The 57671-nt window shown below is 63.5% G+C and carries 44 protein-coding genes, 1 tRNA gene and 2 pseudogenes (1 of these 47 only partly in view); 28 read left to right on the top strand and 19 right to left on the bottom strand.

Annotation, left to right across the window (positions count from 1 at the left end):
* From HMPREF2943_RS11465 to HMPREF2943_RS11445, 5 genes are all read left to right on the top strand, one after another.
* Positions 1 to 1228, top strand: the 3' portion of a protein-coding gene (locus HMPREF2943_RS11465) for a glycerol-3-phosphate dehydrogenase/oxidase (RefSeq protein ID WP_070711694.1). The gene continues 497 nt to the left of window position 1, outside the view; the window shows 1228 of its 1725 coding nt (coding positions 498-1725); its start codon lies beyond the left edge, outside the window; it ends in the stop codon at positions 1226 to 1228.
* A 76-nt stretch (positions 1229 to 1304) separates the two neighbouring features.
* Entirely contained in the window at positions 1305 to 2042 is a 738-nt protein-coding gene (locus HMPREF2943_RS11460; RefSeq protein ID WP_070443264.1) for an MIP/aquaporin family protein, read from the top strand.
* A gap of 24 nt (positions 2043 to 2066) precedes the next feature.
* A complete protein-coding gene (gene glpK / locus HMPREF2943_RS11455; protein WP_070443266.1) occupies positions 2067 to 3614 on the top strand; it encodes a glycerol kinase GlpK in 1548 nt (515 codons plus the stop codon).
* Positions 3615 to 3814: 200 nt separating this feature from the next.
* Positions 3815 to 4660, top strand: coding sequence for a Cof-type HAD-IIB family hydrolase (locus HMPREF2943_RS11450; protein ID WP_070711693.1), 846 nt, complete (start codon positions 3815 to 3817; stop codon positions 4658 to 4660).
* A gap of 122 nt (positions 4661 to 4782) precedes the next feature.
* The gene (locus HMPREF2943_RS11445; RefSeq protein ID WP_070711691.1) at positions 4783 to 5883 is read left to right on the top strand and encodes an HNH endonuclease signature motif containing protein; all 1101 of its coding nucleotides are present in this window, start codon (positions 4783 to 4785) and stop codon (positions 5881 to 5883) included.
* 172 nt (positions 5884 to 6055) lie between these two features.
* On the opposite strand, the gene HMPREF2943_RS11440 is transcribed toward HMPREF2943_RS11445, so the two are convergent.
* Entirely contained in the window at positions 6056 to 7996 is a 1941-nt protein-coding gene (locus HMPREF2943_RS11440; protein ID WP_070711689.1) for an N-acetylmuramoyl-L-alanine amidase, read from the bottom strand.
* Positions 7997 to 8166: 170 nt separating this feature from the next.
* Between HMPREF2943_RS11440 and glf the strand changes: the two genes are divergently transcribed.
* From glf to HMPREF2943_RS11370, 14 genes are all read left to right on the top strand, one after another.
* Positions 8167 to 9363 (top strand): UDP-galactopyranose mutase, encoded by a 1197-nt coding sequence (gene glf / locus HMPREF2943_RS11435; RefSeq protein WP_070711688.1) that lies wholly within the window; start codon positions 8167 to 8169, stop codon positions 9361 to 9363.
* Between the two features lie 64 nt (positions 9364 to 9427).
* The gene (locus HMPREF2943_RS11430) at positions 9428 to 9625 is read left to right on the top strand and encodes a hypothetical protein (RefSeq protein WP_070443276.1); all 198 of its coding nucleotides are present in this window, start codon (positions 9428 to 9430) and stop codon (positions 9623 to 9625) included.
* 90 nt (positions 9626 to 9715) lie between these two features.
* Complete coding sequence (locus tag HMPREF2943_RS11425; protein ID WP_070711686.1) at positions 9716 to 10324, top strand: three-helix bundle dimerization domain-containing protein; 609 nt, start codon at positions 9716 to 9718, stop codon at positions 10322 to 10324.
* Positions 10325 to 10442: 118 nt separating this feature from the next.
* Positions 10443 to 12395 (top strand): glycosyltransferase, encoded by a 1953-nt coding sequence (locus HMPREF2943_RS11420; protein ID WP_070711684.1) that lies wholly within the window; start codon positions 10443 to 10445, stop codon positions 12393 to 12395.
* Positions 12385 to 12912 (top strand): phosphatase PAP2 family protein, encoded by a 528-nt coding sequence (locus tag HMPREF2943_RS11415; RefSeq protein ID WP_070443283.1) that lies wholly within the window; start codon positions 12385 to 12387, stop codon positions 12910 to 12912. Before HMPREF2943_RS11420 ends, HMPREF2943_RS11415 begins: the two co-directional genes overlap by 11 nt.
* A complete protein-coding gene (locus HMPREF2943_RS11410; RefSeq protein ID WP_070644491.1) occupies positions 12909 to 13916 on the top strand; it encodes a decaprenyl-phosphate phosphoribosyltransferase in 1008 nt (335 codons plus the stop codon). The genes HMPREF2943_RS11415 and HMPREF2943_RS11410 overlap by 4 nt, the downstream gene beginning before the upstream one ends.
* 11 nt (positions 13917 to 13927) lie before the next feature.
* A complete protein-coding gene (locus HMPREF2943_RS11405; RefSeq protein WP_070711682.1) occupies positions 13928 to 15673 on the top strand; it encodes an arabinofuranosyltransferase AftB family protein in 1746 nt (581 codons plus the stop codon).
* A gap of 144 nt (positions 15674 to 15817) precedes the next feature.
* Complete coding sequence (locus HMPREF2943_RS11400; RefSeq protein WP_070443289.1) at positions 15818 to 16849, top strand: alpha/beta hydrolase; 1032 nt, start codon at positions 15818 to 15820, stop codon at positions 16847 to 16849.
* Between the two features lie 301 nt (positions 16850 to 17150).
* Positions 17151 to 19064, top strand: a complete 1914-nt coding sequence (locus HMPREF2943_RS11395; protein WP_371325727.1) for an alpha/beta hydrolase-fold protein — start codon at positions 17151 to 17153, stop codon at positions 19062 to 19064.
* Positions 19065 to 19072: 8 nt separating this feature from the next.
* Positions 19073 to 19579, top strand: coding sequence for a hypothetical protein (locus HMPREF2943_RS11390; protein ID WP_070443293.1), 507 nt, complete (start codon positions 19073 to 19075; stop codon positions 19577 to 19579).
* Between the two features lie 54 nt (positions 19580 to 19633).
* On the top strand, positions 19634 to 20566 hold the full coding sequence (locus HMPREF2943_RS11385) for a cutinase family protein (protein ID WP_070711680.1): 933 nt from the start codon (positions 19634 to 19636) through the stop codon (positions 20564 to 20566).
* A gap of 138 nt (positions 20567 to 20704) precedes the next feature.
* Positions 20705 to 22564, top strand: coding sequence for a FadD32-like long-chain-fatty-acid--AMP ligase (locus HMPREF2943_RS11380; protein WP_070711678.1), 1860 nt, complete (start codon positions 20705 to 20707; stop codon positions 22562 to 22564).
* Positions 22565 to 22781: 217 nt separating this feature from the next.
* On the top strand, positions 22782 to 27626 hold the full coding sequence (locus HMPREF2943_RS11375) for a type I polyketide synthase (protein WP_070711676.1): 4845 nt from the start codon (positions 22782 to 22784) through the stop codon (positions 27624 to 27626).
* Positions 27623 to 29170, top strand: a complete 1548-nt coding sequence (locus HMPREF2943_RS11370; RefSeq protein WP_284847604.1) for an acyl-CoA carboxylase subunit beta — start codon at positions 27623 to 27625, stop codon at positions 29168 to 29170. The genes HMPREF2943_RS11375 and HMPREF2943_RS11370 overlap by 4 nt, the downstream gene beginning before the upstream one ends.
* A gap of 297 nt (positions 29171 to 29467) precedes the next feature.
* Here HMPREF2943_RS11370 and HMPREF2943_RS11365 read toward each other — a convergent pair whose 3' ends face one another.
* From HMPREF2943_RS11365 to trmB, 6 genes are all read right to left on the bottom strand, one after another.
* Positions 29468 to 30481 carry an HNH endonuclease signature motif containing protein gene (locus HMPREF2943_RS11365; protein WP_070711674.1) on the bottom strand — a complete coding sequence of 338 codons (1014 nt, stop codon included), beginning with the start codon at positions 30479 to 30481 and terminating at the stop codon, positions 29468 to 29470.
* 195 nt (positions 30482 to 30676) lie between these two features.
* On the bottom strand, positions 30677 to 31024 hold the full coding sequence (locus HMPREF2943_RS11360) for a DUF3054 domain-containing protein (RefSeq protein ID WP_070443304.1): 348 nt from the start codon (positions 31022 to 31024) through the stop codon (positions 30677 to 30679).
* The gene (locus HMPREF2943_RS11355; RefSeq protein WP_070711673.1) at positions 31025 to 32035 is read right to left on the bottom strand and encodes a lysylphosphatidylglycerol synthase transmembrane domain-containing protein; all 1011 of its coding nucleotides are present in this window, start codon (positions 32033 to 32035) and stop codon (positions 31025 to 31027) included.
* Positions 32032 to 34434, bottom strand: coding sequence for an MMPL family transporter (locus tag HMPREF2943_RS11350; RefSeq protein WP_070711671.1), 2403 nt, complete (start codon positions 34432 to 34434; stop codon positions 32032 to 32034). The genes HMPREF2943_RS11355 and HMPREF2943_RS11350 overlap by 4 nt, the downstream gene beginning before the upstream one ends.
* 7 nt (positions 34435 to 34441) lie before the next feature.
* Positions 34442 to 35053 (bottom strand): NYN domain-containing protein, encoded by a 612-nt coding sequence (locus tag HMPREF2943_RS11345; protein ID WP_070711669.1) that lies wholly within the window; start codon positions 35051 to 35053, stop codon positions 34442 to 34444.
* Positions 35053 to 35826 (bottom strand): tRNA (guanosine(46)-N7)-methyltransferase TrmB, encoded by a 774-nt coding sequence (trmB, locus tag HMPREF2943_RS11340; protein ID WP_070443313.1) that lies wholly within the window; start codon positions 35824 to 35826, stop codon positions 35053 to 35055. Before trmB ends, HMPREF2943_RS11345 begins: the two co-directional genes overlap by 1 nt.
* Before the next feature lie 357 nt (positions 35827 to 36183).
* On the opposite strand from trmB, the gene HMPREF2943_RS11330 reads away from it, so the two are divergent.
* On the top strand, positions 36184 to 38004 hold the full coding sequence (locus HMPREF2943_RS11330; protein ID WP_070644504.1) for a phosphoenolpyruvate carboxykinase (GTP): 1821 nt from the start codon (positions 36184 to 36186) through the stop codon (positions 38002 to 38004).
* Between the two features lie 56 nt (positions 38005 to 38060).
* Here HMPREF2943_RS11330 and HMPREF2943_RS11325 read toward each other — a convergent pair whose 3' ends face one another.
* On the bottom strand, positions 38061 to 38816 hold the full coding sequence (locus HMPREF2943_RS11325) for a class I SAM-dependent methyltransferase (RefSeq protein WP_070443317.1): 756 nt from the start codon (positions 38814 to 38816) through the stop codon (positions 38061 to 38063).
* 24 nt (positions 38817 to 38840) lie between these two features.
* On the opposite strand from HMPREF2943_RS11325, the gene HMPREF2943_RS11320 reads away from it, so the two are divergent.
* The gene (locus HMPREF2943_RS11320) at positions 38841 to 39923 is read left to right on the top strand and encodes a glycosyltransferase family 4 protein (protein ID WP_070711668.1); all 1083 of its coding nucleotides are present in this window, start codon (positions 38841 to 38843) and stop codon (positions 39921 to 39923) included.
* Here the strand turns inward: HMPREF2943_RS11320 and HMPREF2943_RS11315 are convergent.
* A complete protein-coding gene (locus tag HMPREF2943_RS11315; RefSeq protein WP_246817312.1) occupies positions 39847 to 41349 on the bottom strand; it encodes an MmpA family trehalose lipid delivery protein in 1503 nt (500 codons plus the stop codon). The genes HMPREF2943_RS11320 and HMPREF2943_RS11315 overlap by 77 nt on opposite strands.
* A gap of 6 nt (positions 41350 to 41355) precedes the next feature.
* Positions 41356 to 42330 (bottom strand): PorA family protein, encoded by a 975-nt coding sequence (locus HMPREF2943_RS11310; RefSeq protein ID WP_070711663.1) that lies wholly within the window; start codon positions 42328 to 42330, stop codon positions 41356 to 41358.
* 53 nt (positions 42331 to 42383) lie between these two features.
* On the opposite strand from HMPREF2943_RS11310, the gene HMPREF2943_RS11305 reads away from it, so the two are divergent.
* A complete protein-coding gene (locus HMPREF2943_RS11305; protein ID WP_070711661.1) occupies positions 42384 to 43544 on the top strand; it encodes an acyltransferase family protein in 1161 nt (386 codons plus the stop codon).
* A 177-nt stretch (positions 43545 to 43721) separates the two neighbouring features.
* Here HMPREF2943_RS11305 and HMPREF2943_RS11300 read toward each other — a convergent pair whose 3' ends face one another.
* From HMPREF2943_RS11300 to HMPREF2943_RS11290, 3 genes are read right to left on the bottom strand one after another with little or no spacing between them, the layout of a single operon-like run.
* Positions 43722 to 47027 (bottom strand): alpha-(1->3)-arabinofuranosyltransferase domain-containing protein, encoded by a 3306-nt coding sequence (locus HMPREF2943_RS11300; RefSeq protein ID WP_070711659.1) that lies wholly within the window; start codon positions 47025 to 47027, stop codon positions 43722 to 43724.
* 1 nt (position 47028) lies between these two features.
* Positions 47029 to 47226: a DUF2613 domain-containing protein gene (locus HMPREF2943_RS11295; protein WP_010188604.1), complete on the bottom strand. Its 198-nt coding sequence runs from the start codon at positions 47224 to 47226 to the stop codon at positions 47029 to 47031.
* Positions 47227 to 47257: 31 nt separating this feature from the next.
* Complete coding sequence (locus tag HMPREF2943_RS11290; RefSeq protein WP_046647573.1) at positions 47258 to 47761, bottom strand: universal stress protein; 504 nt, start codon at positions 47759 to 47761, stop codon at positions 47258 to 47260.
* 58 nt (positions 47762 to 47819) lie between these two features.
* Here HMPREF2943_RS11290 and HMPREF2943_RS11285 point away from each other — a divergent pair, with 58 nt between their 5' ends.
* The 3 genes from HMPREF2943_RS11285 to HMPREF2943_RS11275 are packed head-to-tail and all read left to right on the top strand — an operon-like array spanning position 47820 to position 52401.
* On the top strand, positions 47820 to 48896 hold the full coding sequence (locus HMPREF2943_RS11285; protein ID WP_070711657.1) for a glycoside hydrolase family 3 N-terminal domain-containing protein: 1077 nt from the start codon (positions 47820 to 47822) through the stop codon (positions 48894 to 48896).
* Between the two features lie 34 nt (positions 48897 to 48930).
* Positions 48931 to 50622 (top strand): VanW family protein, encoded by a 1692-nt coding sequence (locus tag HMPREF2943_RS11280; protein ID WP_070711656.1) that lies wholly within the window; start codon positions 48931 to 48933, stop codon positions 50620 to 50622.
* Between the two features lie 3 nt (positions 50623 to 50625).
* The gene (locus tag HMPREF2943_RS11275; RefSeq protein WP_070711654.1) at positions 50626 to 52401 is read left to right on the top strand and encodes an ABC transporter ATP-binding protein; all 1776 of its coding nucleotides are present in this window, start codon (positions 50626 to 50628) and stop codon (positions 52399 to 52401) included.
* On the opposite strand, the gene HMPREF2943_RS11270 is transcribed toward HMPREF2943_RS11275, so the two are convergent.
* The 3 genes from HMPREF2943_RS11270 to HMPREF2943_RS11260 form a co-directional block, all read right to left on the bottom strand.
* Entirely contained in the window at positions 52402 to 53088 is a 687-nt protein-coding gene (locus HMPREF2943_RS11270; RefSeq protein WP_010188615.1) for a hypothetical protein, read from the bottom strand. It lies immediately after the preceding gene.
* 9 nt (positions 53089 to 53097) lie between these two features.
* Positions 53098 to 53286, bottom strand: coding sequence for a hypothetical protein (locus HMPREF2943_RS11265; RefSeq protein WP_010188617.1), 189 nt, complete (start codon positions 53284 to 53286; stop codon positions 53098 to 53100).
* A gap of 94 nt (positions 53287 to 53380) precedes the next feature.
* Positions 53381 to 53454 (bottom strand) — tRNA-Gly (locus HMPREF2943_RS11260).
* 87 nt (positions 53455 to 53541) lie between these two features.
* On the opposite strand from HMPREF2943_RS11260, the gene dcd reads away from it, so the two are divergent.
* Both dcd and HMPREF2943_RS11250 read left to right on the top strand, forming a co-directional pair.
* Positions 53542 to 54114, top strand: a complete 573-nt coding sequence (gene dcd, locus HMPREF2943_RS11255; RefSeq protein WP_010188619.1) for a dCTP deaminase — start codon at positions 53542 to 53544, stop codon at positions 54112 to 54114.
* Positions 54115 to 54167: 53 nt separating this feature from the next.
* Entirely contained in the window at positions 54168 to 55502 is a 1335-nt protein-coding gene (locus tag HMPREF2943_RS11250) for a UDP-glucose dehydrogenase family protein (RefSeq protein ID WP_070711652.1), read from the top strand.
* Here HMPREF2943_RS11250 and HMPREF2943_RS11245 read toward each other — a convergent pair.
* Positions 55432 to 56658 (bottom strand): YibE/F family protein, encoded by a 1227-nt coding sequence (locus HMPREF2943_RS11245; RefSeq protein ID WP_070711650.1) that lies wholly within the window; start codon positions 56656 to 56658, stop codon positions 55432 to 55434. The two genes, HMPREF2943_RS11250 and HMPREF2943_RS11245, sit on opposite strands and share 71 nt — an antisense overlap.
* A gap of 144 nt (positions 56659 to 56802) precedes the next feature.
* Here HMPREF2943_RS11245 and HMPREF2943_RS12685 point away from each other — a divergent pair.
* Positions 56803 to 57033: pseudogene (locus HMPREF2943_RS12685) on the top strand (integrase core domain-containing protein); the annotation flags it as partial.
* Here HMPREF2943_RS12685 and HMPREF2943_RS12585 read toward each other — a convergent pair.
* Both HMPREF2943_RS12585 and HMPREF2943_RS12580 read right to left on the bottom strand, forming a co-directional pair.
* The gene (locus tag HMPREF2943_RS12585) at positions 56947 to 57279 is read right to left on the bottom strand and encodes a helix-turn-helix domain-containing protein (protein WP_246817314.1); all 333 of its coding nucleotides are present in this window, start codon (positions 57277 to 57279) and stop codon (positions 56947 to 56949) included. The pseudogene HMPREF2943_RS12685 and the gene HMPREF2943_RS12585 overlap by 87 nt on opposite strands.
* A gap of 142 nt (positions 57280 to 57421) precedes the next feature.
* Positions 57422 to 57671, bottom strand: a pseudogene (locus tag HMPREF2943_RS12580) (IS3 family transposase); the annotation flags it as partial.

Below are 57671 nucleotides of genomic sequence, written 5' to 3'. Positions count from 1 at the left end.
CGTGCGCTACTATGACACGCTTGTCGACGACGCCCGCCACACCATGACCGTCCTGCGTACCGCCGCTGAGTATGGCGCAAGCGTGCGCACCGGCACTGAGGTTATCGGTTTCGAGAAGGACAACCGCGGCCGCATCACCGCCGCAAAGGTCCGTGACCTCGAGACCGGCCGCGAGACCACCGTGAAGGGCAAGGTCTTCATCAACGCCACGGGTGTCTGGAACGACAAGATTCAGGACATGGCCGGCGCGGAGGGCAAGTTCACCGTTCACGCCTCTAAGGGCGTTCACATCGTGGTCCCGAAGGATGCCCTCGATGCGGATGCCGCGCTGTGCTTCGTCACCGAAAAGTCCGTGCTCTTCGTCATTCCGTGGGGCGAGTACTGGATCATCGGTACCACCGATACTGACTGGGAAAAGGGCTTGTCCCTGCCGGACCCGGCTCCGACGAAGGCGGATATCGACTACATTCTGGACCAGGTCAACCAGCGCGTGCGCAACAAGATCACCCGCGAGGACATCGTTGGTGTCTACTCCGGTCTGCGCCCGCTGCTGTCCGGTAAGTCCGACTCCACCACCAACCTCTCCCGCAACCACGCCGTTGCCCGAGTAGCCCCAGGCCTCGTCTCCGTTGCTGGTGGTAAGTACACGACTTACCGCGTCATCGGTAAGGACGCGGTGGACCTGGCCGCCAAGGAACTGGGCTTCAAGGTGGCAGAATCCGTCACCGAGCGCACCCCGATCTTGGGCGCGGACGGCTACCACGCTCTGGCCAACCAGGTTCCGGCGCTTGCTCGCCGCTACAACCTCGACGAGAAGCGCATCGAGCACCTGCTTGGCCGCTACGGTTCGCTCATCAGCGAGGTGCTGGCTCCGGCCGCCGAAGATGCCTCCCTCCTTGAGCCGATTCCGGGCGCAGAGAGCTACATCTGGGCAGAGGTGCGCTACGCCGTGACCCACGAGGGTGCACTGCACATCGACGACATCGTCTCCCGCCGCCTGCGCATAGCCATCGAATTCGCCGACCGAGGCGTGGCCGCTGCACAGCCGATTGCTGAGTTCGTCGCGCCGCTGCTGGGCTGGGACCAGAGCGACATTGAGCGCGAGGTTAGCCACTTCAAGCAGCACACCGAGGCGGAGCTTGCCGCCGAGGCTGCCCTCACCGACCGTGAGGCAAATGACATTCTCGAGCGCGCTGGCAGCGCACGAGCCACTAAGGAAGAAGCCTAAGCGTCACGGGGCCCAGCGAGGACGTTTGCTGTCTCTCGCTGGGCCTTTGTCCTAGGCAAAAGAGAAAGGACAAGTTATGACCGGAACTGATGCATTCCTGTGGGAGTTCCTTGGCACGGCAGTGCTGCTCCTGTTGGGTAACGGCGTCTGCGCCACTGTAAACCTCCGCACCTCCGCGGCGCGCGGTTCAGACTGGATCGTTATCGCAATGGGCTGGGGCCTCGGCGTCTACTTGGGTGCTAGCATCGCGGACCCCACTGGCGGTCACCTTAACCCGGCGGTGACCATCATGCTCGCTGTCAACGGCTCTCTTGAGTGGAGCCTTGTGCCTTATTACCTCCTGGGTCAGATCTTGGGCGCCATGCTCGGTGCTTTCCTGGCGTGGGCAACGTTTAAGCAGCTTTTCGATGCCAACAATGTCGACGAAGCCGGCAACGTCACCGGAGCCAACAAGAATACCGGCGGTATTTTCTTTACGAACCCGGCGCACCCGAATAACGGCTGGAACGCAGTGACAGAGTTCATCGCAACCACTGTGCTGCTCATGTTTATCGCCTTCGGTCCTGCCGGCGGCGAGCTCGGTCCGCTGAGCTACTTCGGCGTGGCCTTCGTCATCGTGTCTATCGGTCTGTCCCTCGGCACCCCCACCGGATATGCCATCAACCCGGTTCGTGACCTCGGCCCCCGCATCATGTACGCCTTTGTCCTCCCCATCAAAGACAAGGGCACTGGAAACTGGAGCTATGCCTGGGTTCCGGTCGTCGCGCCGACTCTCTCGGCCGTCGCCGTTGGCCTGCTATCCATAGCCCTTTAAAACACCCCCGACAAGGAGAAAGTTATGTCCACCAAGAGCTACGTTGCAGCGATTGACCAGGGTACGACCTCCACGCGTTGCATCATTTTCAACCACGACGGAGAGCAGGTGTCCGTCGGCCAGCTCGAGCACGAGCAGATTTTCCCAGAGAAGGGCTGGGTCGAGCATGACCCAGAGGAAATCTGGAGCAATACCCGCCGCGCGGTGGGTGAGGCCTTGGCCAACGGCGACATCAACGTTGAAGACATCGCCGCTTTGGGTATCACCAACCAGCGTGAGACCACCGTTGTGTGGGACAAGAACACCGGCAAGCCGGTCTACAACGCCATCGTGTGGCAGGACACCCGAACCACCGACATTTGTAAGGAACTCGCCGGCGACGACGGTGCGGACAAGTGGCGTCGTCGCACCGGCCTCATCATCAATTCCTACCCTGCCGGCCCGAAGGTGAAGTGGATCCTCGATAACGTCGAGGGCGCCCGCGAGCGCGCTGAGGCTGGCGAGCTGCTCTTCGGCACCATCGATACCTGGCTGCTGTGGAACCTCACCGGTGGCGCCGACGGCGACAACGGCCAAGAGGCCCTGCACGCGACCGATGTCACCAATGCCTCCCGTACCCTCCTCATGGACATCGAGAAGCTCGAGTGGGATGAGGAACTGTGCAAGGAGATGGGTATCCCGACCTCCATGCTCCCGGAGATCCGTCCGTCCCTGGGCGACTTCCGCACTGTCCGCGAGCGTGGCTCGCTGTCCGGTGTGCCGATTCGCGCCATCCTGGGTGACCAGCAGGCCGCCATGTTTGGCCAGGGCTGCTTCCGCCCGGGTTCTGCCAAGAACACTTACGGCACCGGTCTGTTCCTCCTGCTCAACACCGGTACCACGCCGAAGTTCTCCGATAACGGCCTGCTCACCACCGTGTGCTTCCAGCGCGAGGGCGAGCGCCCAGTCTATGCGCTCGAGGGTTCCGTCTCCATGGGTGGTTCCCTGGTGCAGTGGCTGCGCGATAACCTGCAACTTATCCCGAACTCCGCGTCCATTGAGAACCTGGCCCGCGAGGTCAAGGACAACGGCGGCGTCTACATCGTGCCGGCCTTCTCCGGCCTCTTCGCTCCGTACTGGCGCCCGGACGCTCGTGGTGTCATCGTGGGCTTGACCCGCTACGCCAACCGCAAGCACCTGGCCCGCGCGGTCCTGGAATCCACCGCGTACCAGACCCGTGACGTCGCTGACGCCATGGTTGCTGATTCCGGCGTGGAGATCACCGAGCTGCGCGTCGACGGCGGCATGACCATGAACGAGCTACTCATGCAGTTCCAGGCAGACATGCTCGGCGTGGAGGTTCACCGCCCGAAGAACGTGGAGACTACCGCCACCGGTGCGGCCTTTGCCGCCGGCTTGGACTCCGGCTTCTGGGATGACCTTAGCGTGCTGGGCTCCCAGCAGGGGGACTTCAAGGTCTGGAAGCCACAGCGCGAGAAGGACGAGGTAGACGCTCTCTACCGCGACTGGAAGCGCGCCATCAAGCGTTCCCTGAACTGGGAAGACGTCGACGATGACGACGTTATCGCCTAAGAGCTAACCAGGAGTCGTTGCACGAAGACGCGGCCGTCACGAGCATTCTCGTTGCGGCCGCCTTCGTCGTTTTAGAAGTCGCCGAGTGCGGCTGGACGCAACGCGGTGGTGGAGCTCCTGCGTGACAGTCGGACGGTGTGGTGGCTGACCACGTTGCGGGCACGCCATTGAGCGTGTCGCCCTGACGTAGACTCGGGGCTATGGCCAGTGACGTATTTTCGGACCGCGCTCCGCGCCTCATCATTAGTGATATCGACGGCACCTTATTGGACCGGAACCACCGGGTGCCCAGGCGAAACCGCGAAGCAGTGGCCCGCGCGGTTGCAGCGGGCAGCGAGTTCGCGCTGGCAACTGGCCGGCCCTTCCGCTGGATCATGCCTGTGCTGGACCAGCTGACCGTGCGCCCAGTGTGCGTGACATCAAATGGCGCGGTGATTTATGACTCAGCGGAAGACCGCGTGCTCTCCGCCCACGGACTCTCGCCGGAGGCCCTCGCGGAAACCGTAGAGGTAGCCACCAAGGTACTCGAGCCCCATGGCGGCGTTGGCTTTGGTGCGGAACGTGCGGGAGGCTCGGTTATGGATCCGGTTGAGGAACTCTTCGTGGTTGAGTCGCACTATTCGGAAAACGCGCTCTTCGAAGGCTTCGGGCTGGTCAGCGTGGGGGAGTTGGTGTCCCGGCCGGCGGTGAAGCTGCTGCTCCGCAACACCGCATTCTCCGCGCCGGAGCTCTACAGCCTCATCGCTCCCCACATCGATTCCGAGCTTGCCCACGTCACCTACTCGATGTCCGAGGGAATCCTCGAGGTGGCGGCCCCCAACGTGACGAAGCAGCGCGGAATTAAGTGGTTGGCCGAGCACCACGGTATCGCCCGCGAAGACATCATCGCCTTTGGCGATATGCCCAACGATATCGAGATGCTTGAGTGGGCTGGGTGCGGTGTTGCCATGGAGAACGCTCACCCAGATGTCGCGGCGGCCGCAGATACTGTGACGTTAGCGCACCACCAAGCAGGTGTGGCAAAGGTCCTTGAGCGTTGGTTCTAGCGCTGCTGTACCCCGCCGCGCTGTAGCCGTGAAACCCCGCGCTACCTGCCCTATTTGTGGCGGAACCTGAGAGTTTTTGCCTCCGGTTGCGGGGTGGGTGGTGGTGTTTTAGTCTTTGTCGCATGGGGGATTTGGAGACTTATTTCTCCTACCGCAGTTCGGGGTTGGAGCTTGTGGGGCTTGCGGTGGGCAGTGTGGATGATTTACGCGCGCGTGGTGCATCAAAGACTGATGCTGCGGAGTTGGCTGGGTTGCATGGGGTGTATTTCGGGCCGACGCGTTTTACGGGCAAGCAGCGCCAAGCGCGTGCGGCTGCTGCTTCTCACAGGCATGATGTGGCGACGTTGAGTTTGATCGAGTCCTATACCGCCAAGGTGAAAAAAGAGTTGGATGCGTGGAATCTGCGTGTCCGCTTGGCGGGGACCCCAGCAGACCGTATCCCGAAGGTGGCAAACGAACGGTTGAAGCAGTTGCGGCCGCGGCGGGTGCCGGAGGGCGGGGTGCGTCTGACGTATCGGAAGGTGGGGCCGCATTCGTTGACGATTACTGATTCAGCCTTGCGCATTAGTGAGATGCGCGGGGTGTTGGAGTCGATTAATCGGGCTGATTTGTTGGATGCGGTAGGCCAGGTGTTCTTTGATAAGGCACACGGGGGCACTAAGCCTGCGGTGGCTACCAATGTGGTGGTGACCTTGGATGAGTTTGATCGGATTGTGCGAGGTGAGGGTGATGATATTGAGCTGGTACTCACCAATGGCGGGCGGATGACTGGCCGGGAGTTTGTCACTTATAAGTTTGCTGAGGTTGGGTATGTCACGTTGGTGCATCCGACGATTGGGCCGGTGTGGTTGCACAGGGTGCGGCGTTTGGCGGGGTTTGAGCAGCGGATTATGGCCAGTGCGGAGCATCCGACGTGTGTGCGTGAAGGGTGCAATAAGCCGGCTGACTATTGCCAGGTGCATCATTTGGTGCCGTGGAAAGCTGGTGGGACCACGGATCCACCGAATTTGACGATGTTGTGTGCCTATCACAATGGCATCAATGATGATGATCCGGATAAGCCGACTGGTGCTGGCTATGTTTTCAGGCTGCGGGGTGGGGTGGATTATGTACCACCTTGGGCGGAGCCGATTACGTCCCAGCCGGCATACCAAGCGGCACAAGCTGCATTGCAGCAGCAGGCTAACGGGGATTTACTCGACGCAGTACCGCCGGATACCTAAACCCCAATCCCAAACACACGCTGAAGCGGAAGCCACCAGGTGGCTCCCGCAACATCGGCGATCCCACAGAGTGATTATGGCAAGGGCACTCGTAGAGGCTCACGGCTGAGGCTCGGAGCTTCCCTCACAACGGTGAGCCCCCTAGCCAAACGCGACTAGGGGCGCTCTGGGATTAGTCCGTAAAGACCTGAATCTGCTCAGTCTCCGGATTGTAGACAATGGATCCGCCCTGGAACTGCACGCGGACTTCCTTGCCGAGGCCGGTGGGGACTTCGTCGGACGTCGGCAAGCCGAGCGTTGCCGAGTTATTGCCCGACGCCCATTCCTTGGCGATGCGTCCCACCAGAGCGTGTGTACCGGTGTCTTCGGAGCTCAGCACGACGCCGTTCTGGAAGAGCTGGTAGATGATGCCTGCCGACTCATCCGGACCGCCGACCGCCAGGCCAAGTGCTGGGCCGAAGGCATTAAGGACCGCCGTCCACGTTTGCTTCAGGCCCTCGTTCTTGCTCAGGGCCAACACCTTGGTCACGATGCCCGGGATCTGCTCCAGCGGCAGGCCATTGACCGTCTTATCCGTGTCAATCTGCTGGTCCGAGCGGGCATACATGATGGCGAAGAGCGTGCCAGCCAGGCCGACTAGTGCGGTGATGGTGCCCATCGGGATTTCGGTATCACCCAGCGAGGACGTTGCCTCCTGTGCCGGGGCAGCCGGTGCGGGAGCAGACGGCGCATTGTTTTTCGGCGCAGAGCCAGAGGAGTCTGGGGTAGAGGTATTGCCGCTGCCCCAGTCCGTTGACGTCGAGCCCGACGCGCCCGACTTGATGGCGAGGTACTTCTTGTGCGCCGCCTGGCGGATCTTCGGCCACTGGGCGATGGTGTAGCGCCCCGGGCAGGCAGTGAAGTGAACGTCGCTGTGCCCGAAAAGGCCGTAGACCGGGGCAGAGGCACCAGCCGGGTAGCGCGAACCCTTGAAGCCCTCCGAGGGCAGGGAGACGCGAGAGGTCGGATCAACACCAGAAATCGCGCCCTTCCAGCCAGCAAGGTCGGTGACGGACTCCAGCAAGGCCTCCGTCGGCTGGGCCGTCTCGTAGTTACCAATCATGGAAATGCCCCACGTGTTCCGGTTGAAGCCACCGATGTGGGCGCCCTGCACGGCTTCATCGAGTCCGCCGTAGCGGCCCTCGTAGATGGTGCCGTACTTATCCACCAGCGCGTTGTATCCGATATCGCACCATCCCAGGTTCTGCGCATGGTACTTGTACGCGGCGCGCACCTGCGCGGCTGCCTGCGCGCGGGTGTAGTTATTGGAGCCCGCGGTGTGGTGCAGCGCAATGGCCTCCACACCATCGTCATAGGTGGGACTCGAGCAGCGGATGCTCTCATCCGCGCCCCAACCTGCGCGCGAGACCACGCGCGGCATACCGTCGGTCTCGGCGGTCGGCTCAATGACCTCGCCCTCCTGGGCGTTGCCGTCCATGAAGACAGCCTCCAGGCCTTCCACGTCGCTATTGGCGGGAAGTTCTTCGGTCTCGGCGACGGGGGCGATGTCGCCGACGTTGAAGGAGGCGTCGTCAAGCGCGGTGTCCTCAACGGGGGTTTCGGTGAACTCTTCGTCCAAATTCGACCCGGTTACCAGATCCACATTGTTGATGGAGACCTGCACGTCGTTGGTATCGCCCACGAAGATGAGCTCGGTGCCGTTCGTGGCGTTCGGATCATCGTTGTTGTAGGACATTGAGTCCATGTCGTACCACTCGGACCAGGACCCGTCTGGCTGCTTGGCGCGGACGAAGGCAGCGACATCGCGCGCGCCCTTCCAAGTCACGGCAAAAGAGGAGAAGGTCTCATCGCGGTGGAATTGTTTGACGGCGCGCGGGCCTTCGCCCTCGCCTTGGGCGGCGATGGCCGGGTCATCCACCACGACCGTTTCGCCAGAACCGAAGGACTCGGAGGCCGAACTTACTTCGATGGGCCCGCTGCCCGCTTCCTGGGTGTGGATAAGGGTTTGGCCGCCCACGGCTGCGGCGGCGACCACAGCGATCGAGGTGACCGTGGCGATAATCGGCGTGGACCACGTCGATTTCGCGGGAACAAGACGACGTTTGAGGTGCACTGTTACTCCCTAGGATGGTGTGCGCCACAAGGTTAAAAGGAGCGCAAAAAGTTAACTAACGGGACAGATGTTACGTCAGGTGTTGGAGTGAAAGGGGGTGTGACACGCGAGTTTTCTCGCTTGGGTGTCACCCGCCGTTCTATGCGCGTTACTGCTTTAAGCTGATGCTCATGACTGCATATGACCTCATCGTTGTTGGATCTGGATTCTTCGGCCTGACCGTGGCCGAGCGCGCAGCCTCCCAGCTGGGCAAGAAGGTGCTTATCGTCGAGCGCCGCGAGCACCTAGGCGGCAACGCCTACTCGGAGGCTGAGCCGGAGACCGGCATCGAGGTCCACAAGTACGGCGCGCACCTCTTCCACACGTCGAACAAGCGCGTGTGGGACTACTGTAACCAGTTCACCGATTTCACTGACTACCAGCACCGCGTCTTTGCCATGCATGACGGCACGGCCTACCAGTTCCCGATGGGGCTGGGGCTGATTAACCAGTTCTTCGGCCGCTACTACTCCCCGGATGAGGCACGCCAGCTCATCAAGGAGCAGGCTGGTGAGTTCGCCGTGGATGAGGCGAAGAACCTGGAGGAGAAAGCCATCGCGCTCATTGGCCGTCCGCTCTACGAGGCCTTCATCCGCGACTACACCGCCAAGCAGTGGCAGACCGATCCGAAGGAGCTGCCGGCCGGTAATATTACGCGCCTGCCGGTGCGCTATACCTTCAACAACCGCTACTTCAACGACACCTACGAGGGCCTGCCCGTCGATGGCTACGCCGCATGGTTGGAGAAGATGGCGGAGCATGAGCTTATCGACGTTCAGCTCAACACCGACTGGTTCGACGTCCGCGAGGAGCTGCGGGAGGCGTCGCCAAACGCGCCGGTGGTTTACACTGGCCCGCTGGACCGCTACTTCGACTTCGCTGAGGGCGAGCTGGGCTGGCGCACGCTCGATTTCGACATGGAGGTGCTGGAGACCGGTGACTTCCAGGGCACCCCGGTGATGAACTACAACGACGCGGACGTGGACTACACCCGCATCCATGAGTTCCGCCACTTCCACCCGGAGCGCGCCGATAAGTACCCCAAGGATAAGACGGTGATCATGAAGGAGTACTCGCGCTTCGCGGAGAAGGGCGATGAGCCGTACTACCCGATTAACACCCCGGAGGACCGCTCCAAGCTGGAGGCTTACCGCAAGCTCGCTGCCGCTGAGGCCCGCGAGAACCAGGTCCTCTTCGGTGGCCGCCTGGGCACTTACCAGTACCTGGACATGCACATGGCCATCGCCTCCGCGCTGAGCCTGTTCGATAACAAGCTGGCTCCGTTCTGGAACGAGGGCAAGGCGCTGGAGCAGGAGCGCGGTCACTAGGCTGCTCCCGGTAGTGCAGCGTGGCGCGCTATGCTGAAACACCTCGATGGAAGGAGGTGACGGCATGGCGCAGCGCAAGAAGAAGCGCGCAGACCGCAGCATGTGGAAGATGTCCCCGGAGCGGCTCGAGGAACACCTCAAGCTGCGCAGTCGCGCAACGCGCATTCCCGATAAGAAGAAGGAACAATCCAAGAAGGCCTGCCGGAACACCCGGCGGGCCTTTGGCCGTTTATGGGGAGGTTTTGCCAGCGTGCGGAACTAGACCAAAGAAAATAAAAACTTGTGGTCTGGCCAACAATCACTTAAGGTTAACAGTAGGTTAACAATAGGCGAACAGAAAGTGAGTTTAGAGATGACTTCCCCGAACGCCCGCCGTTTCGATACCTTGCGCCACGACTTGCACGCAGATTATGGCCACGAGTACACCGCGCGGGAGATCGACTCCTTCCTCGATGCCACCATCGCGCGTCACGAAGCTGGTGCGACTTTAGAAGAATTCATTCCCGTGATGGTGGAGCGCGAGGTGCGCGCGCACTTCGGCACCCACCGCATCCACGTGCGTTTCTCCGCGGGCACCGACCACGCGCTGGCGCAGGCCGCTGTGGCGCTGACGAAGAAGTATGCTGGCGAGGCCCTGCTGGTCGACGCCGCCGTAGCCCACCCCGAAAATGATCCGGACTCGCACATGGCTCACGTGCTCCAGGAGCGCGGCATGGCGGAGCACCCGGACCGCTACGTCGAGGACCTGCGTCTGGTGACTATCCCTGACTTCATTGTCTACCTCGGCCGCGAGGTGCCGCGCGATGAAGCCGGCAAGGACGTCAAGATCTGGGACATCGCCACGGCGGAAACCGTGGAAGAGACCCGTGAGCTGGCCGATGACCTCGGCGCCCGCGTGCTTTACATGCTCAACCGCCTGGGTATCGAGCCCATCTCGGAGGATGCTGCCCTCACGGCTTAACTCGCTTTTCGGTTCGCCTCCTGCCGTTTCGCCGCGTGGGAACTCAGCGCAGCAGTTCTTAAGCACTAATCTTGGTTTCTGAATACTGTCGAAATCTGTGTGGAGAACCGAAGATATCGTGACTGCCAACAATACTGCTGCGTACGAACCCGTACAGCGCATCCTGCTGCCCAAGCGTGGCGAGCCGGTCGACGTCCGCATGCTCTACCTCATCGAGTCCGAGCAAAACCGCGAGCGCCTCAGCTGGAGTGGCCGCACTTCCGTGACCATCCCGGCCGGCGAAGAGGCCTCCTTCGAGACCTACTTCAATGCGTTCCCGGCCGCCTACTGGCGCCGTTGGTCCCAGCTGAAGTCCATCGTGCTGGTCATGGACGTCGAGGGAGAGGCCAATATCTCCCTGTACCGATCCAAGCAGGATGGCCAGCGCATCGCCGTCGCCAACCACGTGGTGACCACCGGGCACCACGAGTTCGAGCTGCCCCTGAAGAACTTCGAGGACGGCGGCCTGCTGTGGTTCGATGCCTCCGCCGTTGAGGACACCGTGCTTACCGACGCCGCTTGGTGCGCCCCGCATGCTCCGAACCCGCAGCTCCTGCCGGACGGCAGCGAGTATCCGGCGCAGGAGAAACGTGTGGCCGTGGGTATCCCGACCTTCAACCGCCCCACCGACGCCGTCGCGGCGCTGCAGGCGTTGGCGGAGGACCCGGTGGTGGACGGCATCATCGACTACGTCCTTATGCCGGACCAAGGGAACCAGCACCCCGCGGACGAACCAGGCTACGACGAAGCCGTTGCGCACTTCGGTGAGCGCTTCCGCGAGTTCCGCCAGGGCAACCTGGGCGGCTCGGGTGGCTACTCCCGCATCATGTTCGAGGCGCTGGAAAACACAGACTCGCCGTACATCCTCTACATGGATGATGACATTGCCATCGAGCCGGATTCCATCCTCCGCGCAGTCCAGGCGGCGCGTTATGCCGCCAAGCCCTTCATCGTGGGCGGGCAGATGCTCAACCTGCAGGAGCGCTCCCAGCTGCGCACCACCGGCGAGCGCGTGAATCGCGCTGACTTCATGTGGGGCGCGGCCGAGCACGCCGTTTATGACCATGACTTTGCCAAGTATCCGCTGCGCGCCATCGGTGATGCCCAGTCCCACCTCGATCCGAAGAAATATGACTCCCGCGCGCTGCACCGCCGCGTCGACGTGGAATATAACGGCTGGTGGATGTGCCTCTTCCCGCGTGTGGTCGCGGAGAGCATCGGGCAGCCGCTGCCGCTGTTCATCAAGTGGGATGACACCGAATACTCCCTGCGCGCTGCTGCCCACGGTTTCCCCACGGTGACCTGGCCGGGCGCGGCCATCTGGCATATGGCATGGGCGGATAAGGACGATGCCATCGACTGGCAGGCCTACTTCCACCTGCGCAACCGCCTCATCGTGGCGGCCCTCTACCACGAGGGTGATGCGCGCGGGATTACCAAGTCGATCTTTAAGTCCACCCTCAAGCACACCATGTGCATGGAGTACTCCACCATGGCCATCCAGCTGGAGGCCATGAAGGACTTCCTGGCAGGCCCGGACCAGCTCTTCGACATCCTGGAGTCCTCGCTGCCGCGCATCGCCGCAATCCGTAAGGAATTCCCGGACGCCGTCATTATCGATTCGGCGGACCAACTACCCGCGCCCACCGGCGCGCCGGGCGTGCCGACCCGCAATGTCGGCGGCCGCCTGGGCAAGATCAAGAAGATCCCGTGGCTTCTCAAGTCCGCCAAGCACCTGGTCACCAAGGAAGACCCGGCACACCATGAGGCACCGCAGCTCAACCTCACCCCGGAGGAGGCCCGCTGGTTCACGCTCTCCCGCGTCGATTCCGCCACCGTCTCTACCGCGGGTGGCACCGGCGTGGCCTTCCGCAAGCGCGACCGCGAGCTGGCCCTCGAGCTGGTGAAGTCCACCCGCGAGCTGCTCAAGGAAATCGAGGATAACTTCGATGACCTGCGCGCCGAGTACCGCGCGGCCCTGCCGGCGCTGACCTCCCGCGAGTCCTGGCGAAAGGTCTTCGATGCCCAATAAGCTTTCTGTCGCCGAATCCCACGTCCTTGAAAAGATTCAGGACGCGGCTTTTGATGCGCCCGGTGTTCTGCCCACCGCGCGGGGTTTAAGCCACTTCGGCGAGCACGCCCTAGGGTGGCTGGCGCTCTCCGGCTTAGGTGTCGCCGTGAATTACCAGAATCCGGCGCGTCGCCGCCAGTGGCTAGCCGTCGGTGCGGGTGCTTTCACGGCGCACGCGGCCAGCGTTGTGATCAAGCGCATTGTGCGCCGCAAGCGCCCGGACTATGACTACGTCAAAGTCGGCGTGAAAACCCCGTCTAAGCTGTCTTTTCCGTCGTCCCACGCGACGTCGACAAGCGCGTTCCTCGTGGGTGCAGCGCACGTTCTAGGAACCCCGGCACCGCTCGTTGGTGTGCCGGTCATGATGGCCTCGCGTATGGTGCTCGGGGTACATTACCCATCCGATACGGCGATCGGTGCCCTGCTGGGAGCCGCCACCGCGGAAGCATGTCACCGCTATGAAAGGAAGACCGCATGAGCGAACGACCCAACCGCGTCGACGACGGCGAACAGAGAGTCTTCCACTCTGAGCCGCATACCTCCGGCATCGATACCGGCCGCAAGCGCAAGCCGCCGAAGAACCTCGCCGATGGCATGGTGAAGGCCCTGCGCCCCAAGCAGTGGGTCAAGAACGTTTTGGTCTTGGCCGCTCCTGCGGCTGCGGGCGCGGAGTCGCTGTTTCACACGCGCGTGCTTCTCGACGTCCTCCTCGCCTTCATCGTCTTCTGCATGGGCGCGTCCTCCATCTACCTCATCAACGATGCCCGCGATGTAGAGGCTGACCGCGCGCACCCGACGAAACGCTTCCGCCCAATCGCGGCCGGCGTGCTTCCGGTGGGCCTGGCCTATGTCATGGCGGCAGTGCTCATCATCGGTTCGATCGGCCTGTCGTTCCTGGCCACGGCGGGCCTGGAGCTCGCCATCGTCATGGCCATTTACATTGGCCTGCAGCTGGGCTACTGCTTCGGGTGGAAGCACATGCCGGTGATCGATATCGCCTTGGTGTCCTCCGGCTTCATGTTGCGTACCATGGCCGGCGGTGTGGCCGCGGGCATCGTGCTGTCGCAATGGTTCCTGCTGGTTGCCGCGTTCGGCTCCCTGTTCATGGCCTCGGGCAAGCGCTACTCGGAGATCCTTCTAGCGCAGCGCACGGGCGCCAAGATCCGCAAATCCCTGGAGGGCTATACTCCTACCTACCTGCGCTTCGTGTGGACCCTGGCGGCCACTGCAGTTGTCATGTCCTACTCCCTGTGGGGATTCCAGCTCTCCAACGAGTCTGATGGCCCGGCCAGCGTGTGGTACCAGGTGTCCATGGTGCCGTTTACCATCGCGATTCTGCGCTATGCCGCCGACGTGGACCGCGGCAACGGCGGTGCCCCGGACGAGATTGCCTTGGAGGACCGCGTCCTCCAGATCCTGGCCCTGCTGTGGCTGGCCTGCATCGCCATGGCTGTTTACATCATGCCAGTCATGATGGGCTAAACTCTCTCCTCATGCGAAAATCCGATACACGTACCGTGGCCGCGCTCAGCGCGTTGGCCTCGGTCATCGTGATCGGAGTTTTCTCGTTTTGGGGTGGCTTCGCCCGCCGCTGGATTTCCGACGACGGCCTGATCGTCCTGCGCACGGTGCGCAACCTTGAGGAAGGAAACGGCCCCGTCTTCAACATCGGCGAGCGCGTGGAGGCCAATACCTCCACGCTGTGGCAGTACCTCATCCTGCTCGTGCGCTGGCTGACGAACGCCCCGTTGGAATCCATCGCCGTCAACCTGGGCCTCCTACTGGCAGTCGCGGCGATGGTGCTGGGGGCGTGGGCCACGGCGCGGGCCTTCTACCGATCGGGCCAGTTTTCTGCACCACTCGTGGCTCCCGCCGGCGCGCTGGTCTACCTCGCACTGCCTCCGGCCCGTGATTTCTTCACCTCCGGGCTGGAATGGGGACTGTCCATCTTCTACCTCGCCGCCCTCTGGGCGCTGCTGCAGCACTGGGCGCAATCCCGCACGAATACTAGTGCTTATTGGCTCGCGCTGTGGGCTGGTTTGGCCTGGCTCGTGCGCCCGGAGTTCGCGCTTTACGGCGGCCTTGCCGGCCTCCTGCTTTTGGCAGCGCACCGCAACTGGAAAGCCTGGCTCGGCATCCTCGGCGCGGCCCTGCCCATCCCCGCGGGTTACCAGTTCTTCCGCATGGGCTATTACGGCCTATTGACGCCGCACACGGCGGTGGCAAAGTCGGCGTCGTCAAGCGCGTGGGGCAGCGGCCTAAACTACCTGCAGGATTTTATAGGGCCTTATGCCCTGTACCTGCCCGTTCTCGTGCTGGCGGGTGCGGCGCTGTGGACCTTCCGCGCCCAGCTGCTCCCGGCAGCCCTGCGCAGTTCCACCACCGTGACCTACCTGATGGTCGGGGCCGCGGCGGTGCACGTGCTGTACGTGCTGCGCGTCGGCGGTGACTTCATGCATGGCCGCATGCTGCTGCTGCCGCTCTTCGCTGCGCTCCTCCCGGTTTTCGTGCTGCCGCTAAAGGAGCTGGTGTCCGCGCTTGCAGCAGTCTTCTGTGCGGTGTGGGCTGTCGTCATCGTGCTGCGCGGGCACCCGATGGACTGGGAGGCTTATGAGCAACCGCTGTCTATCGTGGACGAACGTGATTTCTGGACTTATGCCACCAACCGTGAGGCGGGCTACCCGCCGCGCTCGGCCAAAGACTACCTGGGGATGAAGTTCATGCGCGGCTATGAAGAAGCCGGCGAGAAACTGGTGGACGGAGATGCCCTGGCCACGATCTATGTGGAAGATGAGGAGAAGGACCTTCTCAATTGGCTCACCGTTCCGCGCGAGCCGGGTATGGATCAGCCGCCGACGGTGTATCTGGTGAACTTGGGCATGACGTCGATGAACGCGCCGCTCAATGTCCGAGTTCTCGACACTATCGGCTTGGCCACCCCGCTGGCGGCGCGCATGCCCCGTGAGGAAGGCGGGCGCGTGGGCCACGACAAGCACCTCGACGTGGAGTGGCAGGCTGCGCAGACGGGCGCGGACATCGAGTACCTCCCGCCGTGGTATGACAAGGACAAGACCCGCCAGGCGCGAGCGGCGCTGGCGACGCCAGAGGTGCAGGAGCTCATCGCTTCCTACAGTGAGCCCCTAACGCGGGAGCGCTTCCTCAAAAACCTGACCTTCTCACTGACCTCGGGCCGCACCCTCATGCTCTCCGATGAGCCCAGCGATTATCCTGTCCATTAGCTTGGTGTGAGCTGGGGAGCACCCCCATGGGTAGGCGAAAATTGCCAGGGTGCGTTACGCTACGAAAGATTCCTGTTATTGATCTGTAACTATCGCTGGCGTGTTGGCGATGTACTAGTGGCAGTAAAAACGTTAAGGAGAAACATGAGTTCACTAAGCTCCGGCCTGCGGACTCGGGTCCTCTCAGTGGTGGCAGCCATCGCTGTGGCTCTGGGCCTGGTCGTGACCGCGGGTACGCAAGAAGCATCCGCCGCTCACCGTGACTGGCTGCGTGGCGACGCCACCGGCGCCTGCGAATGGGATCGCGTCGGTTACTGGGTACAGCGCTGCGACGTGTGGTCCCAGGCCATGGGCCGCAACATCCCAGTGCAGATCCAGCCCGCTAAAAACGGCGGCAATGCGGGTCTTTACCTGCTCGATGGCCTGCGCGCTACCGATTTCACCAACGCATGGGTCAATGACGTCAACGCTGCGCGCAGTTATGTAGACCACAACATCACCCTGGTGATGCCGGTGGGCGGCGCGGGCTCCTTCTACGCGGACTGGAACGGTCCGGCTACCTACGATCTGGTCAAGCCGGTCAACTACCAGTGGGAGACCTTCCTGACGCAGGAGCTTCCGGCCTACCTTGAGGGCAACTTCGGCGTGGCCCGCAACAATAACTCCATCGCTGGCCTGTCCATGGGTGCTACCGCTGCGATTACCCTCGCGGGCAAGCACCCAGAGCAGTTCCGTCAGGCGCTGTCCTACTCCGGCTACCTCACCACGACCTTGCCGGGTGCCCAGACCTTCATGCGCCTGGCGCTTCTCGACGCCGGCGGCTTCAACATCAACGCCATGTACGGGTCCATCATCAACCCGAAGCGTTTCAGCAATGACCCCTTCAACCTGATCCCGGATTTGGCTGCGAACGGAACGGATGTCTACGTCTCCGCCGCCTCCGGCATCCCGGGGCCGCTGGATCAGCAGCGCTACCGTCCGGAACACATCGCGGCCGGCGTGGCGCTGGAGGGCTTTGCCAACGGCACCACCCGCCTGTGGGAGTTGAAGGCTCGCGCCATGGGTGTTCGCTTGCAGACGAATTACCCGGCCCAGGGCCTGCACAACTGGGAGCAGTTCGGCTACCAACTCGAGCGCTCCAAGCCGCAGGTGCTTAACGTTATGAACGCCTGGTAAGTACTTACTGTCTCGCCGCCGTGCTTAAGAGCACGGCGGCTTTTTCATTGGTTCGCTGGGCGTGTCCCCCTACCGAAAGTCTCAAGTTAAACTTAAACTTGAGAACACATTAGACCGCTCACCACGCGTGCGGCGGCGAGTTCCGCAGGAGGGGAACCTGCGGAGCCCGCTCGCGGCACCGCGTGCCCTCATCTCGATTTACCCCTACAAGGACTCTTCAATGCCGAACACTGCGTCAACTCAGCCCCGCCGGTCCGCCAAGGCGTCCGGCCTGCGTTCCCCGTCCGCAGCCCGCAAGGGCCTGACCATCGCCGCACTGCCCACCGCCGTGGCAGTGGGCTTTGCGCTGCTGCCAATCGCCAACGCGCAGTCGTCCAGCTCCTCCACCGAGGGCATTACTGATCTCCTAGGCAGCTCCAACCTTTCCGATTCCTTCGCTCCCTCTAATCCGCCGCAGCGTACTCCGGTAGATACCGAATACCCGGAGATTGAGGGCCTGCCGGAGGGCGTATCTGTTTCCCGCGTTGAGTACCTGACCAACCGCCACCTCATGGTCTACATCAAGTCCGCCGCCATGCCGGACAAGGAGCAGGTCGTACAGATCCAGCTCGCGCGTGACTGGTACTCCAGCCCGGATAAGACCTTCCCGGAGGTCTGGGCGCTGGACGGCCTGCGTGCCCGCGATGACGAGTCCGGCTGGACTATCGAGACCAACATCCTCTCCCAGTACGCCGACCGCAACGTCAACCTCATCATGCCGGTGGGCGGTGAGTCCTCCTTCTACTCTGACTGGCAGAAGGAGGACAACGGCACGCACTACATGTGGGAGACCTTCCTGATGCGGGAGCTTATCCCGATTCTGGAGAAGGGCTACCGTTCCAACGGCAAGCGCGCCGTTACCGGTATCTCCATGGGTGGTACCGCCGCCATGAACCTAGCTGAGCGGAACCCGTGGGCCTTCAAGTACGTTGGCTCCTTCTCGGGCTACCTCGATACCACCACCACGGGTATGCCGGAGGCTATTACCGCTGCCCAGGCTGATGCTGGCGGATTCACCTCCACCAACATGTGGGGTGACCTCTACTCCCAGGATTGGATTGACCACGATCCGAAGCTGGGCATCGAGAACCTCAAGGACATGAAGGTCTACGTCTCCGCTGGCAACGGCAAGGATGACTACGGCCAGCTTGGTTCGGTGGCCAAGGGCAAGGCCAACATGGCCGGCGTGGGTCTAGAGGCAATCTCCCGCATGTCCACCCAGACCTTCGTTGACTACGCCAAGCGCGCCGGTGTCGAGCCGGTCGTGAAGTTCCGCCCGACCGGCGTTCACAGCTGGGAGTACTGGCAGTTCGAGATGACCGAGGCCTGGCCTTACATCGCTGATTCCCTCGGCCTGGACAAGAGCGACCGCGGCGCTGACTGCACCCCGATCGGCGCTATTGCAGAGGCCACCAAGTCCGGCATTATCGGTGACTGCGTGAACAACGAGTATGACGTTGCCGATCGCGGCAAGGCCCAGGACTTCCAGGCCGGTACCGCTTACTGGTCCCCGGAGACCGGTGCCCACGCCGTCATTGGCCGCATTGGTGCGCGCTACTCCGAGCTCGGTGGCCCGACCTCTTGGCTGGGCTTCCCGAAGACCGGCGAGGAAAAGACCCCGGACGGCCGCGGCCGCTACGTCCACTTCGAGCACGGTTCCATCTACTGGACCCCGGAGACCGGCGCTTGGCCCATCTCGAAGGACCTCTTCGATGCCTGGGGCAAGAACGGCTTCGAGGGCGGCGACCTCAAGTACCCGGTGTCCGAGCCGCGCAAGGTTGGCGAGGGCGAGGTCCAGGACTTCGAGAACGGCGTGCTAACCCGCAACCCGGATGGCTCCACCCACATCGTGCACGGTGCTATCGGCGCGAAATACAAGGAACTGAAGGCTGCCGAGTCCGAGCTGGGCTACCCGGTGGGCGAGGAGACGGCCGTCAACGGCGGCTTCTTCCAGGAATTCGAACACGGCAACATCTACTGGTCCATGGATTCCGGCGCGCACTACATCCTCAAGGGCAAGATTTTTGATGAGTGGGGCAAGCACGGCTGGGAGCAGGGTGAGTTTGGCTGGCCCACCAAGGACTACGCCTCCATTCCGGCAGGCGGACTGACTCAGTCCTTCCAGCACGGCGTCATTCGTGAGGTCATGGGCCAGGTCCAGGCGGATAAGAAGTAGGGACTGTCATGCGTCTTTTCTCTGCCCGACCCACCGCAGCAGCTGGTGCGGCGGTGCTGCTTGCGGCCGGCACCTTGCTGAGCGCTTGCGGTTCCGCCACCGTCGACGAGGGTGATGCCACCGAAACCTCCGTGGCTCCGCTGGAGCGCTCCTCGGTGGCGAGTGGTGAATCGTCGGCAAGCAAGGCATCCGAAAGCTCTGCATCCGCCTCGGCCGAGCGAACGCCAGGCGAGGAGCCGGAAGACCGTGGTGCGCGCGAGATCTCCGAAATCCCAACGCCCGCGCCCGCGCAAGGCCCGGACCAGGACTTCCTGGCTGCAGTGGCTGAGAAAGGTGTGAACATCGACGGCGTAGAAGACCAACTGGTGGGGGCTGCGCAAGCTTCCTGCCAGGGCGATGCCGTCACCGTGCCGGCTGTGGCCGGGCAGCTCATCGAGCAGGGTCGCACGGAACTCAGCCACGAGGACGTCGTCCAGCTCATCACCGAGCAGGGCAACAAGCTCTGCGCTCAGTAATGTGGCAGGGATTTTCCAGCCAATCCCGCGCCTTGTCAAGGTAGAAATTTCTTCATGCGTAAAACACTCACCGTCCTTGCCGTCGTTGTTCTCCTAGCCGTGATTGGCGGGGGAGCGGTCCACTTTCTCAATACCAATGAGGAAGGAGAGCAAGGGAACCTGGCGGAGCCCGCCCCCTCCCAGGAGGAGGGGGACGCGAGCCCCGAGCAACCGGACTGGTGCCCGCGCGTGGAGTTTATCTCCGCTCCGGGAACGTGGGAATCCGCTGCGGACGATGATCCCATTAACCCAGGCGCGAACCCGAACTCCTTCATGCTGTCGATTACGAATCCTCTGAAGGAGGCCTACGTCCCCGAGGACGTCAAGGTGTGGACGCTGCCGTACACCGCGCAGTTTAAGAACATCAACGCGCAGCACGAGATGAGCTACGACGATTCCCGCAATGAGGGCACCTCGCGCCTAGAGGGCGAGTTGACCTACATGCACGAGACCTGCCCGAACACGAAATTCATCCTGAGCGGATTTTCGCAGGGAGCGGTCATCGCGGGTGATGTGGCGGACCGGATTGGCGGCGGTAACGGTCCCGTGCCCGCAGAAAGCGTGGCGGGCGTAGCTCTCATTGCGGATGGGCGGCGCCAGGATGTCGTGGGCATTAACCCGGGCGCGCACGTCGGCGGTGTGGGCGCGGAGATTGCCCTGCAGCCGGTCTCGACGTTGATTCAGGGTATCGTCCCGGGTGCCACGATGCGCGGTGAGCGCGCCAATGGCTTCGGGGCGCTGGCGGACCGCACCTTCCAAATCTGTGCGCCGAATGACTCGATTTGTGATGCCCCGCTGGATGTCAGCAACGGGCTCGAACGCGCGCGTGATCTCATCGACGCCAACGGTGTTCATGCACTGTATGCCTACAATCCGGACGTCATCGAAGGCACCACGGCCAATCAGTGGGTCACGCAGTGGGCGAAGGACACCATCGACGCGCAGTAGTGCTTGGCGACGCCCCCGCACCCCACCTCCACCGCGTGCCATGTAACGCTCGGCACATCTCTTCTGATATTTTCAATGTCAAAAGTACGTGAAGTAGGGGTGCGTGCCCCTCTCAACCCTACGAAGGAGCTTTCCCACATGGACCTGAAAGCCTTGATCGGCCAGTTCTTCGACGAGAAGGGCAACATTGCCCTACCGCCTCACCTCACATTGGCGGGGCTCGCTGAACACGTCTATGCCGCGGAGCAGCAGGCGGGAATCCCGGATCGCCCGGTCATGCGCCAGTGGGTCTATACCGATAACCCGGAGGGCACCCCGCGCGATATCACCCGCTCCCAGGTCAATACCCGCATCAAGGCGGTAGCAGCACGCCTGCAGCAGGTGGGCAAGATGGGGGATCGTGTGGCGATCCTGGCGGGCAACTCTCCCGAGTACATCTTCGGTTTCCTCGGCGCGATGTACGCGGGCATGACGCCGCTTCCGCTCTATGATCCGAACGAGCCCGGCCACACCGACCACCTGCGGGCGGTCTTTGGTGACGCGAATCCGTCGATCGTGCTGACTAATAACATCTCGGCCGCGGCGAACCGCGCATACTTCTCGGACCGCCCGGCGGCTGAGCGCCCGCGCATCATCTCCATCGACTCCCTGCCGGATTCCTTGGCGCAGAGCTGGGTGAACCCGCTGGAGACCGAGGAGGGCAAGGCGGCCCTGGCCGCGCTGCAGACCGCGCCGGTGGACCACCCGGCCTTCCTGCAGTACACCTCCGGCTCCACCCGCACCCCAGCGGGTGTGCTGCTGACCAATCGCAACATCATGACCAATGTGTTGCAGATCTTCACCGCGGTGCAGATCAAGATGCCGGCGCGCGTGGTGTCCTGGCTACCGATGCACCACGATATGGGCATCATCCTGGCAACCTTCGTGACTATCTTGGGCCTCAACCTGGAAATCATGACGCCGCGTGACTTCGTGCAGCAGCCCAAGCGCTGGATTGACCAGCTCAAGCGCCAGCCCATCGATGAGCAGCTGCAGGGAACCTATGCCGTGGTTCCCAACTTCGCCCTCGAGCTCGCCGCGCGCTACGGCGCCCCGGCGGAAGGTGAGACGCTGGACTTCAGCAACGTTGATGGCATCGTGATCGGCTCGGAGCCGGTCACGGAGTCCGCGGTGAATTCCTTCTGGGAGACCTTCGGCAAGGAAGAGTACGGCTTGCGCCGCGATGCCCTGCGCCCCTCCTATGGCATGGCGGAGGCTTCGCTGATTGTGACCACCCCGCAGACATTGGAGCGCCCGATTATTTCCCACTTCGACCGCGAGCGTTTGGCCGACGGCGAGGCGGTCATCGTGGAGAAGTCCGCGGACTCCGTGGCTTATGCCTCCTGTGGTCAGAGCGTCGTGGCTCAGCACCTGACCATCGTGGACCCAGAGACCAAGGCCGAGTTGCCGGATGGCCGAGTGGGCGAAATCTGGCTCCACGGTGATAACCGCGCGGCCGGTTACCTGGACCGCGCGGAGGAAACCACCTCGACCTTCCACAACACGCTGGGGGAGCGCCTGAAAGAGGGCTCCCGCGTGCCGAACGCGCCGGAGGATAACAACTGGTTGGCCACCGGTGACCTGGCGGCAATCGTGGATAACCAGCTCTACATCACTGGCCGCCTCAAGGACCTCATCGTGGTGGCTGGCCGCAACCACTACCCGCAGGACATCGAAGGCACCGTGCAGGAGGCCTCGGGCCACGTACGTGCGGATTCCATCGCGGCCTTCTCCGTGGAGGGTGGTAGCACCGAGGAACTCGTGCTGCTCATTGAGCGCGCCGACGGCGCCAACCCAGCCGATGACGCCGCCGCGTCCGAAGCCATCCGCTCCGCAGTCTCCGCGCACCACGGCGTGACGCCGGCCGTCATCCAGTGGTTCAACGCTAATGAGATCAAGCGCACCTCCTCGGGCAAGATTGCCCGCCGCGTGGCGAAGAAGAGCTACCTCGCTTCCTAGGCCTTCCGAAACCACGCCTTTTCAACCCCCGTTTCCGCGCAACCGCGGAGCGGGGGTTGTCGCTGCCTGTGGGTATGTCGGTTATGAAACCCAAGTTAACAAAGTGGGATAATTGTCCGATAACCCCTATATACGCATCGATGTGCGCGCTTTTGTGCTGCGCAAAATCGACCGCACATTTAGTTAGTTTTAGTCCGCGTAAGAAAGCTAGAGATTTATGACCGTTGAAGAGCTTCGTGGCTGGCTGCGCACCTGGGTTGCGCAGACCACCGGCCTATCAGCTGAGGAAATCACGGACACCAAACCGTTGGAGAATTTCGGGCTGTCCTCGCGTGACGCAGTCGTCCTCTCCGGCGAGTTAGAAAACCTCCTCGGGATTAAGCTCGAGCCCACCGTGGCCTACGAGTACCCCACCATTGCGCAGCTGGCCGAGCGCCTTGTCAACGGCGCGGCCGGCACCTCGGCAGAAAGCGCGCCGCGTGAGGCTTCGCCGCGTTCTGCTTCCCTCGCGGGCGGGGATATCGCCGTCATCGGCTATGCCGGCCGTTTCCCGGGAGCCAAGAACGTCGACGAGTTCTGGACCATGCTCGTCGAGGGCCGCGCGGGCACCGGCCCGTTGCCCGTCGGGCGCTGGTCGGAGTACTCCTCCGACCCAATTACCAGCGAGAAGATGGAGCAGCAAAACACCGACGGCGGCTACATCGAGGACATCGCCTCCTTCGACGCCGAGTTCTTTGGCCTCTCCCCACTGGAGGCGGCCAATATGGACCCGCAGCAGCGCATTCTCCTCGAAGTGGCGTGGGAGGCCCTCGAGGATGCCGGCGTGCCTGCCAACCAGCTGCGCGGCACCGCCACCGGTGTCTACATGGGCTCCACCAACAATGACTACGGCATGCTCATTACCGCCGACCCGGCTGAGATGCACCCTTATGCCATGACGGGTACCTCCTCAGCGATCGTGGCTAACCGCCTTTCCTACGCCTTCGATTTGCGCGGCCCTTCCCTCAACGTGGATACCGCGTGCTCGGCTTCCCTCGTCGCGGTCAACCAGGCGGTGAAGGATCTGCGCGTGGGTGCGGCCGATACGGCCCTCGCCGGCGGCGTGAACATCCTGGCCTCGCCGCACGCCTCCATCGGCTTTAGTGAGCTGGGTGTCACCTCGCCCACCAGCGCCATCCACGCCTTTTCCGATGATGCCGATGGCATCGTCCGCGCGGATGCGGCGGGCGTGCTCGTGCTCAAGCGCTTGGAGGACGCCGAGCGCGACGGCGACACCATACACGCCGTCATCAAGGGCTCCGCGGTCAACTCTGACGGCCACTCCAACGGCCTGACCGCCCCCAACCCAGACGCGCAGGTCGACGTCCTCGAGCGCGCCTACGCCGACGCCGGCATCCGCCCGCAGGACGTGGACTACGTCGAGGCCCACGGCACCGGCACCATTCTCGGTGACCCCATTGAAGCCACCGCGCTCGGCCGCGTGTTGGGCCCGGGCCGCCAGGCCGCCAACCCGACCCTGCTCGGCTCCGCCAAGACCAACATCGGCCACTCCGAGTCCGCCGCTGGCGTCGTGGGCCTCATCAAGGTCATCGAAGGCATGCGCCACGGCGTCATCCCACCAAACATCAACTACGTGGGCCCCAACCGCTATATCGATTTTGACGCAGAGCACCTCGAAGTGGTCGAGGATCCGCGCGAGTGGCCTGAATACTCCGGCCAGAAAATCGCCGGTGTTTCCGGCTTTGGTTTCGGCGGCACCAATGCACACGTCGTTCTTACGGATTACCGCGGGCTGACCCACCAGGATGCCCCGCAGGTCGCCATCGGCGAGGGCCAGCCAGTAGCCCTGCCGGTCTCCGGTTTGCTGCCATCCCGCCGCGCCGCGGCAGCGGCTCACCTGGCGGACTACATCGAAGCGGAGAACCCGAACCTGCTCTCCCTGGCCCGCACCCTCGCGCGCCGCAACCATGGGCGTTCGCGTGCGGTAGTAACGGCGTCGTCAAGCGAGGAAGCTGTCAAGCGCCTGCGTCAGGTCTCCGAGGGGACCGTCTCCGTCGGGATCGCCGCGGCGGATTCCCCGACGGTGCACGGACCAGTCTTCATGTACTCCGGTTTCGGCTCCCAGCACCGCAAGATGGCCAAGGACATGATCGAGATCTCGCCGCTGTTCAAGGAGCGCTTGGAGGAGCTTGACGCCATCGTCCAGCGCGAATCCGGCTGGTCCATTCTGGAGCTGGTGCACGACGACGCCCAGACCTATAACACCGAAACCGCGCAGGTAGCCATCACCGCCATCCAGATCGCGCTGACGGACCTGCTCGCCACCTTCGGCGTGCGCCCGGCCGGCGTTATCGGCATGTCCATGGGTGAAATCGGCGCGGCCTACTCTGCGGGCGGCATCACGGCGGCCGACGCCATGCTCATCGCCTGCCACCGCGCGCGCCTCATGGGCGAGGGCGAGGCTTCGCTGCCGGAGGACCAGCAGGGCGCCATGGCCGTCGTCGAGCTTTCCGCCGAGGAGATTGACGCCCTGCCGGGTTCCATCGAACCCGCCGTCTACACCGGCCCGGGCATGACCACCGTGGGCGGCCCGCGTGAGGAGGTCCTCGCGCTGGTGGAGCGCCTCGAGGGCGAGGGCAAGTTCGCCCGCGCGCTCAATGTCAAGGGTGCTGGCCACACCTCCGCCGTTGACCCGCTCCTGGGTGAGCTCTATGCAGAAATCGCTGGCATCGAGACCCGCCCGCTGCACACGACGCTCTTCTCCTCCGTGGACCGCGGCAAGGTCTACCGCCCCGGTGCGGTGCTGCACGATGAGGACTACTGGATCCGCATGACCCGCAAGCCCGTCTACCTGCAGGACGCGGCGGAAGCGGCGTTCGCGGCCGGCCACATGCAGATCGTGGAGATTTCCCCGAACCCGATTGCGCTGATGGGCCTGATGTCCACCGCTTTTGCCGCGGGCAAGGCGGATGCGCAGCTGCTCTACAGCCTGAAGCGCAAGGTGGAGCCCACCGAGTCACTTCTGGACCTGCTGGGCAAGCTCTACGTTGCTGGAACGCCGGTGGATTACACTAAGGTCTTTGGCTCCGGCGCGCTTGTCGACGCCCCCCATACCCACTTCCGCCGCCAACGTTTTTGGACCAATGCTCGTCCGTCTTCTGGTGTGTCCGGTCTGCCGGGTGCGCGCGTGAGCTTGCCGGAGGGCGCGGTGGCTTTCTCCACGAACGCCGACCAGGCGCCGAGCGCGCTGGCCATCCTGGAGGCTGCCGCCGAGGCCGTGACCCCGGGCGCCCATATCGCGGCGAGCGAGGAGCACCTCGACCTGCCCGCGAAGGGCGAGGTCACCACGATTGTCCGCCGCACGCTGGGTGGACTGTCGCTGGCGGTGCACTACGTGGACGGAGCAAGCACCAAGCTTGTCGCGGAGGGCTTTGCCTCGACTCTCAACCTTGCCGAACCCGCTGCGGCCCCGGAGCCGAGCCTGCCGCAGGCTGTGACCGCGCCGCAGTTCGCGGACCCCGACGTGGGCGCCGATGCCGTGCGCTGGGACCCGGCGACGGAGAGCGTGGAGGAGCGCTTGGCACTCATCGTGTCGGAGTCCATGGGCTACGACGTCTCCGATCTCCCGCGTGAGCTGCCGCTTATTGACCTGGGCCTGGATTCGCTCATGGGTATGCGCATTAAGAACCGTGTGGAGAATGACTTCCAGATTCCGCCGCTGCAGGTGCAGGCGCTTCGCGACGCCTCCCTCGCCGACGTCATCACCATGGTTGAAGAGGCCGTGTCCGAGCAGCCCGGTTCTGCCGCACAGGCACCGGCCGACGTGGCCGCTGAAGCTGGAACCGCGAGCACTGACGCACCTTTCGCGCTCACCGAGGCCGACCACACCGGCGCGAACGACACCACCGTGAGCGCGAAGGGAGGCGCAGATAAGCCGAACGGCGAAAGCGGCGGCATGGACGAGAACCGCGCAGGCGTCGGCGTCGCACCGCGCGATGCCTCCGAGCGTATGGTCTTCGGTACCTGGGCCACCTTCACGGGCAAGGCCGCGGCCGGCGTGACCTCTGCGCTGCCGCAGGTCAGCGATGAGGTCGCCGCAAAGATTGCCGAGCGCCTCACCGAGCGCGCCGGCATCGAGGTCACCGCACAGCAGGTCCAGGAAGCCGAAGCCCTGGAGAATTTGGCAGACCTGGTCCGCGAGGGCCTGGAGACCGAGGTCGAAGGCAATATCCGCGTGCTGCGCGAGGCCGATGGCCCGGCCGTCTTCATGTTCCACCCGGCCGGCGGCACCACCGTGGTCTACCAGCCGCTGACCCGCCGCCTGCCTGCCGATATCGCCGTCTACGGCGTGGAGCGCCTCGAGGGCAGCCTGGAGGATCGCGCCGCCGCCTATATCGAGGACATCCTGCACTACGCGCGCGGGCGCAAGGTCGTGCTCGGCGGCTGGTCCTTCGGCGGAGCGCTAGCCTACGAGGTGGCCTACCAGCTGCAGGAGCGTCAAGCTCGCGGCGAGGATACTGCTGAGGTTGCCTTTATCGCTCTGCTGGATACCACCCAGCCGGCTAACCCAGCGCCGAAGACACTGGAGGAAACCAAGGCCCGCTGGGGGCGCTACGCCGCCTTCGCCAAGAAGACCTATGGCCTCGACTTCGAGCCGCCCTACGAGATGCTGGAGACCGTGGGCGAGGATGCACTCATGGCCATGCTCGCGGAATTCCTTAGCTCCACCGACGCCTCTGAGCACGGCCTGTCCGCCGGCGTGCTAGAGCACCAGCGCGCATCCTTCGTGGATAACCAGATTCTGGGCTCGCTGGATATGGGACGGTGGGCGTCGGTAAGCGCGCCCGTCATCCTCTTCCGCTCCGAGCGCATGCATGACGGCGCCATCGAGCTCGAGCCTGCCTATGCGGAGATTAACCCGGACGGTGGCTGGGGCGTTATCGTGAAGGATCTGGAGATTGTGCAGCTGCCGGGCGACCACCTGGCGGTTCCCGACGAGCCCGCAATCGGTATCGTGGGCAAGCACATGGAGGAATGGATCGAGGAGAAGATTCGGAAGTGACTAGCACCGCTGACAAGCTAGCGGACCTACGCGAGCGCCTCGAACGCGCCCAGGATCCCGGCAGTGAACGCTCCCGGGCGCGCCGCGACGAGGCTGGGCGTTCGACTCCGCGCCAACGCATCGCCGCGCTTCTCGACGAAGGCTCCTTCGTCGAAACCGGCGCCCTGGGCAAGACCCCCGGTGACCCGGATGCGATTTACTCCGACGGCGTGGTCACTGGTCACGGCCGCATCAATGGCCGCCCGGTGTGTATCTACGCGCACGATAAGACCGTGTATGGCGGTTCCGTGGGCGTGACCTTTGGTAAGAAGGTCACCGACATCATGGATTTGGCCATCAAGATTGGCTGCCCGGTTATCGGTATCCAGGATTCCGGTGGTGCGCGCATCCAGGACGCGGTGACGTCTCTGGCCATGTACTCCGAGATTGCCCGCCGCCAGCTGCCGCTATCTGGCCGTAGCCCGCAGATTTCCATCATGATGGGTAAGTCCGCTGGTGGTGCGGTGTATGCGCCGGTGACCACGGACTTCATCATCGCCGTCGATGGTGAGGCGGAAATGTACGTGACGGGCCCGAACGTGATCAAGGAGGTCACGGGCGAGGAAATTTCCTCCCACGACTTGGGCTCCGCGCGCCAGCAGGAGCTCAACGGCAACGTGTCTGTCGTGGTGCCCTCGGAGGATGAGGCCTTCGACCTAGTTCGTGACTTGCTGGATCATTTGCCTCTGACCTGCTTCGACGAATCCCCGGTCTTCGATGCGCCTTCTGATGAGGAGGTAGCCCAGGACACCGAGCTGGATTCCTTCATGCCGGATGATACGAACGCCGGCTACGACATGATGGACCTGCTCACGCAGCTTGGCGACGATGACGATCTCATCGAAATTCAGGAAAACTACGCCCCCAACGTCATCACTGCCTTTGGTCGCATTGATGGCAAGGCCGTGGGTTTTGTGGCCAATAACCCGATGCATTCAGCGGGTTGTATCGATGCGGATGCCGCCGATAAGGGCGCGCGCTTTATCCGTATTTGCGATGCCTACAACATCCCGCTGGTCTTTGTGGTGGATACGCCGGGTTACCTGCCGGGCGTGGACCAAGAGAAGGCGGGCTTGATTCACCGCGGCGCGAAGTTTGCGTTTGCCGTGGTGGAGGCCACCGTGCCGAAGGTCTCGCTCATCGTGCGCAAGGCTTATGGCGGCGCGTATGCCGTGATGGGCTCGAAGAACCTGACCGGTGATATCAACCTGGCGTGGCCGACGGCCCAGATTGCCGTGATGGGCTCGGCCGCCGCCGTGGTCATGATTGCGGGCAAGCAGCTCGAGGCCGCCGAGACCCCAGAGCAACGCGCGATGACGAAGAAGATGTTCATGGACTTCTACGACGAGACCATGACCGCGCCCTATGTCGCCGCGGAGCGCGGATACCTCGATGGCATGATTAAGCCCTCCGAGTCGCGTCTAGCCCTGCGCCGCGCGCTGCGCCAGCTTGCCGATAAGCAAGAGAAGGACCTGCCCAAGAAGCACACCATCTCCCCGCTCTAGCGTCCTGGGGGTTAACTGCCTCCTGTTAGCTGCTCTCGGGATGCATGCTCACTGGGCGACCTAAGCCTCCGCCGCGCGCCCCAGGCACGGGGCGTAACGTTTGGGACCGTTTCGTACGATAGGCATAAAGTCTAGGAATTCAATCAAAGGAGAACCCCAATGCTTTCTAGCGCCCTTGACCTCGGTGGCGACATCATCAATCTCGTCATCATGCTGCTCAACCAGGCAGGCGTGAACGTTGGCGCCCTGAGCTCGAAGTAAGCCAGCGCTTCTAGCCCCTCCTTGTGGAGGGGCTTTTTAATCCCAGACCGGGCTGGGGATGGGGATTGGTGGAGCGCCGTCGGGAGGCAGCCATGCCATGCGGCCCTCAACTCGGTCGATGCGCCCGCGATATGTGGGTCGGGCGGGGTCATCGTCATTGATGGCGTTGTGATATTTACATAGCGGCACGAGGTTGTCGAGGTTGGTCGGTCCGCCATCCTGCCAGCGCCTTATATGGTGCATCTGGCACTCCGCGGCTGGTCGTGTGCAGCCGAGCCAGGCGCACGTCGGATGCTCTGCACTGAGCAAAAGCCGCTGTTTATCGTTGGCAAAACGGCTCCCGTAATACAGATTCACCGGCCCCTCGACCGGGTGGAAGAGCGAGACAAAGCCTCGCTCGGCAAACTGCGTGCGGAGAAATTCAGCGCCGGTCATGGTGCCGCCGTCAGTTGCTTGCAGAATAATATCGTCGCCCTCACCGCGCACAATCTTGTCCAGCTGCTCTAGTCGCACAATCACGTGCGCATGCAAGGCTGGCTTCGGTGCGCCGCCGCCGGAAAAGACTTCGTGGACGGCCTTCAGCAGGTCGTCGGAGGTGGCCTTAAGTGTGCCCACCAGATTGGCAATCGCGCGCGGACGGTCCGTGATGATGAGTTTGTGCATGCCTCCCGCACTGCGTCGCACGCGGACGCCGGGGCTAGGCTCGGGTTTAAGTTCCGAGAGTCTTAGCTTCGCCACGCACGCAATCTCGCCCTCGGGGGTCGAGCACAATTCCACTCGCAGATCCCAAGCTTGGCGTGAGTTTTTGACGCGTGCCACATGACGCTCAATCTGCAGCAGCGTATCCAGCGCATGGTCCGTCTCCCGCGCACGGCGCTGCTTGGCAGTGTAAGCAGTCTGGCCAAAATAAACGCGGTGAAGTCCTTCGAGCTGCCGCGCCATGCGTGGCGTCGCCCCCAGCGCGAGCATCTCCTCGCGCGTGTGGCCTGCGCACAAGGACACGACGTGCATGCCGCGAGCGAGTGCCCCGAGTAAGTCCCCCAACTTCATGGCTCACACCCTAAACCGGTCTGAAGTGCCCCGCAACCGGAGCGCTAAACACCCAGTTCAAACGCCCAACCGCAAGGCGTGAATGCGCCACTTCGACCGGAAAGTAGTCGTGACGCGTTGGACTCCAGCGGATGCTCAAAATGAAAGCAGGTCCCCGGAGTCGTGTAGGGCGAATTGGCAGTTGAAGCACAAACCTTAGGCGCGGGAGCGGGACGCAAAGGCCGCGATGGCTCGCCAACCAAAGAAGAATAGCGCCGACATCACGGTGGCCACGATGAGGAAGGACCAGTGCGGCAGGCGCCCGTTGACCAGCATCCACAAAGCCATGCCGCCGATGACGGCGCTCAGCCACACGACGGCGCCCTCCTTCCACAGGCCGCTTAGCTTCGTGGCCATGATGATGACCCAGCCGACGAGCGCGCCCACGGTCCACGGCCAGAAGGCATCAACCCAGGAGCTAAAACTTAGGCCACCATGCGCTAGGCGGGCGAGGATGGCGAAGAGTACGAGAGCGAGGACGTCGATAAGCGGGGCAACGCGCATTTAGGATTCCTTCCGGTTCAACGCCGCGTAAGAAAAGCCATCGCGGGCGTAGTGGGCGAAGTAAATGACCCATCCAATGATAGTGATGAGCGCAAAGGAAATAAGCCTGTAGATGATGGCGGCGGAGGTGGCGTGCACCACGGTCAGGCCTGTCGCCACCAGAGGGGTGATGAGCGCGGCCTCCACCGTGCCCACACCACCCGGGGTGACCTGCGCGGACCCAGCCAGCTTCGCAGCCAGGAAGGCCAGGGCCACACCGGCTAGTGTGGTGTCGTCAGCACCGGCGCGCAGCCACGGGATCTCCCCGGTTACCGCCCACACGGAAGCCCATAGCGCGGCCATATCGGCCAGGCGGTGAACCAGCGACGCCCCGGCAACTACAGCAAAGGGGCCGCGCGAAAGGTGGACCTCGCCCAGGTTGCGGACTTCTTGGATCGCGCGGTCCCGCTTCGGGCCGGGCCGCAGCTTGCGCAGCCAGCGCTCAAGGGTCACCGGGTGCGAGGTCAGCCAGAAGATGCCGCCGAGTGCCGCGAGCATGAGGGCGATGGTCGTGATCAGCGAACCCAAAGCCATATCTGCGTTGAGGAAAAACACCCCGCCCAGGCCAATGAGCGCGAGGAACATCGAGCTAATGATCGAGGACAAAAACAGGAAGTAGCTGCACAGCGCCACCGACGCGCCCCAGCGGCGCTGCACCTGGAAGGTGAGCAAAGCCGAAAAGGCAGGGCCCGCAGGCAGAGTCGTGGACCAGGCATTGGAGGCCAGCGTGATGGCGTAGGTCTCGCGCAGCGGCACCTCAACGCCGCCGGCACCGATGAGCCGCTTCATTACCTCCGCCATACCCGCGATGGACAGCAGCGCGAAGAACACCACCAGCACGACGGGGAAAGGTTCGGCGTGGCGCAGGCGGCGCAATCCCTCGGAGATGAAGTCCAGCTGGTCGCGGAAGAACCACGCCAGCGCGGCCAGAATCAGCAGGGAGATTATCCAGGTCAGCCAGTTCTTCTTCATTGACCATCCGTGGAATTGAGGCGCTTGACCAGCTCAGAGAAGGGGATGAGCTCCTCGTCAGTATCGGCGCTGCGGTCACCGCGTACGGCGGCTTCGTTCGCGGCGCTTGCCGACGCCCCCTCCACCTCGACCTGTTCAGCCGGAGTCACGGGGGAGTAGTGCGGTTCTGCCTGCTCGGTGGACCCAGTCGAAGAACGCGGATCGTCCCGCTCGCTAGTAACGGCGGGGGACGGCGCAGCCTGTTCAGTCGGTGTGGCCTCTTCGTTGTTCAGTACTGGGGCGGTGGGCGCCGGCTCGGCAGCCGGGGAGTTCTCGCCGCCGAGGCGATGGGTCAGGCGGGTGAGGAAGCGCGGGGCCCACCAGTTGTCCTCGCGTAGAAGGTGCATGACGGCGGGGACGAGGAGCATGCGGACGATGGTGGCGTCGATAAGCAGCGCAAAAATCATGCCGAAGGCGATGTACTTCATCATCACGATGTCGGAGAAGCCAAAGGCCCCCGCGACCACAATCATGATGAGCGCGGCCGCCGTGATGATGCCGCCGGTGTGCGCGGTACCCGCCGCGATGGCCTCGTCCGTGGAAGCGCCCCGGCGGCGGGCTTCTACCATGCGCGAGACTAGGAAGACCTCGTAGTCCGTGGACAGGCCAAAGACGATGGCGATGATGAGCACCAGAATCGGGCTCATCAGCGGGCCGGCGGTGAAGTTGAGCAGGCCGGAGCCGAGGCCATCGACGAACATGAGCGTCAAGATACCCAGCGTGGCACCCAGCGAGAGCAGCGTCATGATGATGGCCTTCAGCGGCAGGATGAAGGAGCCGAAGACCAGCGCCATGAGGAGGAAGGTGGCCAGCACCACGTAGAGGGCCATCCAAGGGAGGGTCTCAAAGAGCGCGTCGAGGGACTCGACCTCCATGGCCGGAGTGCCGCCGACATACAGCTCCACGCCCTCCGGCGCCTCGATGTTTTCGAGCTCGTGGACGATGCGTGCGTAGTCCTCGCGGTCTTGGATGCCGGTGCCGAGGACGGTGGTGCCGTCGACGGTCGCGGTCTTCGGGCCCATCGGCTCGGTAAGGCCCTGGATGGAGCGGGCTTGCATGACGACGTCGACAAGCTGCTCATTGGTCGCGTTCTTCACCACGAGCTTGACCGGCTCGGTGCGGAAGGAGGGAAATTGCTCGTTGAACTGGTCCTGCGCTACGCGCGCGTCCTGGTTGGGCGGCAGGTAGGTCTCGTTGATGCCGCCGAATTTCACGCCCAACACCGGCAAGGTCAGCGCGATGAGCAGGGCGCAGATGGCGGTGGTCATCACACCCGCGCGGTCCATGGCCCAGCGCGGCATCCGGTACCACCACGTGTCCTCGATGCGGCGCCCGCGCCGCGAGGTCTTGCGCACGGTCCACTTATCGATGTTGGGGCCCAGCATGCCAAATAGCGATGGCAGCACCGTCACCGACAGCAGAGCGGCCAGGCCGACGGCGGAGATGGAGCCGTAGGCCACGGATTTGAGGAAGGCCTGCGGGAAGAGGAAGAGCCCGGACAGCGATACGGCCACCATGGCGGCGGAAAAGACCACGGTTTGGCCGGCAGTAGCGGTGGTGATCGCCACCGCCTCTTTCGTATCGCGTCCCTTGTCCAGCTCCTCGCGGAAGCGCGAAACCATGAACAGGCCGTAGTCAATGGCCAGGCCCAGTCCCAGCAGCGTGACGACGGCCTGCGCAAACACGTTGACCTGCTGGAAGCCAGCCAGGATGGAAAGAATGCCCAGCGATCCCAAAATGGACAGCCCGCCCACGACGAGCGGCATGAACGCCGCCACGACGGAGCCGAAGACCACGAGGAGCAGCAGGCCGACGAGCGGCAGGGCGGCCTTCTCCGCGCGGGAGATGTCCTCGGCCATGCCCTCATCCAGCGCGTCGGCCACGGCGGTGGCACCCGCGACCTGCACGGGCAGCCCACTGGAGTGCAGAGAATCCTCAATGGTGCGGAAGTCCTTGAGCGTTTGCTCGCCGTCGCCCTTCAGGCCGATGGCGGCGAAGGCCGTGGAGTGGTCCTGCGTGATGAGGTTCGGGTTGCGCTTATCGAAGTAGCTGGTAACGGAGTCAATCTGTTCCGGATGCTGAGCCTTGAGGTCATCCAGAAAGGCCTTGGCCTCGGTGGCGTGGGCATCGGGATCGTCGAAAAGCAGGATGACGTCGCCGGAATTATCGCGGCCGAAGGTCTCCAGCTCGATCTGTGCCGCGCTTGTCGACGCCGCCCCCGGGTCCTCCCAGCCCTCCTGACTCATGCGCTCCTCGAGGCGGGTGCCGAAGCCGAAGAAGAGGCCAAGGATGAGACCCACGATGATGAGCGGGATGACCTTGCGGTGGGCATAGGAAAAACGGCCCCAGGAATAAAACATGCGGCTCCTAACTGTGCTCGGGCGCGCGGTCCGGAAGCAGCGCGGACAGCGGGCGGAAAGGCTGCAGCCAGGCGCCGCCTGGAGGCAGGTTGTCCAGGTTAACGCGGGGCAGCGGTTCGCGGAAGACGCCGTCGATGTCTTCGAGGTCGACGAATTCGATGTCGGGGTGGGTCAGCGCCCAGGAGGCGTGCTCGTGGAAGCCGAGCACACAGGTGGGCAGACCGGAAGCCGTGAGCTGCTCCAGCAGGTGCTGGAAGTTCTGGCCGTCAGCAGAGGCCACGATGACACCGGAGAGGTTCTCGCGGTTGGCCTTGATGTATTCGACCATGTCGGGGTCGACATCATCGTCGTCGTGAAGCTTTGGCTTGGCGAAGACGGCGAAGCCGACGTTGCGGATAGCCTCGACCCAGGGGCGGATGACGTCGGCGCCGCCGGGAGTGACGTTGGTGAAGACGGCGGCTTCGGGGGTGGCGTCGTTGTCAAAGGCCAGCTCTACCAGCCAGCGGCCGATGGCATCAAAACGTGGGCGGTAGGCGGCGGTGGGGCGCCCGCCGAGGATGGCGCCGAGCCCCATATCCATGTTGGGCGCATCCCACACCAGAAGGTAGGTGCCGGCCATTACTTCTTCTCCCAGAGGTACTCGGTGATGACGTGTTCCTTATCTAGGCCCTTGCCCTCAAACTTGGTGATGACCTGGCGGTCCGTCAGGATGGGGCACTCCGGCCAGGGCCAGCCCTTGTAATCGAGGGAGGGCTCGACCTCGACGAGCTCGTCGATCCACTCGGCGTAGCCGGCGTGGTCGGTGGCCACGTGGAGCACGCCGCCGGGTTTCAGGCGGGAGGCGAAGAGGTTGAGGGTGCCGGATTGGATGATGCGGCGCTTGTGGTGGCGGGCCTTGGGCCACGGGTCCGGGAAGAAGATGCGGATGCCGTCGAGGGACTCGGGCGCGAACATGCGCATGAGAACTTCGATGCCATCGCCGCGGACCATGCGGATGTTCTCAATATCGTTGCGGACAATGGAGCCCAGCAGCTTGGCTAGGCCTGGCTTGTAAAGCTCGACGGCAACAATGTTGGTGTCCTTTTCCAACGGGGCCATCGCAGCAGTGGAGGTTCCGGTGCCGGAGCCGATTTCCACGATGGTCTTGGCGCCCTCGCGGTTGAACCAGGCGGGGATGTCGAGGGGTTCGTCGGCAAGCAGGCGTCCCAACTGAGGCCAGTGCTCCTCGAAGAGGGCGTTCTGGTTGTCGGTGAGGGTGCCGCGACGGAAGGTCACGTTGCCGAGGCGTGGGTAGTCCAAATCATTGTTGAACTCGGCGTTGAAATCCGTCTGGAGGCCGCGGCCATGAGGCATCTGCGCGGCGGGATTCTGGGAGGAGTCTGCACTATTCATCAGTTGACATTGTTCCCTTAAGCAGGGGTGAGGGGCAACGTGCCGCGCCGTGGAGGGTGGAGGGCGCCTAGGCGGAGACAGATCAGGGCTCCGCGGGGGTAATAGGACGGGCGTACTGGATGAGTGATGCTTAGAAACAGAGCCCCCGTATGGGGGCGATTGGGGGCGGTGGGTGCCATATTTCACACTTCGCTGTCCTCGACATAGTCGACATGAGCTGGGTGGATATAACCGGGGTGGCGGGCATTACACGTTCTGTTATCACCAGTATCCGTACTCTGGTTGGTGAAACGTCGATAGGGGAAACCTTCGGCGATATAAAGCACCCTGGCCACACCGACCACAGGAGAATGTGAGATGACCGCAACTATTAAGGGCCTTGTAGGTGAACTGCCCACGAAGAACGAGAAGCTTATTTCGTGGATCAGTGAGAGCGTCGAGCTCTTCCAGCCGGAAGAAGTCGTCTTCGTAGATGGCTCCCAGGAGGAGGCTGACCGTCTCGCCGCTGAGCTCGTGGAGAAGGGCACCCTGATTAAGCTCAACGAGGAGAAGCGCCCGAACTCCTACCTGGCGCGCTCGAACCCGTCGGATGTCGCGCGCGTGGAGTCCCGCACCTTCATCTGCACTGAGACTGAGGAGGACGCAGGCCCGACCAATAACTGGGCCCCGCCGGCGGCCATGAAGGAAGAGATGACCGAGGCCTTCCGCGGTTCCATGAAGGGCCGCACCATGTACGTGGTGCCTTTCTGCATGGGCCCCATCAGCGACCCGGACCCCAAGCTCGGCGTGCAGCTTACTGATTCCGCTTATGTTGTGCTCTCCATGCGCATCATGACCCGCATGGGTCAGCAGGCTCTGGATAAGATTGGTGAGAACGGCGATTTTGTCCACGCCCTACACTCCGTTGGTGCTCCGCTGGAGCCGGGCCAAGAGGATGTTGCGTGGCCGTGCAATGACAAGAAGTACATCACGCAGTTCCCGGCAACCAAGGAGATTTGGTCCTACGGTTCCGGCTACGGCGGAAACGCCATCCTGGCCAAGAAGTGCTACGCGCTGCGTATCGCTTCCGTCATGGCGAAGGAAGAAGGCTGGATGGCAGAGCACATGCTCATCCTGAAGCTCACCAACCCGGAGGGCAAGAAGTACCACATCGCGGCCGCCTTCCCGTCCGCCTGCGGTAAGACCAACCTGGCCATGATCACCCCGACCATCCCGGGCTGGAAGGCTGAGGTTGTGGGCGATGACATCGCCTGGATGAAGCTGCGCGAGGATGGCCTGTACGCCGTCAACCCGGAGAACGGTTTCTTCGGTGTGGCACCGGGCACCAACTACGACTCCAACCCGATTGCCATGAAGACGATGGAGCCGGGCAACACCCTGTTCACCAACGTCGCGCTGACCGACGACGGCGATGTCTGGTGGGAGGAAATGGGCGAGGCCCCGGAGCACCTCATCGATTGGCACGGCAACGATTGGACCCCGGCTTCCACCACCAAGGCGGCGCACCCGAACTCCCGCTACTGCGTGCCGATCACGCAGTGCCCGTCTGCCGCTCCGGAGTTTGATGACTGGAAGGGCGTCAAGATTGATGCCATCCTTTTCGGCGGCCGCCGCGCAGATACCGTTCCGCTGGTGACCCAGGCCTTCGACTGGAACCACGGCACCATGATCGGCGCCCTGCTCTCCTCTGGCCAGACCGCTGCCGCTGAGGGCAAGGTCGGCGCCCTGCGCCACGACCCGATGGCCATGCTGCCCTTCATGGGCTACAACGCCGGTGACTACCTGCAGCACTGGATCGATATGGGTGAAAAGGGCGGCGACCGCATGCCGGCCATCTTCCTGGTGAACTGGTTCCGCCGCGGTGAGGACCGCCGCTTCCTGTGGCCGGGCTTCGGCGAGAACTCCCGCGTTCTCAAGTGGATTGTGGACCGCATCGAGGGCAACGTCGACGCTGTTGAGACCGTCGTGGGCCACACCGCCCGCCCGGAGGATATCGACCTCACCGGCCTGGACTTCGACATCGAAGACGTCCGCGAGGCACTTGCCGTGAACCCGGCCGATTGGGCTGGCGACATGGAAGACAACAAGGAGTACCTGACCTTCCTGGGCTCCCGCGTTCCGTCTGAGGTGTGGGACCAGTTCTCCGCGCTCAAGCAGCGCGTTGAGTCTGCCAGCTAGTCTTCGCATCTAAAGAATGCTCCCCTGCGGGGGAGCATTCGGCGTTTTACGGGGGATTAAGCGCGTAGGACGAGGACCAGGTTGGAGGTGAGGAACTCGCGAAGCACCGGCACCTTGGTCACCCACCAGGCCCAGGCAGGGTGGTAGCGCGGAAAGGCTGCGAGGAGCTGCGAGCCTTGCGACGTCACGCCCCGCGCCCAGTCCAGACCTTCGCGTGCGGAAAGCGCAAAGAGCGAGGTGCCGAAGACGTTCTTCGGCGGGTGGCCGTGGCGGCGGATATAGCGGTCGCGGGCGAACTCGCCGCCCACGTAGTGCTCCCACAGGCCGGTCTCGTGCCCGCCGAAAGGTCCCAGCCACACCGTGTAGCTCAAGATCACCAGACCGCCGGGCTTGGTCACGCGCAGCATCTCCTCGCCCATATCCCACGGGTTCGGGATGTGCTCGGCCACGTTGGAGGAATACGTGATGTCGAAAGTGTTATCCGCAAAAGGCAGGCACGTGCCATCGCCGCGCACTGCTTGGGCCACTGAGATGCCGGCGGCGGCCATTTCACCCACGTCCGGCTCCAGCCCCACATAGCTGGCACCGCGCTGGGCAAAGGCGGAAGCGAAATAACCGGGGCCGCCCCCGACGTCGAGCACGCGCGCGCCGGTGAGGGACAAAGAATGATCGCGGGAGAGGGCGTCGACAAGCGCGGCGGTGTCCTCAGCCAGACCGCCATAAAAGATCGCGGGTGCTGTCTGCTCGAAGCGGAAGGAGCGCAGCAGCCGCCAGGAGCGGCGCAGGGTGGCCAAGGCGCGGGTGCGTTTCATAACCCACTAGGCTAAAGCATCGTCATGAAAATCCTTCTTTTATGTTGGCGCGATTCCACCCACCCGCAGGGGGGCGGTTCCGAGCGCTACCTTGAGCGCGTCGGCGAGTACCTCGCTGCTCAAGGCCACGAGGTGGTCTTCCGTACTGCGCGCCACATGAACGCCGCCAAGCGCGAGCGCCGCAACGGCGTGCTCTATTCGCGCGCTGGGGCCAAGTTCAGCGTCTACCCGCGCGCGTTGGTGGCGATGTTGTTCGGGCGCCGCGGTTTCGATGTCGTGGTGGATACCCACAACGGCATCCCGTTCTTTGCGCGCCTGGCCACCCGGGCGCCCGTGGTGATCCTGACGCACCACTGCCACCGCGAGCAGTGGCCGGTGGCCGGGCCCGTGCTGGCGCGGCTGGGCTGGTTCCTGGAATCTCGCGTGGTCCCCGCGCTGTATCGCGAGAACACGTGGGTGACGGTCTCGGAAGCCTCGAAGCGCGATTTAGAGAAGCTGGGGATTCACGGTGCGCGCATCATTGAGAACGGCCTTGATCCCCTGCCGCAGCACGTGCCCACCCTGGAGCGCGAGGCCGATATCCACCTGGTGACACTGTCGCGCCTAGTTCCGCACAAGCAGATCGAGCACGCCATGGACACCGTGGCGCGGATTCCGGGGGCGATTCTCGACGTCATCGGTTCCGGCTGGTGGGAATCCCAGCTGCGTGAGTACGCCCGGGCCCACGGGGTGGAAGACCGCGTGCGCTTCCGCGGTCAGGTCACTGAGGACTATAAACATGCGCTCCTCGCGCGCGCCGACGTGCACCTTATGCCCTCCCGCAAAGAAGGCTGGGGTTTGGCAGTCATGGAGGCGGCCCAACATGGGATTCCCACGGTAGGTTATGCCTTCGGCCTGCAAGACAGCGTTATCGCCGGTGAGACTGGTGTGCTGGTGCAGCGCGAGGAGGAGTTCGCGCAGGCGGTGCGCACGCTTGTCGACGACCCCTCCCTCCGCCACCGTTTAGGCAACGCGGCGCGCGAGTTGGCGGCTACTTTTTCGTGGGAGAAAACCGGCGCGCGCTTCGAAGAGTTGCTAGAAGCGGAAGTGCGCACCAAGCGGCGCTAAGAACCCACGGGGCGGGTGTCGGTTGGGCGTTCGTGGTGGCGACGACGCTTCCCGCTTCGACGACTGCACCCACGCCGAACTCTTCTAGCCGGTTGAGGTCGCGGTTGGTCCAGGCTTCGGCGGCCGCGAGGTAGCGCGGCGATGGCTCATCCACTGTCACACCGTCGACGGTGAGCTCCCCGGAGTCGAGCTTGTTCGCGGCCTTGGAGTAGGGGTCGAGGGCGATGCCGCCGTCGACTACGACCATGGCGGGGCGGTCGGCGAAGAAGGTCAGGCGGCCATCGAGCTCTTCGATGAGCTGGCGGTCGATGCCCGTCTCACGCGGCTTCAATACGGCGAGCTCCCGCGGGGCATCGGGGGCTTGGAGCAGGCAGGCACACAGGGCGAGCGCGGCCGGAAGCTGGCGCAGGGACGCGATTCCGGCAACGGCCAGCGGCAGGGCGAGCAGGGTGAGCTTGGAGGAATCGCGCAGCAGGCCCGCGCCGGGAATGTGTTCTACGGCGAACGCAGTAAGCCCGGGCGCCAGCGCGCCGAGGATGGCCAAGCCCATGCCGAGAACCGCCAGGGCCGCTAGCGGGCGCAGCTCGCGCCGGGACAGGCGGGCAGCGCCCAAGACGGCGAGGGCGGCAACAGCAAGCCCCGCCACGGCGAAGCCATGTTCGCGGGAGGCTGGCACCGCTGCGGCGTTCCAGATGCCACCGAAACCCAGCAGCGAGCCGACCGTTCCCACATAGGCCTCCGCGCGCGGGGCGAAGGCCGCGGTTTGGGCGGCGGGATCACCGTTAGTCATGGGCGCGGCCGAAAGTTCGCCCACAAGGCTTGGAATCAGCCACGGCAACCACAACAAGACTGAGCCGCCAGCGAAGAGCCACCTTCTTCGCCCTTCGCGCTCACAGACAACCGCGATGAGGCCCCCGAAGAGCCCGCCGGTGGGCGTCAAGGACGCGGCCCACAGCGCCAGCCACGCCACGCGCGGGTGGCAGTTTAAGCACCCCCACGCGATCACGGGCGCCAGCCAGGCCGCGACCGCCAGCGACCACTGGCCCTGCAAGAGGCGCTCGATGACGAAAGGATTGGCCACCGCGCACGCCATCGCTGCAGCTGCTGCCCACGGGCTGAACTGTGTGCGCTGGCACGCCCACAGACCCGCCACCCACGCCGAGGCACTCGCCGAGCCGAGGATAAAAACCCTGGCCAGCCACGCCCCGCCGACCATCGCCAGCACGCCGTCCTGCGGAGCATTGCGCGCGGGCAGATCGCCGGCGCCGAAGGCAGAAGCGGTGAACGCTGGGTGCTCAAGCAACACCATGTCGCGCCACAGGAACTCGCCGGGCAGCGCAAAGGGCCAGCACACGGCGATCACGAGTACTAAACCCCATGCGCCGAGGGCGGCGCGCATCGCAAGGGAGGCCCGGGACGTAGTCACGGGCGCCTACGCGCTCTGCGCCGAATGACGGCGCATGAACATCGCGGCCGCCACTGCCAACAACACCACGCCGATGGCCTTGCCCAACCACCCCACGAGGCTCAAGATCTTGACCGTGTCGATGACCCCGCGAACCGAGTCGAGGCGTTCGGTGCGGGTGGACTCGGACCAGGAGAGGGGGACGTCGAGAAGCGCACGCTCGTGTGTGTCATCGGCGTCGACCATGGCCTGGGCCTGGCGCGCATCCGTGGCCCAGAAGATGCGCGGGTGTTCCTCCTCGTTGACGATGGTGCCGGTCGTGGGCTCGACCCACACGGTGCGGCTCACCGCGTAGAAAGGCTCGAGGATGACGTGCGAATTCGGCTTGAGGTTGTAGCGCTCTAAGGATCCCGGCGAGTAGAAATCGCCCGCCGGGCCGGAGCGGCGAGCATCGAGGCCGAAGACCTCCGTGAGCAAGACCGGGGCGACATCCTGGTGGAAGACGTAGGTCGGGATGCCGTCGAGCTTCTCATCGCGCAGAAAATCGATGGGCTCCGTGTCCTGGGTGAGCGGATCGAAGAAAGGGTAGGAGCGCTGCTCCGCCCCGGAGGGGAAGAAGTAGCTTATGCCATCGCGCTCAACCCGGTCCTCCATCTGCACGTCGAAGGCAGAAAGCTCGATGTGCTGTGTTGTGTTCGGCCCCGCCAGCGGGTAGGTGGACTCGCGGTTGAGCAGGGATTCCTCGGTGATGTGCGCGAAGGTCTCGCCATCTACGGTGAGTTCCGTGGAGGATTGCGCGCGGGCCACCGAATCCTTCTCCGCAGGGGCGGTAGTGGTGTGGCGGGTGAACTCAACCCCATCCTGTTCCGCGCGGACCGTGATGTCGAGGTCCCTAGGCAGCGGGCGGGACTGGTTGTTGTACAGCGGCGGAAGGATGGACCCGAGTATGAGGAATACCGCGGCGGCAATCGTCACCTGCGCTAGGCGGGAGCGAAGGAACACGTCAGCTCCGATCGGTCGAGGGATTCACTGCAGAAATAGTATCGTAGTGGGCCATGCGCTTTCTCCCTGAGCTCGAAGGCGTGCGTGCGCTGGCCGCGCTGGCGGTCGTGATCACGCACGTGTCCTTCCAGACGGCCACCGGCTGGGCCTGGGCTGAGCGCTTGGATTATGGGGTGGCGGTCTTTTTCGTGCTCAGCGGTTTCTTGCTGTGGCGTCGACGACATGCGCATACGGCGGGGCAGTATCTTCTTTCCCGCGTGGCGCGTTTGGCACCGCTGTATGTCGTGTGCGTGGTGGCGGTGCTCGCCTTGCTTCCCGACGCCTCCGCCTTAACCCTCCCGCAAGTCATCACCAACCTGACTGGCGCGCAGCTCTATATTGCTGACGGCCTGGTTCCCGGGTTAACGCAATTGTGGTCGCTGTGCGTGGAGTTCGCCTTTTATGCGGTGTTGCCGCTGTTGGCGTGGGGGTTGGATAGGTTTTCTGCGCGTTTAAGGGTTGTGCTTCTTGCGGTTGCTGGCGTACTGAGTTTGTTCTGGGGCTTCCTGCCATTCGTAGCCGGTTATGAATCCGGGGATGTCAATACTCAGATTTGGCCGCCGGCGTATTTCTCGTGGTTCGCGGTGGGGATGCTGGCCGCGGAGGCGGAGGCCGCGCGGGTACGCCTGCGCGCCGGGCGGATTGTGCGTCCGGTCTGCTGGGTGGTGGCCGTGGGCTGCGTGTGGCTGGCGAGCCGCGAGTGGTTCGGCCCGCAGGGGCTGGTGCATCCTGAGCCTGGCGAGTTTGCGCGCCGCATCGCGGTGGGTGCTGTGTGCGGGGCCTGCATCGTGGTGCCGGTAGCGCTGGCGCCGCGGGAAAGCTGGCTGGCCTCCGAGTGGATGCGGGCGCTGGGCCGCTGGTCTTATGGGGTTTTCATGTGGCATGTGGCGGTGCTGGCCATTGCCTTCCCGCTGTTGGGTGTGTCTGCCTTCTCCGGCTCAGTGTGGGATTTCGTGGTGGTGCTGGCTTTTACGGTGGTGGTCAGCTGTGTGCTGTCTGCCGCGACCTACGTGCTTGTCGAGGTCCCCGGCCGCGACCTCATCCGCTCCCTCGCCTTTACTCGCGGGCGTATCGCCGTCCCGCGTTCGCTGCCGCGCCTCGCCTCCGATTCTGCGAGCGCTTCCGGTTCCGGATCCCCCGCCAGCGCCGCTGGCTCTACTGATTCTGCTTCCTAGCCGGCCGCTGTGGCCGCGCCGCCGCTTCACACATGGCATTTTCCAGAAGGCATTAGTCAAACGGTTTCCTTGACCCCAAACAAACCTTTTGCATCGCCGCAGATGGTTTCCTTGACCCCAAAGACACCATCTGGCTAATGCCTTTTGAGGGGAACCATATGCGGTGAGGCAGGGTACCTACGGCGTGCTGCGGGGTGGGAGGCAGGCGCACGTGATAGCCGCAATGCAGAGTAGCTGCACGAGCAGCGAATCGCCGGCGTAGCCGTCCGTGGGCCAGGGTGCGCGGGCGAGCATCGCGCCCGCGGCCAGGGTCAGCGCGCCCGCCAAGTAGTCGGAGCGCAACGTGGTCCAGCGGGTGATGGCCCACGCCGCGGCAGCGGCGGCCACACCGGGCAGACCCGCGACGAGCGCCATCGTTGCCGCGATGAGTAGTGCCAGAAGGACACGTGCCGAGAAAGACGAGTGGGCAACACGGGCGGGCGAGGGCGTTTGGAAAGCCGCGGAGGATGCCGGGAGGGCGGCATCGGCGACTGGGCCGGCTGCGGCTGAATCGTGTGTTGCGTAAGCAGCAGGCGAGGCAGCGGAGGTGGCGGGGGAAGCGGATTGAGGGCGGGGACCGCGGGCCATGACGAGCAGGCACAGCGCGGTGGTCAGCGCGGCGAGCGCGCCGCCGAGGCCCAAGCCCACGCGGTAGGCGCGGTCAGCCGCGAAGGACATGTGGAAGGTCCCGGTAGCGCCGGCGGGAATGTGGAAAGCTTGCGTGTCCGCATCGATGGAACGCGGTTCGAGGGCCAGCGGTTCCGAGCTAGTGGCCGGCGCTGAGTTTGGTGCTGAACCTGGTGTCGAGACCGCGGCTGTGTTGGGGGAGCGCAGCTCGCCGCGCAAGCCCTCGTTGAAAGCACGCCCGGTGATGAGAAGGCGGTCGTGGTCGGCAGGCTCGATGGGCTCGCCGGAGGCGAGCGGAGTATAGCCGGAGTTGGATGGGTCGGCTGCGACGGCTTCCTGGTTAGAAGAAGCGGCTGAGTCCGCAGAAGATGCGTGAGAGGAGGCGGGGAGGGGATCGGGCAGGGAAGACGCGGTATCGGTCAACGCTGCCCAGTCGCCGGTGGTGCGCAGGCGGTGCTGCCCGGCGGACAGGTTGAGGGTGGTGTTGGGGGCGTGGGGGGAGCCGTCGATAAGCACTGTCTTCTCGCCGGAGACCCGCACCGTCATATCGCGCGGGACGGTGAAAGAGCGGATGAGGATGTGTTCGTTGTCCTGCTGGAAGAGGAACTGTTCGGCATCCGGCGAGTTATCGGGCACGGTGACGATGCGCCGCGGGGTGGGCTGGTCCACGACGGAGGCCTCGGCAATCCCGGTGCGGCGCTGCGGCTCGATGCGGATGGTGGAGGCCTGCGCGCCGGGCACGCGGATATCGCGGGCGCGGTAGGCCTCCATGGTGACGGTGACCTTGGAGTCGCCGTTGTGGATGGTCACCTCAGTCGTGCCCGTGGTCATCAACCGCAGCGTCGGCGAGGACCACGGAGACGTAGAATGCAGCTCCAACCAGCCAGAATCACCAGGCGCTGGCCACCAGGCGGTGGAGTTTTCGTCGTCGACGGCCGCCGTGAGAGAGCGCGCCGGGTTCGCGCCGCCGAAGGCGGAGGCATCTGCGGCAGACGATGACGCGGTGACGCGGCCATCGTGTTCCACCACTTGGGTCAGCGGGCCGGCAGAGGGGTAGTCGCGCAGGCGATTGTGCACCGTCGATGGGTCGCTCGAGGCCAGCGGCGCGGACACTGGGCCGGAAAGCGTGCCGTAGTTGCGGTCACGCAAGGTGGGCGTATCGGTGACGATATCGGCGTTGGCGGAGACGAGTTCGTGGGGGCCGGAGAGGAGCGCGAGCGATTCCCCACCGCCCGCCACACGCGGCGGATCCGCAGGTGTCACGTTCATGGAGAGGTCGCGGTCGAAGACAACGACATCGACCTCCCCGAAGGTGTGGACCTCGCCTGGAATATGGGCCGAAGAACCAGAAATCAGGTCGTGGCGTACCGCGACGGCCCCGATGCCCAGGCGCTGCAACACGAAGGGCGCCGTGGCAGGGTTGCGTTCGATTTGCGCCATCGCACCGTCCAGGCCACGGATAGCCTCGGGCGGGATGAGGGGAACGGCGTCACGGACGGCCCAGGGGACGTCGAGAAGCGGCTGCGCCGGCTCATCGCGCGTCCAGCCCCAGTCCTGCCGTGCAAAGGAGGCCGGTGGGTAGATGAGCACGCGCGTATCCAGCGAGTTCAAGAAATCGGCGGCTTCGTGCCAATAGGCCGGCACCTCCTCGTACGCCCCCTTCGGCAGCAGCCGGCCCGCCCAGGCGGGGGCGGTCGCGCCTACCACCACGAGGCACACCAGAAGGCCCGCTGCTTCACGACGCCCCAAGTCCATAGAACGCGGCAACCTCACCCGGGCGGCAATCGCGGCCACGCCGAGTACCAGCGGGATGCGCACCAGCGGGTCGAATTTATGCACGTTGCGCAGCGCGGCCAGTGGGCCGTCGAGCGCGTCGAGGTACCACGCGGCATGCGTGCCGAGCACGGCCACACCCACCAACAGCATGAAGGCCCACTCGCGCGGCAGCCGGGCCAGGCCTATGAGGCCCAAGGCGGCAACGGCCACGGTGACAAGCACGAAGACCGGCTCGGTGGCCAGCTCGTTGCCGGCGACGCGCTCGGTATCCACAAACGGTGCCCAACTGGTGGTTCCGCGCAGGATTTCCGCCAGGTTGAGCCAGCGCGTGGTCACCCCGGCGGACTCGATGAATTCCGTAAAAGGCGGGGCATAGCGGCCCAGGATGAGCAGTGGGGTAATCCACCACGCGGACACCGCAGCGCATCCGGCCAACCAGGCCAGGCCGGCCTTGCCCGCGCGCCGCCACAGCAGCACCAAGCCCGCTGGCAGGCAGGCCGCCAGCGTGGCCGTGGCGTTGACCGCGCCCATGCAGGCCACCGCCACTACCGAGGGTGCGGTATCCCGCCAGTACAGCCGGCCCGGCCGCAGGAAAGGCAGCAGCACCCAGGGTGCCAGCATGACCGGCCAGGTCTCCGAGGAAATCGCGCCCAGCGTGGTCAGCGTGCGCGGGGAGAGCGCGTAGAGGAGGCTGCCCATCAGCGCGGCATAGCCCGGCGCGGCGGGAAGCACTGTGTGGACCAGGCGGAAGAAGCCCAGAAAGCCCACCGCAAGGACCAAGAACCACCAGGCGCGTTGTGCTATCCAATCCGGAAGTGGATCCGCCAGCAAGAAGAACAAGCCCTGCGGGAAGAGATAGCCATAGGCCTGGTTCTGCAGCTGGCCCAGCGTGAAAGTATCGGTATAAGCATGCAGCGCGCCGACCAAAAATCCAGCCGGGTTGGCCACCAGATCGTGCTTGGTATCAGCAGCAGTCAGCCCCCACGGCTGCACTAGGACCACGAGGGCTAAAAAGAAAAGCCCCCCGATGCGTGCGCGCACGCTACTCGCGGGAGCCGTACTCCGGCCCGCCCATCACGGCGTCGGAGGCCTTGACGGAGTTATCGTTCGGCACGGCATCTGCCTGCGAGAATTGGGCAATACCCAGGATGGTCACGACTCCCAGCGCCACGCCGACGACCGCACTGCCCAGAGCCGGGCCCAGGGTGCGCTTGTTGAGGGAATCGCTGTCGAATGCCATGGCGCCAGATTCTAGCAGCTAAAAGCTGCCTTTAGGAGTCGCTTTCTTCCGCGTCGTCCTCATCGTCGTTCTCCGGCGGCACGATGAAGACCGGTAGACCGGCGTTGCGCACGATGTACTCTGCGGTGGAGTTGTTCCACAAAGAGCGGAAGCCAGTGAGCGCGCGGGTGCCGGTGACGATGACGTCGATGTCGAGTTCTTGGGCGGCGTCGACAATCGCGCTCTGAATCGTCGTCACGGATTCCACCAGGTGGGCATGGCCCCGCAGCCCCAGGGTCTCCGCCTTGGCGATGCCCTGGCGGCAGATGGCGAGGGCCTCCTCGTAGGCCGGATCATCCTCCACGCTCTCCGGCGAGACCGTGGATTGGTGCAGCCCGGTGCGGCTGACGGCGCGGGCGGCCTGGCGCGCGGACGGCTCCCACGCGGTGAGGATTTCGACGTCGGTGGGGCGCAGAAGCCGCGCGGCGTACTCGAGTGCGCGGTCGGCGCGGTCGGAGCCGTCATAGGCAATGAGCATGGTCTCTCCGTTATTCATGTGGCCATCCTAACAACCGGGTGTTGCCCGTGCGGGTGCTTCAGGCACACTGGTGGGCATGAGAAAAGCAATGCCCGCCCTCCTGTTGAGTGCTATCTGTGCGCTGAGCGCGTGTAGCGAGGAGCCCGTGCTTTCCGACGCCCCGCCCAGCGAAACCAGCGCTGCGGCCCCGAGCGCCGCGTCGGGCGACGCGGCGTCTAGCGATGCGGCACCACAGGATGCCGCGCCTGAAGACGTTCGTGCCCGCGCCGCCGCCAAGCTCATGCCGCCGGCGCTGAACTACGAGGATGCCCGCGCTAAGCTCGAGGCCGGCGTGGGCGGGCTCTTCATCCCCAGCTGGGCCGACCCGGAGCTGCTGAGCGATGGCCCGCGGGGAGTGAACGCTTTGCGTGAGGAGATGGGCCGCGACTTTGAGGTCTCCATCGACTTCGAGGGCGGGCGTGTGCAGCGCTTCTCCGAAATATTGGGAGGCTACCCCTCCCCGCAGGCCATGGCGGAGGGCCATAGCCCGGAAGAGGTCGAGGCCCTGGCCACGGAGATCGGGCACAGCCTGCGCGCCCACGGCGTGACGGTGGACTTCGCCCCCGTGCTCGACGTGGATGGGGGAGACTTGGAGGTCGTCGGCGACCGCGCCTTCTCCACCGACCCGGCGGCCGCCGGTGAGTATGGCGCGGCCTTTGCCCGCGGGCTGCAGGCTGCCGGTGTGAAGGCCGTGTTCAAACACTTCCCGGGCCACGGCCGCGCCTCCGGGGATACGCACCTGGGTGAGGCCGTGACCCCGCCGTTAGAAGAGCTCTCTGGTCACGAGTTCGTGCCTTTCCACACGGCAATCCCGCAAGCCCCGGAAGCAGCGATCATGATGGGCCACCTCGTGGTTCCAGGCCTCGGCGAGGAGCCCGCCTCCCTCAACCCGCGGGCCTACCAGCTCGCCCGCGAGGAGCTGGACTTTGAGGGCACCATTTACACCGATGACCTGGGCGGAATGGCGTCCATCTCGGAGAACTTCAGCGTGCCGGAGGCCGTGGCCGCAGCCCTTGCCGCAGGTGCCGATATGCCGCTGTGGTCCACCGACGAGGACATTAACGCGGTCATTGATGCAGCTGCCGAAGTCGTGGCCCAACAGGAGGGTAACTAGTAAAAACTAGCTGGCAGGCGTTAATCTCGTACACGTGAAAAAGGCAATCGGACATAGGCAGCAGCGACGTAAGGGGCTTCATGTCACCCTTGGCGTGCTCGTCGGCCTGATACTCATCGCCGGCATCGCCTATGCGTGGGATGTGATGGCCAACCAGCACAAGGTTCCGCGCGCGACGTCGGTTGGCGGCGTGGACATCTCCCGCATGGAGCGCACTGCTGCGGTGGAGAAGCTGGAGCAGGAACTCGGGGACGTCGCGGCCCAGCCCGTGGATATCCGCGCCGGGGAGAAAAGCTCGCAGCTTATCCCCCAAGATTCCGGCCTGAGCCTGAACTATCAGAAGGCCGTCGATGGCATTCCCGACGCCTCCCTGAACCCCTTCTCGCGCTTGTACAGCTTTATCAAGCCCGCCCAGGAAATCCCTGTCGCCGTGGACGTCGATGAAGATCAGCTCTCCGGGGAGCTCGAGCGCGTTGGCAACGATCTGAAGATCGAACCGGAAGATGGAAACTTGGAGCTTATCGATGGCTCCCTCAAAGAGACCAAACCCAAGCTCGGTCAGGCAGTGGAAGAAGGGGAGTTGCACGAGGGCGTCGTTAAGCACTGGCTCGACCCCGAGGGCGTCGAGGTTGAGCCGATGGTGGTGGAGCCACAGATTAATGATGAGGCGATTGAGGCCATGCGCACCGGGGATGCCGCCCGCGCGCTGGATAACCCGCTGACTTTGAAGGGTGAGAACAACACCGCCGGCACCCTGCGCAAGCCGGAGATTTCCCAGTTCGTCTCCATCGCCGCTGAAGACGGCGAGCTGCGCCTCAAGGTAGATAAGGACCGCGCGCGCGAGCTTTTCCAAGAGCGCATGCAAGGCTCCGAGGTGCCCGGCACCAACGCCAAGATTTCCTTCAGCGGCAATGACAAGCAGATCACGCCCTCGGTGGATGGCTCCATTATCGACTGGGACAAGACCCTCGAGGGCTTCGAGGATCGTGTGAGCAGCGAGGATGACCGCGAATGGGACGCCGACTACAAGCCGGACCCCGCGGACTTCACCACGGAGATGGCGGAGAAGGCCACCTTCGATGACACCGTGTCTGAGTTCTCCACCGGCGGCTTCTCCGGGGCATCCGGCACCAACATCCGGCTGGTAGCCCAGCAAGTCAACGGTGCCGTGGTTAACCCGGGTGAGACCTTCTCCCTCAACGGCTACACCGGCCCGCGCGGTACGGCGCAGGGTTACGTGGAATCCGGCATCATCATCGACGGCCACGCGGGCAAGGCCGTGGGCGGCGGCATCTCCCAGTTCGCCACCACCTTGTACAACGCCGCGTACTTCGCTGGCATGGAGGACGTGGCGCACACCCCGCACTCCTATTACATTTCGCGCTACCCGGCCGGCCGCGAGGCCACCGTTTATGAAGGCGCGATTGACCTGCAGTTCAAAAACACCTCGAATCACCCGGTGCGCATCGAGACCGACTTCGGCAGCGATATCACCGTGCGCTTCAAGGGCGTGAAGACGGTGGAGGTCGAGTCCATCAACAACGGCCGTTGGGCCAAGACCGAGCCGCAGCGCAAGTCTGTGAGCGAGGACTGCTCGCCCTCCTCCGGCGCGCCGGGCTTTACCACCTCCGATACGCGTATTATTAAGGATCTTTCCGGTAAAGAGATTTCCCGGGAAACCACCACCACGGTCTATGACCCGCAGCCCATCGTTACCTGCGGTTAAGCCATGACCCGGCCGATGCACACCGCGGTGAAGGACCCGGCGGACGTCGATCAGCTGGCCCAGCACCCGGTGAAGTTTGGTCGCGTCGCCGGCCTCTTCGCCCCACACCGCGGCACGCTGCTGCTGGTGGTGGCGCTCATCATCGCCACCTCCGGGCTGACGGTGGTGCAGCCTTTCCTGGTACGCCGCACTGTGGATGAGGCCATTCCTGAACACGACACCGCGCTGCTGCTGTGGCTCGTCGGCGGCATGCTGGCCATCACCGTGGTCTCCCAGGCCATCGGCGTTATCCAGTCCTTTTTATCCGCGCGGGTGGGGCACACCATCATGCACGAGCTGCGCACGCAGGTCTTTGCCAACCTGCAGCGCCAATCGCTGCAGTTCTTTACCAATAACCGGGGCGGTGAGATTCAGTCGCGCCTGACCAATGACATCGCGGCGATGCGCGGCATGGTGACCACCACGGCGACTTCTGTGGCCAGTAACCTCACCATGACTGTGGCCACGTTGGTGGCGATGGTGGCGCTCTCGCCGACTCTGTCATTGTTGTCCCTCATCGTCCTTCCGCCTGCCGTGTGGCTGACTCGCCGCGCCGCTGTTCTGCGCCGCAGCCTCATGGAGAAAAACAGCCGCGCGCAGGCAACGTTGCAGCAGACCATTTCGGAGAACCTGTCCGTGTCCGGCATGCGTCTGGCGGCCACGCTGGGCGCGCAGGAGCGCGTCTATGACGGGTTTGAGAAGACCTCCCGCTCCCTCATCCGCCTGGAGTTGGAATCGCAGCTGGCCGGGCGCTGGCGCATGGCGCTCACCCAAATCATCTTCGGCGTGATGCCGGCGCTCATTTACCTGGTGGCCGGCCTGCGCCCGGGGATTACGATTGGCACGCTTATTGCGTTTAGTACCCTGCAGACCCAGATTTTCCGCCCGATTACCGGCCTGCTCAACGTGGGCGCGCAGTGGGTGGCGTCCATGGCGCTGTTTAGTCGCATCTTTGAGTACCTGGACCTGGAGCCCGAACTCAAGGAGGCCACCGAGCCCGCCCAGCTTGCCGACGCCTCCCTCACCCTTAGCCACGTTTCCTACCGCTACCCCGGCACTGACACCGACGCGCTTTCCGACGTCTCCCTTTCCATCCCGGCCCACACCACCACCGCACTTGTGGGGCATACAGGCTCCGGCAAATCCACGGTGGCCTCCCTTCTAGCGCGCTTAGCTGACCCGACAGAAGGTTCCGTGCGCTTAGGTGGGGTTGACCTGCGCGATATTCCACCGGAGCAGCGCGCGGAGGTCATTGGCGTGGTTTCCCAGGAGACCTACCTCATCCACGGCACAGTGCGGGAGAACCTCCTCTTCGCGCAGCCCGATGCCAGCGAGGAACAGATGTGGGCGGCGCTTAACGCCGCTCGCGTGGACGAGGTCATCGCCGCGCTTCCTGATGGGCTGGATACGCTCGTGGGCTCGCGCGGCTACCGCTTCTCCGGCGGTGAGCAGCAGCGCCTCTCGCTTGCCCGCACGCTGCTGCGCCAACCCCAGGTACTCATCCTGGATGAGGCTACCTCGGCCCTCGATAACGAAACGGAGCGCGCCATCCAAGAAGCAGTGCTTGGTGCGGACGCCACCCGCCTGGTCATCGCGCACCGCTTGTCCACCATCCGCGATGCAGATCAGATCGTTGTCCTCGATGCCGGCCGCGTGGTCGAGCGCGGCACCCACGCCGAGCTGCTGGCCCGCGACGGTGCTTATGCGGCGCTTCTGCGTGCTGCCGACGAAGCGAGCTAGTCACCATTCGGCGGGCGCCAATGTGGGGCCATTGTGGTCTATATCTGGGACGTCATAGCCGAGCTCGCAGAGAACTTCGACGGCTAAGTGGGGGTTGGAACGAATGACGGCTCTTTTCTGTGATTCTCGGAACCTCTTCCGGCCCGTAATCACGTGCTGTTCCCAGCCTTCACGTGCTTCGATGCCGAATTCCCTAATCACAAGTTCAACTACATCCTCTAAACACACGCGGAAGCGGTGACCGCCCATAGGGGAATGGATGTCTTGCTGCTGGAACGCCTTGTCCTTTTGTCCCGTCGAAGCCAGCAGAAGTCCGAGGGCCACGGAGTCAGAATGGAAATGAAAGTGGGAAACTGGCTTATTTTGTGCGTCTCGTTCGTATTCAAACCGAACAATTGGAGGCTGCTTTTTTGATTGGCGGTAGCAAATCTTGAAGCTGCTCGCTGCCACAGCTAAATGCTTGCCTGAGCTGTTCTCGCACATTGCATAAGAAGCTTCCAGCAAGGCGGGTGCTGCATTCGATGTCTTAGACTTTAACTCTTTCGATAATTGAAAACTGAACCTTTTACGCTCTGAGTTGAAAGCCTCGCCTGCGACTATCGTTGGTCCAGGAAGGCAATCATCCAAGAGTTGCTTGGCATCATTGGCGAACTTGTTTGCCAAGTTGGCTAGATGATGTGCATCCATGGCGGAGGATTAATCTCCGATGACGTACGCGAGCGCTTCAAAACGGGTGAGAATTTCCTCGTCCGCAATGGAGATTTCATCAATTGCGCGCAATGCGCGAAGCTCATCGATGGTTCGCGGGCTAAGGTCCTGAAGGAGTTGTTCGCGTTCTTTTTGTAGCTCAGCGGTTGTTCGTGGAGTGAATATAGGCGCGGACACTGGGACTCCTTTCCGTATGCTTTGTAGCATAGATGCAACAGTGGACACGTGTATTGGAGTAAAAGTAAAACCCAGCCTGAGCTGGGTAAATGAATGGAGCCGACGACGGGAATCGAACCCGCGCCAGCAGCTTGGGAAGCTGCAGTTCTACCATTAAACTACGTCGGCGCAATGCAGATTGTGCATCGCTGTAAAGCTTAGCACCGCCGCCGTCCGAGGCCATAAAAGGCCCAGTGGGGAGGTAGACTATCAACCGTGCTTCTTTCTGATCGTGATATCCGTGCCGCCATCGCCGCTGATGCTCCCGAGCGTTTGAGCATCGAGCCTTTCGACGCCGAGATGGTCCAGCCATCATCTATCGATGTGCGCTTGGACAAGTTCTTCCGCGTGTTTAATAACTCGCGCTACACGCATATTGACCCCAAACAGGAAATGCCGGACCTCACCAGCGAGGTGGAGGTGGCTGAGGGCGATGCCTTCGTCCTGCACCCCGGCGAGTTCGTGCTGGGCGCCACGCTGGAAAAGTTCACCCTGCCGGCCAACCTGGCAGGCCGCTTGGAAGGCAAGTCCTCCCTAGGACGCCTGGGCTTGCTAACGCACTCCACGGCAGGCTTTATCGATCCGGGCTTCTCCGGACACATCACGCTCGAGCTGTCCAATACCGCTAACCTGCCCATTTCACTGTGGCCGGGGATGAAGGTGGGGCAGTTGGCCATCTTCAAGATGTCTTCGCCTGCCGAGGCGCCGTATGGCTCCGGTGTGTTGGGCTCGAAGTACCAGGGCCAGCGTGGGCCGACGCCGTCGAAGTCCTATCTGAACTTCCGCTAAACTTTTCGTTCTCGCCGCGCGCTTCAGGTCAACCGCGCCTAAAATTCCCGGTTATGCGTATGACTGTGATTGGTACCGGCTACCTGGGCGCGACGCACGCCGCTTGCATGGCGGAGCTCGACCACGAGGTGCTCGGCGTAGATGTGGATGAACACAAGATTGCAGCTCTCAAGAACGGCCGCGTGCCGTTCTACGAGCCCGGCCTCCCGGAAGTGCTCGAGCGCAACATCGAGTCCGGCCGCCTGGGCTTTTCCACCAGCTATGACGACGCCGCGGAATTCGCCAACCTGCACTTCCTCGGCGTAGGAACCCCGCAGGCACACGGCTCCTATGCAGCGGACCTAACCTACGTGAAGTCCGTCATCACGGAGCTCGTGCCGCGTCTCAAGGGCGAGCACATCATCTTCGGCAAGTCCACCGTCCCGGTAGGCACCGCGGCGCGGCTGCAGGAGATGGCCGATGAGCTTGCCCCCGAGGGTGCCAGCGTGGAGATTGCCTGGAACCCGGAGTTCCTGCGTGAGGGCTACGCCGTCAAGGACACCATCACCCCGGACCGCATCGTCCTCGGCGTCGGCGAACTCGCCGAAAGCAACGCCGAAGCGGTCGCCCGCGAAGTCTATGCCCAGCCACTGGCACAGAACACCCCGTTCATCGTGACCGACCTGCAGACCGCCGAGCTGGTCAAGGTCTCCGCCAACGCCTTCCTGGCCACCAAGATTTCCTTCATCAACGCCGTGTCTGAAATCTGCGAGATTGCTGGTGCGGACGTGGTCAAGCTTGCCGACGCCATCGGCTACGACGAGCGCATCGGCCGCAAATTCCTCGGCGCGGGCCTGGGCTTCGGCGGCGGCTGCCTGCCCAAGGACATCCGTGCCTTCATGGCGCGCGCCGGTGAGCTCGGCGCCGACCAAGCCCTGACCTTCCTGCGCGAGGTCGACGCCATCAACATGCGCCGCCGCGACCGCGTCGTGGATCTAGCAAAGCAGACTTTCAACGGCTCCGTTTTGGGTCACCGCGTCACCGTTCTGGGCTGCGCTTTCAAGCCCAATTCTGATGACGTCCGCGATTCGCCGGCGCTATCCGTGGCCGGTTCGCTCTCCCTGGCCGGTGCCGCCGTGACGGTCTATGACCCGCAAGGTATGGAGAACGCCAAGAAGGTGTTCCCGACGCTGAACTACGCGGCGTCGGCAAGCGCGGCACTTAAGGATTCCGAGCTAGTCATCCTCGCCACCGAGTGGCAGGAATTCCGCGACCTCGACCCGGCTGAGGCCGGTGCACTGGTGGCCCGCCGCCACATCATCGATGGCCGCAACGTGCTCAGCGTCGATGCTTGGCGCGAGGCCGGCTGGACCGTCGAGGCGCTTGGTCGCGTCCTTCCGGCACAGTAAACGCCGCAATCGCGGTGGTCAGGGGCACCGCGAGTGTCAAGGCCATCGCGCCCAGCAGGGAGCGCAGAACCTCTGTGGCGACGAGGTCACTGGAGAGGATCTGCAGGGCTGGGCGCTGCGCCGCCGTGATGAGCATGAGCAGCGGCAGGGCCGCGCCGGTATAGGTCAGCACGATGGTGTACACCATGGAGGCGATATGGTCGCGGCCCACTTTCATCGCTGAGGTAAAGAGCGTGCCGGGCCCCACCGTCGGATCGGCTGCATGCAGCTCGCGCACGGTGGAGGCCTGCGCCACCGCGATGTCGTTGAGGCTGCCGAGCGCACCGATGATGAACCCGCACAGCAGCACGCCCACCACGGAAACCCCTGGCATGTAGAGCAGTAACTTGAGGTTATCCTCCGAGCTCGATCCTGTCAGTGCCGTGCTGCTTATCGACGCCCACCCCAACGCCCCCGACAACGCCAGCGCCACCAAAGCGCCTCCCAGGGCGGAGGCGGATTTCCAGTTCACGCCGTGCACGAGAGGAACGGCGAGGAAAAGGATGGCCGCGCAGGTAACGAGCGCCAGCGGCAGCGCCGAATGGCCCTCGATGAGGGAGGGGATGAGGTAAAAGAACACAATGGCCAAACTGATACCTAGGCCCAGCAGCGCGCGCAGCCCATGCCAGGCGGCGAAGGCGATGATGATGACGGCGGCGATAATCGCCCATAAGCCAAGGTTGCCGGTGCGCTGGAAATCGGCGAAGGCATAGGTGCCGTCGCTGGATACTGTCAGAATTACCTCGTCACCGGGGTGGAGGGTCGGGTCACTGGCCACGCCATAGAATACGAGCTGCGTCTTGCGGCCTGCGTCTGCGCCGGAGGTCAGGTCAATGAGGGCGCGGGAGCAGGAGGTGTCGTCGCCCTCGGCGGGGATGAGCGGGGCCTCATCGAAGGCGCGGCCCGTGTGGGGATCGGAGCACAGGTGGTTATCCACGGTCTCCACGGTGCCTTCGACTTGTGGATGATTGAGGGCGTAGGTGGTGGAAAAGTCCGGGCTGGTGTGCTCAGTAAGCGCGCTGGTGGGGCGGAGGATGAATAGTCCCGCGAGGGTTGCGAGGGCCGTGATGGCAAGAAATCCTAGGAGCCCCGTGCGCCACGGGCTGAGGTTAGTCATGCCTACTATTGTGAATGAGATTCATAATAAAGAAAAGTATTGCTGACACGGTCAACAAGTTATCCACAGGCTAGCGGCGGTGCCGTTGTGAGGCGCGGTCGGGGTGTTTAGCGTTGCTGGCATGAACCTTGTGGAAGGCACGGCATTACAGCTTCCACCGGAAGTGTCGGTGACTCCAATGACAATGCTCTGGCTGAAAACGTTAACGGCTCCTACAAGAACGAGCTGATCCATACTCGCAGGTGGGATGGTGTTGTCGAGGTAGAAATCGCGACGCTCGAATGGGTGTCATGGTGGAACGAGACGAGACTTCACCAAAGCTTGGGATACCGAACCCCAGTCGAAGTGGAAACCGAATTTTGGAAGCAGAACCCGCCGCAAGAAATAATAGAAATCAAGGCAAATACCTAGGAACAAAATTCGGGGCACTTCACATCGACGCCGCTTGGTAAAGCCTTTCAGTCCCATGGAGTTCATGATGCGTGCGACCTTCTTGTGATTGATTGGGCCGAAGTCCGTATCGTCGTTGAGGCTTGCAGCGATGCGTTTAGCACCATAAAGCCCGTGCTCATCATCGAAGATGGTCTTGATTTTTGCACCAATAAGGGCATCGGAACACATCTTTAACCTGCGGTTTTCGCGGGTTTGCACCCATTTGTAGAACGAGGAGCGATTGAGCTTTAACACGTGGCACATCCGTGTGAGCCTAGTATTCGGTTCGGTGGTCATAGACAAACTGGAAGCGGATTACCAGTGAGTCTCTTTAAGCAAAATATTTCGCGGCCTTGCGCAGGATATCGCGTTCTTCGCGCAGTTTAGAGACTTCCTTTGTCTCACTGGCGGATCCGCTCAGAATCAGTCGTCGCCTGAGCTTTATCACGCATGCTTTTCGAGTGGGCACGTTTGCCGGTGCTGTACTGCTTGAACCAGGAAAAAGTGAGGAGCGATTGATTCCTAGTTCTGCTGAAGCCGCGTGAAGTGAGAGGTCCTCATTGTTTTCGTAGAGGGCCACA

Source organism: Corynebacterium sp. HMSC072D12, assembly GCF_001813925.1.
Taxonomy (GTDB): domain Bacteria; phylum Actinomycetota; class Actinomycetes; order Mycobacteriales; family Mycobacteriaceae; genus Corynebacterium; species Corynebacterium aurimucosum.
The sequence above is the reverse complement of the archived record's forward strand: the minus strand, read 5'-3'. Positions and strand labels throughout refer to the sequence as shown.

Coding starts and splice junctions, on each gene's coding strand:
- HMPREF2943_RS11460 (WP_070443264.1), top strand. CDS start 1,305: ATGACCGGAACTGATGCATTCCTGTGGGAGTTCCTTGGCACGGCAGTG.
- glpK (WP_070443266.1), top strand. CDS start 2,067: ATGTCCACCAAGAGCTACGTTGCAGCGATTGACCAGGGTACGACCTCC.
- HMPREF2943_RS11450 (WP_070711693.1), top strand. CDS start 3,815: ATGGCCAGTGACGTATTTTCGGACCGCGCTCCGCGCCTCATCATTAGT.
- HMPREF2943_RS11445 (WP_070711691.1), top strand. CDS start 4,783: ATGGGGGATTTGGAGACTTATTTCTCCTACCGCAGTTCGGGGTTGGAG.
- glf (WP_070711688.1), top strand. CDS start 8,167: ATGACTGCATATGACCTCATCGTTGTTGGATCTGGATTCTTCGGCCTG.
- HMPREF2943_RS11430 (WP_070443276.1), top strand. CDS start 9,428: ATGGCGCAGCGCAAGAAGAAGCGCGCAGACCGCAGCATGTGGAAGATG.
- HMPREF2943_RS11425 (WP_070711686.1), top strand. CDS start 9,716: ATGACTTCCCCGAACGCCCGCCGTTTCGATACCTTGCGCCACGACTTG.
- HMPREF2943_RS11415 (WP_070443283.1), top strand. CDS start 12,385: ATGCCCAATAAGCTTTCTGTCGCCGAATCCCACGTCCTTGAAAAGATT.
- HMPREF2943_RS11410 (WP_070644491.1), top strand. CDS start 12,909: ATGAGCGAACGACCCAACCGCGTCGACGACGGCGAACAGAGAGTCTTC.
- HMPREF2943_RS11405 (WP_070711682.1), top strand. CDS start 13,928: ATGCGAAAATCCGATACACGTACCGTGGCCGCGCTCAGCGCGTTGGCC.
- HMPREF2943_RS11400 (WP_070443289.1), top strand. CDS start 15,818: ATGAGTTCACTAAGCTCCGGCCTGCGGACTCGGGTCCTCTCAGTGGTG.
- HMPREF2943_RS11390 (WP_070443293.1), top strand. CDS start 19,073: ATGCGTCTTTTCTCTGCCCGACCCACCGCAGCAGCTGGTGCGGCGGTG.
- HMPREF2943_RS11385 (WP_070711680.1), top strand. CDS start 19,634: ATGCGTAAAACACTCACCGTCCTTGCCGTCGTTGTTCTCCTAGCCGTG.
- HMPREF2943_RS11380 (WP_070711678.1), top strand. CDS start 20,705: ATGGACCTGAAAGCCTTGATCGGCCAGTTCTTCGACGAGAAGGGCAAC.
- HMPREF2943_RS11375 (WP_070711676.1), top strand. CDS start 22,782: ATGACCGTTGAAGAGCTTCGTGGCTGGCTGCGCACCTGGGTTGCGCAG.
- HMPREF2943_RS11365 (WP_070711674.1), bottom strand. CDS start 30,481: ATGAAGTTGGGGGACTTACTCGGGGCACTCGCTCGCGGCATGCACGTC.
- HMPREF2943_RS11360 (WP_070443304.1), bottom strand. CDS start 31,024: ATGCGCGTTGCCCCGCTTATCGACGTCCTCGCTCTCGTACTCTTCGCC.
- HMPREF2943_RS11355 (WP_070711673.1), bottom strand. CDS start 32,035: ATGAAGAAGAACTGGCTGACCTGGATAATCTCCCTGCTGATTCTGGCC.
- HMPREF2943_RS11350 (WP_070711671.1), bottom strand. CDS start 34,434: ATGTTTTATTCCTGGGGCCGTTTTTCCTATGCCCACCGCAAGGTCATC.
- HMPREF2943_RS11345 (WP_070711669.1), bottom strand. CDS start 35,053: ATGGCCGGCACCTACCTTCTGGTGTGGGATGCGCCCAACATGGATATG.
- trmB (WP_070443313.1), bottom strand. CDS start 35,826: ATGAATAGTGCAGACTCCTCCCAGAATCCCGCCGCGCAGATGCCTCAT.
- HMPREF2943_RS11330 (WP_070644504.1), top strand. CDS start 36,184: ATGACCGCAACTATTAAGGGCCTTGTAGGTGAACTGCCCACGAAGAAC.
- HMPREF2943_RS11325 (WP_070443317.1), bottom strand. CDS start 38,816: ATGAAACGCACCCGCGCCTTGGCCACCCTGCGCCGCTCCTGGCGGCTG.
- HMPREF2943_RS11320 (WP_070711668.1), top strand. CDS start 38,841: ATGAAAATCCTTCTTTTATGTTGGCGCGATTCCACCCACCCGCAGGGG.
- HMPREF2943_RS11305 (WP_070711661.1), top strand. CDS start 42,384: ATGCGCTTTCTCCCTGAGCTCGAAGGCGTGCGTGCGCTGGCCGCGCTG.
- HMPREF2943_RS11295 (WP_010188604.1), bottom strand. CDS start 47,226: ATGGCATTCGACAGCGATTCCCTCAACAAGCGCACCCTGGGCCCGGCT.
- HMPREF2943_RS11290 (WP_046647573.1), bottom strand. CDS start 47,761: ATGAATAACGGAGAGACCATGCTCATTGCCTATGACGGCTCCGACCGC.
- HMPREF2943_RS11285 (WP_070711657.1), top strand. CDS start 47,820: ATGAGAAAAGCAATGCCCGCCCTCCTGTTGAGTGCTATCTGTGCGCTG.
- HMPREF2943_RS11275 (WP_070711654.1), top strand. CDS start 50,626: ATGACCCGGCCGATGCACACCGCGGTGAAGGACCCGGCGGACGTCGAT.
- HMPREF2943_RS11270 (WP_010188615.1), bottom strand. CDS start 53,088: ATGGATGCACATCATCTAGCCAACTTGGCAAACAAGTTCGCCAATGAT.
- HMPREF2943_RS11250 (WP_070711652.1), top strand. CDS start 54,168: ATGCGTATGACTGTGATTGGTACCGGCTACCTGGGCGCGACGCACGCC.
- HMPREF2943_RS11245 (WP_070711650.1), bottom strand. CDS start 56,658: ATGACTAACCTCAGCCCGTGGCGCACGGGGCTCCTAGGATTTCTTGCC.
- HMPREF2943_RS12585 (WP_246817314.1), bottom strand. CDS start 57,279: ATGTGTTCCGATGCCCTTATTGGTGCAAAAATCAAGACCATCTTCGAT.